The following is a 55,129-nucleotide window of genomic DNA, read 5'->3' on the forward strand; positions in this document are numbered from 1 at the left end:
GCGGCCGGAGTCGGGGGCGGAGAGGATGCGGACGATGGCGACGCGGTCGTCTTCGGCCTGGGCGAGGCGGTAGCCGGTCTTCAGGAACTCCCGCATGTCCTCCACGGTGCCGTCGAGCGCCTCGTTGGCCTCGCGGGTGACTCCGCGGCCGCTGTCCTCGTCGGCCAGGATGCGCAGGATCGCGATCCGCAGCTCCTCCGCCGACATCTGGTCCACCGGGGTGCCGTCCGCCGGTGAGGCCGCCACCACCGCGTCGGGAGCCGTGCCGGTGGCGGAGGCCGGCGTGGCGAACAGGAGGGCGGGGGCGAGGGCGCCGGCGGCGACGAGCAGGGCACCGCGGGTGAGTCTCATGCGTGAACCTCTCTCCATCTGTTGGGAATCGAGAGCATGTTCGCATGTCCCGCGCGGCCGGACCGGTCATTTATGACGGTGGCTCAACAACCCGTGTACGAGGGTCACTTCCGGCCCTCGGGTGCGTACTCCTGCAGGAAGTGGGCGACGCGGTCGGCGTAGTCGCGGACGTCCGGGGGCACGCCGCCCGCCGTGTTCACCGTGCGGTACGACCTGCGGTACGCGGCGGCGACGAGGACCCGCCGGTCGCCCGGCAGGTCCGCCTGCAGGCGCGGGGCGATCCAGCACAGGTAACGGCCCATCGCCGGGATGGACTCGGCGGGCGGGAAAGGCGGCTGGGGGACCGTCTCGCCGGGGGTGCCGTCCTCGTTCATCCACCAGCGCAGGACGCGCGGGGTCCAGCGGGCGATGCCGTACTCGTCGTTCGCGGGGTCGGACAGGTCCGGGTCGAAGTCGCTCTCCACCTTCAGCATGGCGGCGATCAGGGCCGGACTGACCTCCTCCTGGTCGCAGTCGTGCGCGGTCTCGACGATCAGCAGGCGATAGGCGGGCGGCACGCCCCGGTCGGTGCGCAGCTCGGAGGCGCCGTACGCGGCGGCCGAGACGTTCGCGGTCGCGCCGGCACCGCTGCCTCCGGCGCCGCCGCCCCCGGCCGGGACGCCGATGCCGTAGGCCAGGGCGGCCAGGGCCGCGGCGGCTCCGGCCAGGACGGCTGCGACGGATCTGCGGCGGAAGCGGTGACGGGCGGGGCGTAGCGGAGGCAGGCGGAAGGCGCGCCGGCCCGGGCCCGCGGCCGCCGTCACGCGGCGCAGCAGCGCCGCGCCGCCGACGCGCTGCCGGTGCGTCCGCGTCAGACAGGCCCGCACGATCTCCCGCCAGTCGTCGGACAGCTCCGGCGACAGCCGCAGCTGGTCGGCGCCGCGGGCGTAGGCCGCCGCCGCGTCCCGACGGGCTGCCGGGGTGGCGCCGGGCAGGGGGAAGGCGCCGGTGAGCACGAGGTGGGCGAGGACACCGAAGGCCCAGATGTCGGCGGAGGGGCGGATGCGGCGGCCGCGTTCGCCGATCTCGGTCCACAGGAGTTCCGGCGGGGTGTAGTCGGGGGTGGAGAAGGCCGGCGTGTAGGCGTGGGTGCCCTCCAGCTCGGCGGCCAGGTTGAAGTCGGCGAGACGGACCGAACCGTCCGCCATCAGCAGCACGTTGGCCGGCTTCAGGTCGCCGTGCAGCCAGCCGGCGCCGTGCAACTGGGCGAGACCCTCGGCGATCTGCGCGAGGAGTGCCGGACCGGCCGCGGGGCGGGGCGTGGCGGCGAGCAGGGCCGACAGGGAGCCCTCGGCCTTCTCCAGGACGAGGACCGTGGCGCCGTCCAGCTCCGGGCGGCCCGGGTCGTCGACCGTCAGCGTCTGGTACATCCGCAGCAACCGCGGGTGTCTCAGCCGCCGGTACAGCTCGACCTCCCGCTCGATCAGTTCGCGCAGGTGGGCCAGCCGGCGGGGCGTGGCCGTCCCGGTGGGCAGGAACTTCAGGGCGGCCGTCGGCGGCAGCCCGGTGCCGGCACCGACGCGCCGGGCGGCGTACACACTGCCGAAGGCGCCCGTCGCGATGGGCTCGCGCACCTCCCAGTCGCCGACCCGGTAGCCCTTGGGCACGGGTACGGCGTAGGCCTCGGTCACCGGGTCGCCCCGGCCCGGTCAGGACGGCCGGGGACCCGGAAGGCGCCGTGCGCGAACGCGCCGTACGCGCGGGTGATGGGGGTGCGGTTTCGCTCGTCCTCCGTGGTCGGCGGAGGTACCACGATGATGCTGAACAAGGTGCTCTCCCCGTGCCTGAACAGCTACCACCGTCAGACTAGGGCGACGCACCAGGGCCGTGCCCCCCTCGTACGGGTGAGACACGGCCCTTGGAAGTGAATGGCGTGAACTGGTCCGGCCGACCCGGTCCGTTCAGTGGCGGGGCCGGTTGAACCAGGCCTTGCCATTGGCGTTGCCGACGAAGACGGCCACCAGGATGGCGAGGACCGTGTGCACCAGGCCCACGATGACGAACGGGTAGATGCCGAGGACCGCCGTGATGATGGCGAAGACCAGGATGGTGATCCGGGCGCCGTTGCCGCCGTTCTTGAACTTCGTCGCCAGGACGGCGGCGAACACCAGCCAGGCCAGGCCGAACACCACGTAGCCCCAGATCACGCCGGTCGAGTCACCGACCAGGTCCTGGAAGGCGGTGTTGTCCTTCAGGGACTCGTCGTCCTTCGCGGCGTTCAGGGCCGCGGCGGCGAAGGCGAAGATGGCGATGCCGACGACCTGCAGACCGACGATGACCCACATCATCACGCGGGCCGCGCCCACCGAACCGGGCATCGTGGTCGGCGCGGCGGGGCCGCCGTAGGGGGAGACCGGAGGGGCCTGCGGGTAGCCGTAGCCGGGAGCCTGACCCTGGTTCTGCGGGTAGCCGTAGCCCGGCTGCTGCGGCTGCCCCTGGGGAGCGCCGTAGGGGTTGTTCGGGTCGCCGTAGCTCATGGGGGACGTTCCTCCGTTGGTCCTGGTGCGGGGACGACGCGTGACATCCGCACGGAGGAAAATCTTCAGTATTGCGACCGTCCCCCCGTTGAGCTGCCCGCGGCACTTGTCGGGTCATCGTTCTTCACCACTGACCGGCTTGTCCAGCCGCATTCCCGATGTGTTGTGCAAGTGCAACATCGCTGATCATGGGCGGATACGGGAGGAGGGGCCCCGCGGTGCCCGGATTGCGGCCGGATTGGAACCGCGGCGGGGTCATCCGCGAGGATGGGGCCATGACCGCCCAGATTCTCGATGGCAAGGCCACCGCAGCCGCGATCAAGTCCGATCTGACCGCCCGCGTGGCGGCGCTGAAGGAGAAGGGCGTCACGCCCGGCCTCGGCACGATCCTGGTCGGGGACGACCCCGGCAGCCAGAAGTACGTCGCCGGCAAGCACCGCGACTGCGCGCAGGTGGGCATCGCCTCCATCCAGCGCGAACTGCCCGCCACGGCGACCCAGGAGGAGATCGAGGCGGCCGTCCGCGAGCTGAACGAGGACCCGGCCTGCACCGGGTACATCGTGCAACTGCCGCTGCCCAAGGGCATCGACGAGAACCGCATCCTGGAACTGATGGACCCGGACAAGGACGCGGACGGGCTGCACCCGATGAACCTCGGGCGTCTCGTCCTCAACGAGCCCGCCCCGCTGCCCTGCACCCCGAACGGCGTGCTGACGCTGCTCCGCCGCTACGGCGTGGAGATCAAGGGCGCCGAGGTCGTCGTCGTCGGACGCGGCGTGACGATCGGCCGGCCGATGCCGCTGCTGCTCACCCGCCGCAGCGAGAACGCCACCGTGACCCAGTGCCACACCGGCACCCGCGATCTGTCGGCGCACCTCAAGCGTGCGGACATCATCGTGGCCGCCGCCGGCTCGGCCCACCTGATCCGCGCCGAGGACGTGAAGCCCGGTGCGGCCGTGCTCGACGTGGGCGTCTCCCGCAGCGCCGAGGGCAAGATCGTGGGCGACGTCCACCCCGACGTCGCCGAGGTCGCCGGCTTCATCTCCCCGAACCCCGGCGGAGTCGGCCCGATGACCCGCGCCCAGCTGCTCGTGAACGTGGTCGAGGCGGCGGAGCGCAGTGTCGGCTGAGCACCGGGCCCCGAACGGGCAGGAGACGCCGGGCGGGCTTGAGCCGCCGGGCGGGCACGAGGCGCCGGAGGACCTCAGCGTCCGGGACCCCATCAGCGCGCCCGACGCCGAAGGGCGGCCGCGCCGGGTCACCCGGCGTTTCCCGCTGTTCACCAAGGACACCGCGCGGCCCGAGGGCGGTGGCCGGGCCGCGCCCGGGGACGCTCCCGCGCCGGTGCGGCAGTGGCCCGTGCTCGCCGTGCTGGGGCTGGCCGGGCTCGGACTGCTGGTGACGGCGTTCGGCCAGTTCCGGCTCGGGACGCTGCTCATCGGTGCCGCCCTGCTGGGCGGCGGCGCGCTGCGCTGGCTGCTGCCGGACGTCGGTATGCTCGCCGTCCGCTCCCGCTTCACGGACATCGTCACCTACGGCCTGCTGGGCACCGTGATCGTCCTGCTGGCGCTGATGGCCCAGCCCGAACCGTGGCTGCAGATCCCGTTCCTGAAGGACACCCTGCACTTCACGGTCACCAACGAATGACGGGACGGCGGCCCGTCCTCTCCCCCGAGGAAGGACGGGCCGCCGTCACGCACCACCCTCCTGCACGGCGAACGGCCTGTTCAACGGCTGTCAGTGCGCTGTGGCACGGAAGTGACAGTTCCGGTACGTCTCGCTTCCGATACCGCACAAAGTGGTGCGACGCGGGGGTTGGCAGGGACAATCAGGACGGTCCAGGGTGTACCGCGCGCGGTCACCATGCTCCTGTGCGCCCCCCGTCAGGGAACTGAGATCCTGACTGGGCGCATCCCTGTGGGTATCCAGAACGGGGACTCGGCCAAGGCCGCCACGCGCGGGGCGAAGAAGCGCGAGAAATATCAGCACGTACGGGGGGAAGAGGGGGAGCAATGCCTCGTTGGAAGGCCTTGCCGGATGAGCTCGATCCGCAGATCAGGGAGTTCACCAGTCAGCTGCGCCGGCTCGTGGACCGCAGCGGTCTGAGCATCGCGTCGGTTGCGGACCGCACGGGCTACAGCAAGACGTCGTGGGAGCGTTACCTGAACGGCCGGCTGCTCGCGCCGAAGGGCGCGATCGTGGCCCTGGCCGAGGTCACCGGCACCAATCCGGTGCACCTGACCACGATGTGGGAGCTCGCCGAGCGCGCCTGGAGCCGCTCGGAGATGCGGCACGACATGACGATGGAGGCCATCCGGATATCCCAGGCGCGCGCCGCGCTCGGGGAGTTCGGCGGGCAGGACTTCACCGACCCCTCGGCCGGTGGCAAGGCGGCCTCGGCGGGGGAGGGCAGAGCGGCCTCAGCGGGCGGCGGCAAGCCCGCCCGCAGAAGCGGCGGCACCACGGTCACGCCGGGCATCGCGGGACCGGCCGGTGTGGCCCCGGCCGTGCCGCCGCAGCCGACGGCGCCCGAGGTCCAGGACTCCAGCGGTGCGGATGTGCGGGAAGGGAGCGACCGGGCTGCCGCGCCCGAGGTCAACTCGTGGGGACTGGCCGGGTACCAGGGCCCGTCGCCGGCGGGCGGCCGTTCCGCCGGGCCCGGTGCGGACCGGGGATCCCGGCCCGGCTCGGGTTCCGGAACCTCCGCGGGCTCGCCCGGCGGCCGGACTCCCGGCGCCGGGGCCGGCTCGTACGGCGAACCGCAGGACGCCGTCCCGGCCCGGGCCGGTGGCGCGGGCGGCAGTGGTGCCGGCGGGACCCGCCGCGCCCCCTCCGCCCCCGCGGGCAAGAAGCGGACGGCGACCTTCGTCGCGGGTGTCGTGGGCGTCCTGGTGGTGATCGCCGGCGCGTTCTACCTCACCGGCGGCGGTGGCGACGACGAGGCCAAGGGCGGCGCCAAGTCGCCCTCGCCGACCGTCAGCACCGACCCGAAGCTGCCGCCCGGCGTGAAGTGCAGCGGCGCCGACTGCACCGGCAAGGACGCGGAGGCCATGGGGTGCAGCGGTGACCTGGTGACCACGGCCCAGACCGCGACCGTCGGCACGACCGTCGTCGAGGTCCGCTACAGCGAGACCTGCAAGGCGGCCTGGGGGCGCATCACCCAGGCCGCACAGGGCGACGAGGTCCAGATCAGCTCGGGCAAGGCGAAGCAGACCGGCAGCATCACCGCGGCCGGGGACACCGTCGCCTACACCCCGATGGTCGCCGTGAAGGGCGCCGCCGACGCCAAGGCCTGCGCGATCCTGACGGCCGGCGGGAAGGGCTGCACCGACTAGACGCGAAGCGGTGCCGCCGGCCCGGGTGAGGAATTTCCGAAGGGGAGGAATGCCCGCCCGGATCGGGGGCACGCGAACCGTACCCCCACGGGAGTCCGGCATGGTCGGTATCCCCCCAGGCGGCCGCCTTCGTCCTCCTCTCCCGGACGGGCGGCCGCCTCTTGCGTGGGGGCGGGGCGTGACCGCGGGCGGGGCGGAGTTGTGGGCCGGGCCACACCGACCCGGACGTCCGAGATCCCGGATGCGCGGTAGCCTGACGGCTGGATGGATCTCTTGATGCCAAGAGATCGATCAAACGTCCGGGGCAGGGACCGCCCCACCGCCAGCTGTCATACGGAGAACGCCATGACCCGCACTCCCGTGAACGTCACCGTCACCGGCGCGGCCGGCCAGATCGGTTACGCCCTGCTCTTCCGCATCGCCTCCGGTCAGCTGCTCGGCGCGGACGTGCCGGTGAAGCTGCGCCTGCTGGAGATCACGCCCGCCCTGAAGGCGGCCGAGGGCACGGCCATGGAGCTGGACGACTGCGCGTTCCCGCTCCTGCAGGGCATCGACATCACCGACGACCCGAACGTCGCCTTCGACGGCGCCAACGTCGGTCTGCTCGTCGGTGCCCGTCCCCGCACCAAGGGCATGGAGCGCGGCGACCTGCTGGAGGCCAACGGCGGCATCTTCAAGCCGCAGGGCCAGGCCATCAACGCCCACGCCGCGGACGACATCAAGGTCCTGGTCGTCGGCAACCCGGCCAACACCAACGCCCTGATCGCCCAGGCCGCCGCGCCGGACGTACCCGCGGAGCGCTTCACCGCGATGACCCGCCTGGACCACAACCGCGCGCTGACCCAGCTCGCGAAGAAGACGGGCTCGACGGTCGCCGACATCAAGCGCCTGACCATCTGGGGCAACCACTCCGCCACCCAGTACCCCGACATCTTCCACGCCACGGTCGCCGGCAAGAACGCCGCCGAGGTCGTGAACGACGAGAAGTGGCTGGCCGAGGACTTCATCCCGACCGTCGCCAAGCGCGGCGCCGCCATCATCGAGGCCCGTGGCGCCTCGTCGGCCGCCTCCGCCGCCAACGCCGCCATCGACCACGTCTACTCGTGGGTCAACGGCACCGCCGACGGCGACTGGGTCTCCATGGGCATCCCGTCCGACGGTTCCTACGGCGTGCCGGAGGGGCTCATCTCCTCCTTCCCCGTCACCGCCAAGGACGGCAAGTACGAGATCGTCCAGGGCCTGGAGATCAACGAGTTCTCCCGCGCCCGGATCGACGCCTCCGTCAAGGAGCTCGAGGAGGAGCGCGAGGCGGTCCGCGCCCTCGGCCTCATCTGACCTGAGCCGCCCGTAACTCCGTACGCAGGCCCCGCACCGGTTGTCCGGTGCGGGGCCTGCGGGCTTTCCACGGGTCGGCGAGGTGATTCTCCGCACCTTTTGTTCCTGTTTGTCCACATCTCCCGTGACACAGCGCACTTTCGGCCATCGACGCGCATGCATCCGAGGGAGTCGGGCAGGCGAACTCGGTCTCTTAGTGACACGAATGTGACACAGGGGCGCTGATCAGGAACGGAAGGCGAAGAGCGATCATGGCGGTAAGTACCGAACTTCAGGCGCGTGAAACCATCCATGCGGGAGGAGAGTGGCGGGCGGCCACCTCCGGGGCCACCCGCGAGATCCTCGACCCCGCGGACGCGCTGCCCTTCGCCGTGGTCGCGGAGGGCGACGAGAAGGACACCGATCTGGCGATCGCCGCCGCCCGGCGCGCCTTCGACGAAGGCCCGTGGCCGCACACCCCCGTCGCCGAGCGGGCCGCGCTGCTGAGGCGCGTCGCCGACCTGCTCGTACGGGACCGCGAGAAGCTCGGCCGGCTGGAGGCCCAGGACGCGGGCAAGACCGTCGAGGAGGGCCGCGTCGACATCGACTGTGTCGCCGACGCCTTCCGCTACTTCGCCGACCTGGTCGCCGGCGAGGCCCCCGGCCGGGTCGTGGACGCCGGCTCGACCGACATCCACAGCGTCGTCGTGCACGAGCCGATCGGCGTCTGCGCGATGATCACGCCCTGGAACTACCCGCTGCTCCAGGCCAGCTGGAAGATCGCCCCCGCCCTCGCCGCCGGCAACACCTTCGTCGTCAAGCCCAGCGAGATCACGCCGATGACGACCATCGCGCTCATCGACCTGCTCGTCGAGGCCGGGCTCCCCGAGGGCGTCGCCAACATCGTCACCGGCCCGGGCCACTCCGTCGGCGCGCGCCTGTCCGAGCACCCCGACGTCGACCTGGTCTCCTTCACCGGCGGCCTGGTCAGCGGCACCAAGGTCGCCGAGGCCGCCGCCCCGACCGTCAAGAAGGTCGCCCTCGAACTCGGCGGCAAGAACCCCAACGTCGTCTTCGCCGACGCCTGCGCCACCGAGGAGGGCTTCGACACCGCCGTCGACCAGGCCCTCAACGCCGCCTTCATCCACAGCGGCCAGGTCTGCTCGGCCGGCGCCCGCCTGATCATCGAGGAGTCCGTCCGGGACCGCTTCGTCACCGAACTCGCCCGGCGCGCCGAGAAGATCCGCCTCGGCCGCGGCACCGAGGACGGCGTCGAGTGCGGCCCGCTCGTCTCCGAGCAGCAGCGCGCCAAGGTCGAGATGTACGTCGAGTCCGCCCTCAAGGAGGGCGCGGTGCTGCGCTCCGGCGGCAAGCGCCCCGAGCCGTCCCCGCAGCGGCCCGAGAACGGCTACTTCTACGAGCCGACCGTCCTCGACCACTGCCACCGCGAGATGCGCGTCATCCGGGAGGAGGTCTTCGGGCCGGTCCTCACCGTCGAGACCTTCCGGACCGAGGACGAGGCCGTGGCCCTCGCCAACGACACCGAGTACGGACTCGCGGGCGGCGTCTGGACCGCCGACGCGGGCCGTGCCCGCCGGGTGGCCGGCCGGCTGCGCCACGGCACGATCTGGATCAACGACTTCCACCCCTACCTGCCGCAGGCGGAGTGGGGCGGTTTCGGCAAGAGCGGAGTGGGGCGCGAACTCGGCCCCGCCGGACTCGCCGAGTACCGGGAGACCAAGCACGTCTACCAGAACCTCGCTCCCAAGCCGGTGCGCTGGTTCGCGGGCTGACCCCCGCCCCGCCGGGCCGCCGACCCCTCATCCCGGGCTGACCCCCACACCCCGGGCTGAACGTCCCCGTCCCCCGAGCCCGTTCACTTCATCCCCACTGGAGCAAGTACGCCATGTCCCACACCAGCCATGAGTACGACTATGTCGTGATAGGCGGCGGAACCGCAGGTTCCGTGATCGCCTCCCGCCTGACCGAGAACCCGGACGTCACCGTCGCCGTCATCGAGGGCGGCCCCAGTGACGTCGGCCGTGACGACGTACTGACCCTGCGCCGCTGGATGGGCCTGCTCGGCGGCGAACTCGACTACGACTACCCCACCACCGAACAGCCACGCGGAAACTCGCACATCCGGCACAGCCGGGCCCGCGTCCTGGGCGGCTGCTCCTCGCACAACACCCTGATCGCCTTCAAGCCGCTGCCCGCCGACTGGGACGAGTGGGAGGAGGCCGGCGCCAAGGGCTGGGGCGCGGTGCAGATGGAGGCGTACTTCGCGCGGCTCAACAACAACATCGTCCCGGTCGACGAGAAGGACCGGAACGCCATCGCCCGCGACTTCGTCGACGCGGCCCAGGAGGCGCTGGGCGTGCCGCGCGTGGAGGGCTTCAACAAGAAGCCGTTCACCGAGGGCGTCGGCTTCTTCGACCTCGCCTACCACCCCGAGAACAACAAGCGGTCCTCGGCGTCGGTGGCGTACCTGCACCCGGTGATGGACGAGCGGCCCAACCTGACGATCCTGCTGGAGACCTGGGCGTACAAGCTTCAGCTGGACGGCAACCGCGCCGAGGGCGTGCACGTGCGCACCAAGGACGGCGAGGAGATCCTCGTCAAGGCCCGCAACGAGGTCCTGCTCTGCGCCGGCGCCGTCGACTCGCCGCGGCTGCTGATGCACTCCGGCATCGGCCCCAAGGCCGACCTGGAGAAGCTCGGCATCCCCGTCACGCACGACCTGCCGGGCGTCGGCGAGAACCTGCTCGACCACCCCGAGTCCGTCATCGTCTGGGAGACCAACGGCCCCATCCCGGAGAACTCCGCGATGGACTCCGACGCGGGCCTGTTCGTGCGCCGCGACCCCGAACTGGCGCACCCCGACCTGATGTTCCACTTCTACCAGATCCCCTTCACGGACAACCCGGAGCGACTGGGCTACCAGCGGCCGGAGTTCGGCGTCTCCATGACCCCGAACATCCCCAAGCCGAAGAGCCGCGGCCGGCTGTACCTGACCAGCGCCGACCCCGAGGCCAAGCCCGCCCTGGACTTCCGCTACTTCACCGACGAGGACGACTACGACGGCAGGACCCTCGTCGACGGCATCAAGATCGCCCGCGAGATCGCCAAGACCCAGCCGCTGGCCGGCTGGCTCAAGCGCGAGGTGGCCCCCGGCCCGGACGTCACCGGCGACGAGGAGCTCAGCGAGTACGCCCGCAAGGTCGCGCACACCGTCTACCACCCGGCCGGCACCTGCAAGATGGGCGCCGCCGACGACCAACTGGCCGTCGTCGACCCCGAGCTGCGCATCCGCGGCCTGGAGGGCATCCGCATCGCCGACGCCTCCGTGTTCCCCACGATGACCACCGTCAACCCGATGATCGGAGTGCTCATGGTCGGTGAGAAGGCCGCCGAGCTGATCGGTGGTGGTGTCAAGTGACCGCGACCCTCGAACCCCCGACGGAGCAGACCATGGACACCACCGCCCCCGTCTTCTCGGTGGAGGGCCTGTGGAAGGTGTTCGGCCCCAAGGCCGACCGCGTTCCCGGCGACCCCGAGCTCACCGCCCTCGACCCCGCCGAGCTGCGCTCCCGCACCGGCTGCACGGCCGCCGTCCGCGACGTCAGCTTCGACGTGCGCAAGGGCGAGGTCTTCGTCGTCATGGGCCTGTCCGGCTCCGGCAAGTCCACGCTGGTGCGCTGTCTGACCCGGCTGATCGAGCCGACGGCCGGCACCATCGCCATCGACGGCGAGGACGTCCGCGCCATGGACCGCTCCCGGCTGCGCGAACTGCGCCGCCACCGCGCCGCCATGGTCTTCCAGCACTTCGGCCTGCTGCCGCACCGCACGGTCCTCGACAACGTCGCCTACGGCCTGGAGATCCAGGGCATGGGCAAGGCCGAGCGGCGCGAGCGGGCCGCCGAGGTCGTCGCCAAGGTCGGCCTCGAAGGCATGGAGCACCGCCGCCCCGGCCAGCTCTCCGGTGGCCAGCAGCAGCGCGTCGGCCTGGCCCGCGCGCTCGCCGTCGACCCCGAGGTCCTGCTCTTCGACGAGCCGTTCAGCGCACTCGACCCGCTGATCCGGCGGGACATGCAGGAGGAGGTCGTCCGGCTGCACCACGAGGAGGGCCGCACGATGGTCTTCATCACGCACGACCTCCAGGAGGCCCTCAAGCTGGGCGACCGCATCGCCCTGATGCGCGACGGCCGGGTCGTGCAGCTCGGCACGCCCGAGGAGATCGTGGGCGCGCCCGCCGACGACTACGTCCGCGAGTTCGTCCGGGACGTCCCGCGCGAGCAGGTCCTCACCGTCCGTTCGGCCATGCGCCGCCCCTCGGCCGACCAGGACGGCAGTGGACCGGCCGTGCGGCCCGACGCGACGGTCTCCGAGGCGATCGAGGCGGTCGCCCGCGCCGGCGCACCGGCCCGTGTCGTGGACAAGGGCCGCTGCGTCGGCGTGGTCGACTCCGACACGCTCCTCGGCGTCGTCGCCGGGACGGAGCAGCCCGCTCCGCCCGGGACGGAGCAGCCCAAGGAGGCGGTGTGATGGCGACCATCACCGCGTCCCCGCCGCGTGTCGGTCTGCCCGCCCTCCTCAAGCACCGGGCCGTCCACAAGCTGCTCCTGCTCGCACTCGCCGCCGCGATCCTCGTGCCCCTGGCCAACGCCCGCTGGGCGAGCGGCACCTGGCCGGGCGCGCTGACCGTCGACTTCTCCGAGCCGCTCGCCAAGGCCAGCGACTGGATCATCGACAACCGCGACAGCCACCCGCTGTTCCTCTACTTCTTCGGCCACGTCAGCAACGTCGTCGTCATCGCCGTACGGGCCGTGTACCTCACCCTCCTGGCCATCGGCTGGGCGGGCGTCACGGCGCTGGGCGCCCTGGTCGCCTGGCGCGTGGCGGGTGTGAAGCTGGCGCTCGGAACGGCCGCCGCGTTCCTCGCCTGCGGCCTGCTCGGCATGTGGGTGCCGACCATGCAGACGCTCGCCCTGATGGTCGTCGCGGTCCTCGCGTCGGTCGCGGTGGGCGCGCTGCTCGGGCTCGCCGCCGGGCTGTCCGACCGGATGGACCGCGTGCTGCGGCCGGTCCTGGACACCATGCAGGTGCTGCCCGCCTTCGCCTATCTGCTGCCGGTCGTGCTGGTCTTCGGCATCGGCGTCCCGGCGGCCGTCCTGGCCACCGTCATCTACGCCGCCCCGCCCATGGCCCGTCTGACCTCCCTCGGGCTGCGCGGCGCCGACAAGGAGGTGCTGGAGGCGGTCGAGTCGCTCGGCTCCACCGCGCGCCAGCGCCTGCTGACCGCCCGGATTCCGCTGGCCCGCAAGGAACTCCTCCTCGGCGTCAACCAGACGATCATGATGGCGCTGTCCATGGCCGTCATCGCGGCCGTCATCGGCGCCGGTGGTCTCGGTGACCGCGTCTACCAGGCCCTGGCCTCGGTCGACGTCGGTGCCGCGCTCGCCGCCGGTATCCCGATCGTGCTGCTGGCCGTCGTCCTGGACCGTGTCACCGGCGCGGCGGGGGAGCGGCTCGGCGCCGAACCGGAGCCCCGCAGCGGGCGCGGCTGGCTCTACGCCCTCGCCGGCGTCGTCGCCGTGGCGGTCGCCGGGCGGCTCGCGGGCCGCCTCGACTGGCCCGACTCCTGGGTCGTCGCCATCGCCGAGCCCGTCAACCGCGCCGTCGACTGGATGACCGCGCACCTGTACTCGGGCGTCCCCGTCGTCGGCGGCACCGCCGACTGGGCGGGCCACTTCACCACCTGGGTGCTCGACCCGATGCGTGACGGTCTGCAGGCGCTGCCCTGGTGGTCGGTCCTGCTGATCGTCGCCGCCCTGGCCTGGGTCATCGGCACCTGGCGCACCGCGCTCACCGCCGTCCTCGCCATGGCCGCGATCGGCGTCCTCGGCGTCTGGAAGCCGTCCCTGGACACCCTCTCCCAGGTGCTGGCGGCCGTCGCCGTCACCCTGGTCGTCGGCTTCGCCGTCGGTATCGCCGCGGCCCGCAGCGACCGTCTGGAGCGGGCGCTGCGCCCGGTCCTCGACGTGTTCCAGACGATGCCGCAGTTCGTGTACCTGATCCCGGTCGTCGCGCTGTTCGGCGTCGGCCGCGCCCCGGCCGTCGCCGCCGCGATCGTCTACGCGCTGCCGGCCGTCGTCCGGATCACCACCCAGGGCCTGCGCCAGGTCGACCCGGCCGCGCTGGAGTCCTCCAGTTCGCTCGGCGCGACCAGCTGGCAGCAGCTGAGGCAGGTGCAGCTCCCGCTGGCCCGCCCGGCGCTGCTGCTCGCCGTCAACCAGGGCCTCGTCCTGGTCCTCGCCGTCGTCGTCATCGGCGGCCTCGTCGGCGGAGGCGCCCTCGGCTACGACGTCGTCTTCGGCCTCGCCCAGGGCGACCTGGCGACCGGTCTGGTGGCCGGCGCGGCGATCGTCTGCCTCGGCCTGATGCTGGACCGGGTGACCCAGCCCACCGAACGCCGTGCGAAGAAGGGAGCCTGACATGCGGATCCGTACGACCGCCGCGGTCGCCGCGGTGAGCTCCCTGGCGCTGCTCACCGGCTGCGGCGCGGCCGACATGACCAAGCAGGCCTCGCCCTTCGCCAACGCGCAGGGCTCGAAGACCGTGACCTTGTCCGTGCAGTCCTGGGTGGGCGCCCAGTCCAACGTGGCCGTCGCCCAGTACCTCCTGGAGCACGAGCTGGGCTACCGCGTCGACACCGTCCAGGTCGACGAGGTGCCCGCCTGGGACGCCCTCAGCCAGGGCCGCGTCGACGCGCTCCTGGAGGACTGGGGCCACCCCGAGCAGGAGCAGCGGTACGTCAAGGACAAGAAGACGATCGCGCCCGGCGGCGAACTCGGCGTCACCGGCCACATCGGCTGGTTCGTCCCGACGTACTTCGCCAAGAAGCACCCGGACGTCACCGACTGGAAGAACCTCAACAAGTACGCCGATCAGTTCCGCACCCCGGAGAGCGGCAGCAAGGGCCAGCTGATGGACGGCTCGCCGTCCTACGTCACCAACGACAAGGCGCTGGTGAAGAACCTGAAGCTGGACTACCAGGTGGTGTTCGCCGGCTCCGAGGCCGCGCAGATCACGCAGATGAAGCAGTTCGCCAAGGAGAAGAAGCCCTTCCTCACCTACTGGTACTCCCCGCAGTGGCTCTTCAAGAAGGTCCCGATGACCGAGGTGAAGCTGCCGCCGTACAAGGAGGGCTGCGACGCCGACCCGGAGAAGGTCGCCTGCGCCTATCCGCACACCCCGCTGCAGAAGTACCTCAACGCGGACTTCGCGAAGAGCGGCGGCAAGGCGGCGGCCTTCCTGAAGAAGTTCAAGTGGACGACCGAGGACCAGAACGAGGTCTCTCTGATGATCGCCGACAAGAAGATGACGCCGGAGGCGGCGGCGAAGAAGTGGGTGGACAGCCACGAGTCCACGTGGAAGAAGTGGCTGTCCTGAGCGTCCCTACCGTCGCAGCCCCGCGGCGATCTCCCGCAGTGCGCGGGTGGCCCGCCGCTGGAGCCCCGGACCGAAGGTGATCCGGGTGGCCCCTCGTTCGCCGAGTTCGGCGGGCGAGGGGCCCTCGTCCGTCAGGGCCCCGACGTTGATCGGGCCCTGGATGCCGGCCCGCAGCAGCGGCAGCACCTCCGGCGGGGCGCCGATCGGGTACACGCAGTCGGCCCCCGCGGCGACGTACAGCGCGGCCCGCTCGATGGCCTGTGCGGGATCGTCGAAGCCGCAGGCGAAGGTGTCGATGCGCGCGTTGACGAACAGCCGGTCACCGGCCGCCTCCCGCACCTCGGCCAGCCAGGAGGCGTGCGCGCGGGGGTCCTTCAGCACCCCGTCCTCGGAGTCCTCCAGGTTGCAGCCGACCGCGCCCACCTCCAGCAGCCGCTCCACGAGGTCCTTCGGCGCGAGCCCGTAGCCGCCCTCCACGTCCGCCGACACGGGCACGTCGACGGCCCGGGCGATCCGGGCGACCGCCGCGAACATCTCGTCGGCCGGGACCTGCCCGTCCTCGTAGCCGAGCGACGCGGCGACCCCGGCGCTGGGCGTGGCGAGGGCGGGGAACCCGGCTTCGGCGAACACCCGCGCGGCGGCCGCGTCCCACGGCCCGGGCAGGACCAGCGGGTCGCCGGGCGCCCGGCGGTGGTGCAGGGCGCGGAACTCGTCGATCTTGCTCATGGTGTGTATCCCCCTGGCGGAATCCGGCGGCCGACCATCACCCGGTTCCAGTTGTTGATGGCGACGACCAGGCCGATCAGATGGGCCAGCCCGGCCTCGCCGAAGTGCCCGGCGGCCCGCTCGTACACCTCGTCCGGCACGAAGCCCCCGGTCAGCACGGTCACCGCCTCCGTCAGTGCCAGCGCGGCCCGCTCCCGTTCGTCGAAGACGCCCTCCGCCTCCTCCCAAGCGGCCAGCAGATCGAGCTGCCGCTCGCCCACCCCGTGCTCACGGGCGATCGCGAGGTGCATGTCGAGGCAGAACGCGCAGTGGTTGAGCTGCGAGGCGCGGATGACGACGAGTTCGGCGAGGGCCGGGTCGCCCAGGCCCTTCTTCGCGGCGGCGCTGAGAGCCGACATGGCCCGGCCGACCGCGGGGTCCAGCAGCCGGGTCCGGGTCGTCACTTGTACTGGCCCGGCTCGTAGTGCCCCGGTGCCATCCGGCAGGTCACCCCGAACCGGTTCCAGGCGTTGATCACCGTGATGGCCGCGATGACCTGCGCGAGCTCCGCCTCCTCGAAGTGCTTGGCGGCGTTGTCGTAGACCTCGTCCGGCACGAACCCGTCCGTCAGGACCGTCACCGCCTCCGTCAGCTCCAGCGCGGCGATCTCTTTCGCGGTGTAGAAGTGCCGCGACTCGTCCCAGGCGCTGAGCTGCACGATCCGCTCGACGCTCTCGCCCGCCGCCAGGGCGTCCTTGGTGTGCATGTCGATGCAGAACGCGCAGTGGTTGATCTGGGAGGCGCGGATCTTCACCAGCTCGTACAGCGTGTGGTCGAGGCCCTTCCGGGCGGCGGTCTCCAGCCGGACCATCGCCTTGTAGACCTCGGGCGCGTGCTTGGCCCACTCCAGGCGGGCGGGCTGCTCGGGAACGTACTCCACGGTCGTCGGGGTGTCGGTGTGCGTCGTCATGCCCTCGACCCTAGGAGGGAAGCAGCCCAGGGGTATGGTCCATTTCCATGGCGGAACCCTGGGCCACTCTGGGCATCGACCTGCATGTGGAGCCGGCCGGGCCGGGCCTGCGGCGGGGGCTGACCGACGCCCTGCGCGAGGCGGTGCGCTCCGGCCGGCTGGCCCCGGGCACCCGGCTGCCCTCCTCCCGCGCGCTCGCCGCCGACCTGGGCATCGCCCGCAACACGGTCGCCGACGCCTACGCCGACCTGGTCGCCGAGGGCTGGCTCACCGCCCGGCAGGGGTCGGGCACCCGGGTCGCCGCGCGCGAGGTCGTCCCGCCGTCCGGTACGGCACCCCACCCCCGGGCACCCGCGCGCCCGGCCTACGACCTGCGCCCCGGCAACCCCGACCTCGCGTCCTTCCCGCGTGCGGCATGGCTCAAGGCCGCCCGCCGCGCCCTCAACGCCGCCCCGCACCACGCGCTCGACTACGGCGACCCGCGGGGCCGTCCCGAGCTGCGGGCCGCGCTCGCCGGGTACCTCTCCCGGGCCCGGGGCGTGCGCACCGGCCCCGAACGGATCGTGGTGTGCGCCGGGTTCGCGCACGGCCTGAAGCTGCTCGGCACGGTCCTGCGGGCCCGCGGCGCACGGACGGTCGCGGTCGAGTCGTACGGCCTCGACGCGCACTGGCGGATCCTGGCCGCCTCCGGACTGGACACCGCCCCGCTGCCCTTCGACCATCTGGGCACCGACCCGGGCGCCCTGTCCGGGGCCGACGCGCTGCTGCTCACCCCCGCCCACCAGTTCCCCATGGGCGTACCCCTGCACCGCGACCGCCGTACGGCCGTCGTGGACTGGGCGCGGCGCACCGGCGGGCTGGTGCTGGAGGACGACTACGACGGGGAGTTCCGCTACGACCGGCAGCCCGTCGGCGCGCTCCAGGGCCTGGACCCCGACCGGGTCGTCCACCTGGGCACCGCGAGCAAGTCCCTCGCGCCCGGGCTGCGGCTGGCCTGGATGGTGCTGCCGCCGAGCCTCGCCGAGGAGGTCGCCGCGGCGAAGGGCGGCGTCGACACCTGCGGGGTGCTGGACCAGCTGACCCTGGCCGAGTTCCTCACCTCCGGCGCCTACGACCGGCACGTACGCGCGTCCCGCCTGCGCTACCGGCGCCGCCGGGACGCCCTCGTCGAGGCTGTCACGGCCCGGGCCCCTCAGGCCCGCGTCACCGGCATCGCGGCCGGTCTGCACGTTCTGCTGCGCCTGCCCGCGGGCACCGAGCAGTCGGTGGTCCAGGCGGCGCACTGGCGGGGCCTCGCGCTCCACGGACTCGCCCGCTACACCCACCCAGCCGCGCGGGCCGACCCCGTCGACGCCCTGGTCGTCGGCTACGGAACGCCGCCGGACCACGCCTGGTCGGGGGCGCTGGACGCGCTGTCCGCGGTACTGCCCGGATAATCGCTTGAATTCACCCTCGGAAATGCCGTCCGGCGGATATGGTCACCCCATGAGTGAAAGCCTTTCCCCATCTCGCGTGGCCCTGAAGAAAATCACCCCCGACGTCTCCGCGGCCATGGGCTCCCTGCATGCCGCCGCCGTTTGTGCGGCCCAGGAAGCGAAGCTCGAACCAGAACTGCTGGAACTGGTCAGGATCCGCGCCTCGCAGATCAACGGCTGCGCGTTCTGCCTCGACATGCACACCAGGGACGCCCGCGGACGGGGCGAGACCGAGCAGCGCATCTACACCCTGAACGCCTGGCGGGAGACGCCCTTCTTCACCGAACGCGAGCGCGCCGCCCTGGCGTTGACCGAGGCGGTGACGCTCGTCCACGACGGCCGCGTCCCGGACGCCGTCTACGCCGAGGCGGCCGGGGTCTTCGACGAGAACCAGATCGCGGCCCTCATCTGGGCGGCCACCGTCATCAACGCCTACAACCGGATCGCGATAGCGACGCGCATGGTCCCGAAAAGCTGAAAAGGCAGCGGAAAAGGCGCCGCGTCGAATTCAGCCCGGCGCCGCTCTCTTTCCTCCGATTCGGTCGGTCTTTTCCTCCGATTCAGCCGGCCGGAAGCGGCTCCATGACGCTGTCCAGCCAGGTTCGCCATTCCCCGGCCCGGTCCGCCGGAGGCACCCGCATCGGCCGTCCGACCCAGCCCGTCACGGGCCGGATCCCGTGCAGCGCGTTCACCAGCCACACCTCACGGCCCTCCAGCTCCGCCACGGTCCGCTCGCGGTGCGCGATCCGCAGCCCCGAGCACAGCGCCCGCTCCTGCACCAGCCCGGACGTCACACTCGGCAGGACGGGCAGCCGCGGCGGGGGCAGGCACAGGGTGTCGTCCTCCCACCACAGGACACCGGCGGTGGCCGACTCCAGGACCGTGCCCGAACGGGCGATCAGCACCGCCTCCTCCGCGCCCTCGCCCGTGGCCCGGCGGCGCACCCGGGCCAGCGTGTCGAGGTCAGGGCCCTTGCGCCGGGGCACCGTCCGCGGATCGGACTGGCCCGCCGCCCACAGGCGCACCCCCGTCCCCAGCGGCGGAGCGGGCCGCAGCAGCAGCCGCAGCTCCAGGGAGCCCGCCGCGAGTTCCACCCGGGGGAACCACTCGCCGGTTCTCGGCAGGGCGGCGGTCACGTCCTGCCAGAACGCCGTGAGCCGGCGCGGCTCCGGCCCGCCGCAGTCACCGCAGGACCGCGAGAACCGCTCCTGGTGCCGGGCGTAGGCCCGCACCCGGCCATCGCGCAGCAGCCAGGAGTCCGCGACGAGCAGCCGCCCCCCGGCCGTCCGCTCCGGAGCCGGGGCCAGGCCACGGCCGGGCGTCCAGGCCCACAGGCCCTCCGCCACCGCCGGTCTTGTCACCATGGGGTCCTCTCCTCAGTACCTGCGGCCCGCGACGGCGGGCGCCCCGTGCCGGGGCCCGTACGGCGCGTGCTCCAGCCAGGATCCACACCACGGCAGCACCGGCGCCAGGGCCGCCGCGGCCCGCTGCCTGACCCGGACGATCCGGCGGCGCGGCCGCAGATGGTCCAGGGCCGTACCGGCGGCGGCCATGTTGAACAGGCCCGCCGCGCGCCGCACCTCCGCGAAGTCCGCGACCGCCTCCGCGGTCCCGGCGGCGATCGCCCCGGCGGCGGCCGCCGCGTCCGCGATCCCGCTGTTCATCCCGCGCGCCCCGAACGGAGGAAAGAGATGCGCCGCCTCACCGGCCAGCAGCACCCGCCGGTGCGGATCGGTGAACGAGGCGGCCACCTTGCGCAGGAAGCGGTACGTCGACACCCACAGGATCCGGTCGCCGTAGTCCTCCCCGACGATCGCCGGCAGCCAGCGGCGGACGGCCTCCTCGGTACCGAACTCCTCCGGCCGGTCGTCGTCGCGGCACTGGAGGTCGATCTGGAAGCCCCCGGTGAACGGCACCCGCATCACACTGCGCCCGCCCGCCCCGGGATGCTCGTAGTGGAAGACCCGCTCCAACGGCAGCTCGCCGCCCGGCACGTCGGCGACGTCCACGACGACGTGGAAGCCCTCGCCGCGGGTGCCCTCCAGCTCGATGCCCAGCCCGCGCCGGACCGCGGAGCGGGCCCCGTCGGCGGCGACGACGTGGGAAGCGCTCCACTGCCGCCCGTCCGCACACGTCAGCCGGACCCCGCTTCCCGTGCTGCGCACGCCCGTCACCCGGGCGCCCCACTCGAAGTCGACCCCGGCCCTACCGCAGGCCGCGCGCAGAAAGCGTTCGGTGTCCGTCTGGCGCAGGCTGGTGAAGGGCGGCGGGCCGGACGGGGGCGGGAAGGTTCGGGCATAGACCTCACGTCCCCGGTAGAGGGTGCGCCCGGTGTGCCAGGTCCGCCCGTACGCCGTGATCTCGGCGGCGAGGCCGGGCAGCATCGCGTCCAGCAGGCCGAGGGTCTCCCGGTGCACGAACAGGGCCCGGCTGCCGGGCCGTTCACGGTCCTGCGGGTCGGCCTCCAGCAGCGTGACGGACAGGCCGTGGGAGCGCAGTGCGAGGGCCGCCGACAGGCCCACCGGGCCGGCCCCCACGACCACGACCGGGGTCACGCCCTGACGCCTTCGCCGAGCATCCGGGCGATCTCCACCCGCTTCACCTTCCACGTCGCCGTCATCGGCAGCTCCTCGAACCGCCACTGCCGCGGCTCGGCCATCGCCGGCAGCCCGGCCGTGGCCCGCCGCCAGCGCTCCGGGTCCAGGGGCCGCTCGCCGCGCACGCACACCACCGGCACCGGCTCACGGTCCGCCCCCGGCACGATCACGACCTCCCGCAGCTCCTCCAGCCGGGACATCAGCACGTCCTCGACCTCCAGGTTGCTGTGCACGGCGTCGATCCGGTCGATCTCCCGGTCTATCAGGTACAGCGCGCCGAGGCGGTCGCGGTAGCCCAGGTCGCCCATCTCCCACCAGCCGTCGGTGAGCTGACGGTCGTAGCGCTCCGGCATGCCGAGGTAGGTGAGGATGCGGCCGCGGGTGCGCGCCTCGATACGGCCCGGTGTGCCGGGCGCGACCCGCCGGCCCTCGGCGTCGGTCACCCGGACCCGGGTGAAGCCGGGTATCCCGAACCCGACCCGGCGGCCGTCCGCCCGGGCCGCACTGCGCCGGGTCACCACCTGGAACGCCACCGGGCCCGTCTCGCTCTGCCCGTACAGCTGGACCAGCCAGGGCGTACGGCGCCGCGACGCGTCCAGCAGCCGCCGCACGGTCCGCGGATGGATCGCGTCGAACGTCGAGCCGTACGACCGGACCCGGGACAGCGGCGCCCCGGGCGCACCGGCCAGTTCCTCCCACAGCACGAAGGTGTTGGGATGCGTCTCCACGATGCCGGGCCGGTGCCGGACCAGCAGCGGGCCGACCGCGGCCGGGTCCGGGTCGGTGATCAGCACGAGCGGGCTGCCGAAGTGCAGCAGCACACCGAGCAGGTGGTAGAAGCGCGAGTGCACGAACGACATGTGCAGCGCGGCGGTCTCGCCCCGGGTGGGCCAGCCCATCGCCTGCTGCGGCACGAGCCGGTTCCACATGGTCCGCGCGCAGTGCACGGCCAGTTTGGGGACGCCGGTGGTGCCCGAGCTGTGGGTGATCAGGGCGGGTTCGCGGGGGTGGAGCCGGACCGCCGGGGGCGCTTCGGCGCCGGTGTACTTCGCCAGGGGCTCGGCACGGGGCGCGTCGTCCACGGACAGCGTCCGCCGCACGAGCCCGGACAGGGCGACGTCCTTCAGGCCGTCCAGCGTGGCACGGTCGGTGACCAGCCAGGGCCGCCGCAGCCGTTGAAGGAGCTGCCCGGCGACCGCCGGGGCCAGCGCGGGCGACAGCAGTACGGGCACGGCCCCGATACGGGAGACGGCACAGGTCAGCAGCATGATGTCGACGTTGTCCGCCTTGTGCACGACGACCTGCTCCGAGGGCCGCACCCCGGCCTCCCACAGCCGGCCCGACAACTCCTCGACCAGCTCGGCCAGCACGGTGTAGCTCAGGTCGGTCCCGAGGGAGGGGGCGACGTCGAGCGGCCGGTCGAGGGTGACGAAGACCGCCCCGTGCCGGTCGGCCGCACGCCGGAAGACCGGTCCCAGGTAGAAGCCGCGGTCCGCGAGCAGGGACTGTCGCATGGGGTCGTTCCTCTCCGTGGTGTTCACCAGGCGCCCTTGCGCACCAGATGGCGGCGCAGCTTCCCGGTCGGTGTGCGGGGCAGCGACGGGACGAAGCTGACGCTGCGGGGGACCTTGAACGCGGCGAGGCTCTCGCGCGCCAGGCCGGTCAGCTCGTCCGCCAGACCGTCCCGGACGGGCGGGACGGGAACCACGAAGGCCCGCAGCCGGCTCGCGCCGCGCCCGTCGGGGACGGCGGCGACCGCCACCTCCCGCACCGCGGGATGGCCGCGCAGCACGGCCTCCACCTCCAGCGGGGAGACGGTGATGCCGCCGACCATCTCCATGTCGTCGGCGCGGCCCAGGTGCCGGTAGGTGCCGTCCGGTTCGCGGCAGGCCCGGTCCCGCGTGGCCAGCCAGCCGCCCACGAGGGTCCGGGCCGTCTCCTCGGGCCGGTTGAGGTAGCCGGGCGTCACCGTCGGCCCGCGCACCCACATCTCGCCCTCCTCGCCGTCCGGCACCCGGTGGCCGTCACGGTCGCGCAGCTCCACCTCGAAGCCGGGGACGGGCCGGCCGACCGTGCCCGGGTGGTTGTGGGCGAAGCCGTTGGCGCAGAACGCGTGACCGGCCTCGGTGGAGCCGATCTGCTCCAGCACCGGGGCGCCCAGCAGCGCGGTCACCTGCGTGGCCAGCCCCTCCGGCAGCCCCTCACCGGCCGACACCGCGGCCCGCACCGAGGCGAAGCAGCCCTCGTGCCCGTGGCCCCGCTCGGCGACCAGCGCGGCGTACGCGGACGGCACGGAGTACAGCAGCGTCACCCGGTGCCGGGCGACCAGCTCGTCGATGGTGGCCGGGCCGGGGCGCCGGTCCACCAGCACGGCGGACGAGCCGGAGAACAGCGGGAAGACGAACGCGTTGCCGAAGCCGTAGGCGAAGAACAGCTTGGACACCGACAGGGTGACGTCCTGCGCGGTGATCCGCAGCACCCGCCGCCCGATCAGGTCGTGGTACGTCCGTGGATCGCCGTGCGTGTGCACGACGCCCTTGGGACGGCCCGTGGTGCCGGAGGTGTACTGCACGTACAGCGGGGTGCGCGCGTCGACCTGTTGGGCGGGGGCGGGCGCGGCGGTGGGGGCGAGGGCCATCAGCTGGTCGGCACCGAGCCCCGTCCGGCCGGCGAACCGCTTCTCCAGGCCCGGCCCGGTCACGCACAGCACGGCGGCGGTGTCCTCGGCGAGGAACGCGTGGTCGGCCGCGGGGAGTTCGGGGTTGACCGGCACCGCGACGGCCCCGAGGCGGGCGGTGGCGAGGAACGCCGTCACCCAGGCCAGGGAGTCCGGCAGCGCGAGCAGCACCCGGTCGCCGGGGCGCACCCCGTGGCCGGCCAGCACGGTGGCGGCGCGGGCGGCCAGGTCGTGCACCTCGCCGTGGGTCCAGGCCCGGTGCCCCTGGTGGAAGGCGGCCCGTGCGGTCCACCCGCGGCGCTCGGCGAGTTCCGCGAGGTGGGCCGCGAGGTTCCCGGGCGTCTCGGTCTCCGGCGGGCTCAGCATGACCTGCGGACTGGTCATCGCCGGGCCTCCCCGGCCGCCCCGGCTCTCTGCCCCGGCGGGCTCTGCCGCCGCGACCGGCCGGCCGTGTGCTGCTGGAGGGCGCGCATCGGGGCCGCCGTCTTCAGCAGCATCTCCTCGTACTCGGCGTCCGGATCGGAGCCCAGCACGATGGCGCCGCCCGCTCCCAGGTGCGTCAGGCCGTCGGCGAAGACGGCCGTCCGGATCACGATGCTCAGGTCCGCGCCGCCACCGCAGCCGAAGTAACCGAGGGCGCCGGAGTAGACGCCACGGGCCTCGGTCTCCAGCGTGTCGATGATCTCCAGCGTGCGCAGCTTCGGCGCGCCGGTCATCGATCCGCCCGGGAAACAGGCCCGCACGCAGTCCACCGCGTCCGTGCCCTCCCGCAACCTGCCCTGCACGGTGGACACCAGCTGGTGCACGGTGGCGTAGGTCTCCGTGGCCATCAGCTTGGAGACCCGCACGGTGCCGGTCCGGCAGACCTGCCCCAGGTCGTTGCGCAGCAGGTCCACGATCATCAGGTTCTCGGCCCGGGTCTTGGCGTCCGAGGCGAGCGCGTCCCGCAGCCGGGCGTCCTCCTGCGGCCCGTCACCCCGGGGCGCGGTGCCCTTGATGGGCCGGGCCTCGGCGGTGCCGTCCCGGTCGATCCGCAGGAACCGCTCGGGCGAGGAACCGGCCACCTCCAGCTCACCGAACCTCAGGAACGCCGCGTACGGGGCCGGGTTGTCGCGGCGCAGCGTCCGGTAGAACTCCAGCGGGTCGGGCGGAGCGGGCAGCCGGGCGGCGTTCGTCAGGCACACCTCGTAGCTGGTGCCGGACCGCAGCGCCTGCCGGCACGCCTCGATGTCCGCGAGGTACGTCGCCCGGTCGCGCACCAGCCAGGGCTCGGCGGCACCGGGGTCGGCCGGGGCGGGCGGTCCGGGCAGCGGCGGGCGTTCCGTCGCCACGCAGGACAGGCCGGCCAGCACGCCCTCCAGCCAGTCGGCGGCCTCCCGCGCGGCCTGCGGGGTGTCCTCCGCCAGGCACACGGCGTAGGTGAAGCCCTCCTCGTGGTCCACCGCGATCACCCGGTCGGCGAACAGCCACGCGGCGTCCGGGGTGGGGGAGCGGTGGCGGTTGGCCGACCCGCAGTCGGCCTTCATCTCGTAGCCGAAGTAGCCGACATAGCCGCCGGTGAAGTCGAACGGCAGTCCGGTCGCGTCCACCCGGAGGTTGCTCAACTGCCGCTTCAGGTAGTCGAAGACACTCGCCCTGACCCGCCGCACGGGCCGTCCCGCCCGCTCGATCTCACACCGCCCGGCACCGACGTCGTACCGCACGAACTCGGCCAGCGGCCCCTGGTCGTCCCCGAGGAACGAGAACCGCGAGCGCCCCGGCTCGACCAGCGAACTGTCCAGCCAGAAGCTCCGCGGCGAACCCGCGAACATCCGGCTGAAGACCGCCTCGGTGTCGACGGCCCCGCTGACCCTCCGGGTGTGCAGCCGGTACCCGACCCGGTCGGGCCGCCGGGGCCGGGGGATGGCCACGGCGGCCGGCACGACCTCGCCGCGCGCCTTCCGCCCCCGGGCGGCCAGTAGCGCGGCCGCGTCCGAGGGCCCGGCACCGGGGGCAGCCGGGACGGCGTCGGCGGGCGCCCCTTGCCCGGGGACCGACGCGCCCTTGCCGGGCGCTCCCGGCTCTGCGGCCGGGAGGGTCCTGCCGGGCGGTCGGGGGGCCGAGCCGGATGCGGCTGCCTCGGCGTCCGGACCGGCCCCCGCAGCCGGGACACCGACGGCCTCGGCGTTCGTGCCCGGTGCCGCGGTTGGGACGCCCCCGCCGGGAGATGGAGCAGCATGGGCGGATGCCGCCGCCTCGGGGCGGGGCCCCGGGCCCGGCGGTGAAGTCGTCTTGGTGGACTCGCGGAGCGCGTTCGCCCCCGGGCCGCCGGACGGGTTCGCTGCCGCCTGTGTGACGGCGGCGACCTGGAAGACGGCCGCGGCCACCGGACGACGCAGGCCGCCGAGGCCGATAAGGCTCCCGGGGAGTCGCCGGGCCCCCGCCTCGCCCTCCGGGACGACCCGCCGCCGGACCTCCTCGTGGGAGGGCACGGCCGTGTTCTTCGTGCGCAGCTTGCCCGCCCGCTCGGCGGTGAGGTTGCGGAAGTTCACGAGCATGCGGTGCCCGTACTCCGTGAGGACCGACTCCGGATGGAACTGCACTCCCCACAGCGGCCGGCTGCGGTGCCGGAGCCCCATCAGGACGCCGTCCTCCGCCCAGGCCGTGGCCTGAAGCGTCTCCGGCAACGGCTCGCGCACGGTCAGCGAGTGGTAGCGGACGGCGGTGAAGTGCTGCGGCAGACCGTGGAACAGGTCCCGGCCGTCATGCCGGACCGTGGACAGGTGCCCGTGCCGCGGCTCCGGGGCGGGCCCCACCAGCCCGGCCTCCCCGAGCGCGATGCCCTGATGCCCCAGACAGACGCCGAGTACGGGGACCGGAGAGGTCGCGAGCAGCCTGCTCCCGATACCGAAATCACGCGCCTCGCCCGGATGCCCGGGCCCGGGGGACACCACGAGGTTGTCGAACGCCCGGAGATCGGGAAGACCGTCGACGGGAGCGTCGTTCCGGACGACCACCGGTTCCTCGCCGTTGACCTCGGCGATCAGCTGGAACAGGTTGTACGTGTACGAGTCGTAATTGTCGATGAGCAGGGTCTTCACCCGCCCACCTCCCTCTGTTCGTTCGCGGGCCTATATGGCCCGGCGTTTGTGCCGCCCGCGCAGTGCCTGGAGCGACGGGTACAGCCATTTCCGGAAGAAACGCTGGAGCCGCGGCATGAGAATCCAGGTGACAAGGGCCGTTACACACAGACACAACAACAGCGTGCGAAACAGTGCATTGAGGTCACCGAGATAGGGAAGCACCGTCAGATTGAACAGGAGCACCGGCGGGAAAACCGCGCTCATATTCACGAACCACAGTTTCCATTTCGACGGCGGAGCAGGTGGCGGGGGCGTCAGCGTCTGCGCGTCGAACCAGGCCCGGGCGCCCGGCACCCGCCTGCGCTCCGCCTCCTGGGCGACGCCCGCCAGCCGGGCGTCCCATTGTTCCCGGGAGGGTGATTTCTCCCAGGCCAGGGCCAGTCCCTCGCTGGCGAAGCGATAGACGACATGCCACTCCGCCCCTCCGTCGACAAGTACCCCACCCCCCATGAATCCCGGCTGCCGCGCGGTCGCGCCCAGCATCGCCCACCCCCAGGAGTGGAAGTCGGCTGCACGGCCCGGCGTCACGCGATAGGCCACGGTGACCGTGACGGGATTACTGGTCACGCCGTCCCATACGGAAAGCGCTCACCGCGCGTTCAAGATTCAACAAACGATTTTCCGGTTGCCCGGAAGGTCACCCCGAAGATGAAGGCTCTCCGCAGGCGGGAAAGCGCATCCGCTCAGGTCGGGGCGACGGCGCTCTCCTCCGCCTCCACCGGCGCCTCCCCGAACCGCGACAACGCCAGCGCCCCCGCGACCGCCACCGCGAAACCGAGGATCGCCAGCCACCCCAGCCCCGGCCGCGTACGGTCCCCGAGCCACACCACCCCGATCAGCGCGGGCGCGACGGTCTCCCCGAGCACCAGACCGGCCGTCGCCGTGGTCACCGACCCGCGCTGCAACGCCGAGGTCAGCAGCAGGAACGCCGCCCCACCGCCGAGCAGCAGCGCGTACGTCGCCGGATTCGGGAACAGCTCCCCGGGTGAGAACCCGTCGATGAGCCGCACCGACACCTCCACCACCCCGAACCCGAGCCCCGCCCCCAGCCCGAGCGTCAGCGCCCGCCCCCGCTCCGGCAGCCGCCCGGCCACCACCCCGAGCAGCAGCACCCCGGCCGCCGCCCCTAGCATCGCCCACTTCAGCCAGGCCGGCCCCTCCTCGTCGCCCTCCGCCCCGGAGGCCAGCCCCAGCAGTGCCAGCCCGGCGCACACCACCGCCACCGCCGCCCACTCGACGCGGCTGAGCCGCACCTTGAGCAGCCGGGCCGCGACCACGGCCGTCACCGCGAGGCTCGCCGCCAGCGCCGCCCCCACGGCGTAGATCGGCACCGACCGCAGCGCGAGGATCTGGAGCACGAAACCGAGCCCGTCCAGCGCGAGCCCGGCCAGATACCGCCACTGCCGCAGCGCCCGCCACAGCAGCGCCACGTCCCCGCCCGGGCCGGTCGCCGCCGCCGAACGCGCGGCGATCGCCTGCAGCACGGTCGCCGTGCCGAAGCAGACCGCCGCACCGAGGGCACACACCATTCCAAAGATCACAAATCGACAGTAGGGGAGTGCTCGGGGACGGGGGGCCATGCGCGGCCGTTCACACCGATCTCTAGGCTGACCGTCTGTCAGTGCACACGGGGAGATGCGGGGAGACACGCACATGGCTGAAACACGGCGGCGGTTGCGTTCGAGCACGGTGGTGCTGGGCGGCATGGGCGTCCTCGCGGCGGCGCTGTCCGCGTGCGGCTCCGACCCCGACCGCCGCTGTGTGGACCGGGACAGCTACGACTACATCAACGGCTACAAGATCGTCGCCGACAAGAACTGCTCGTCCGGCTCGTCCTCCGCCGGCAAGGGCCGCAAGAAGACCGGCTCGTCCAGGGCCGACGCCGACTGGTACTACGACGCCGACGTCAGCGGCGGCTACGCCGACCACGGCACCTTCAGCCGCGACGAAGCCGTCGACCGGGGCGGCTTCGGCTGCTCCGGCAGCGGCAGCGGCGGCGGCTGACCGGGCGGAGACAGCAGATGGAACGCCGGACCACCGAGCCCCGCCCCGGCTGGCAGCAGACCGTCGAGGAACAGGGCCTGATCTACCCCCTGACCCGCTACCCCGACGACTCCCTGCGCCCCTACTGGGACGAAAGCGCGTACTACGTCTTCTCCCTGGAGGAGATCGAGGCCCTCGAAGAGGTGGTCGAGGACCTGCACCGCATGTGCCTGGCCGCCGCCGGCCACATCGTCGCCGAGGACCGCTTCGCCGACCTCGGCATCACCGACCCCCGCGTCGCCCGCGCGGTCGCCGAGGCCTGGCACCGCCGGGCCGAACTCCCCTCCGTCTACGGCCGCTTCGACCTCCGCTACGACGGCACCGGCCCGGCCAAGCTCCTGGAGTACAACGCCGACACCCCCACCTCACTGGTCGAGGCCGCGTCCCCCCAGTGGTTCTGGATGGAGGACCGTTTCCCCGGCGCCGACCAGTGGAACTCCCTGCACGAGCGCCTCATCGACGCCTGGAAGAAGCAGGCCGCCCTCCTCCCGCCGGGCAGCCCCCTCTACTTCGCGTACTCCTCCGCCGACGAACTCGGCGAGGACATGATGACGGTCGCCTACCTGAAGGAGACCGCCGAGCAGGCCGGCCTGGCCACCGACTGGATCTCCATGGAGGAGATCGGCTGGGACCGCCTCTCCGGCCGCTTCGTCGACCAGCGCCTGCGCTTCATCCGCAGCGTCTTCAAGCTCTACCCCTGGGAATGGCTCACCACCGATCGCTTCGCCGACCACGTCCTGGACACCCTCGACAACGGCGGCGGCACCGGCTCCACCCTGTGGATCGAGCCGGCCTGGAAGATGCTCCTCAGCAACAAGGCCCTCCTGGCGATCCTCTGGGAGCTGTATCCGGACCACCCGAACCTCCTCCCCGCGTACCTGGACGGCCCCCGGGACCTGCCCGCGAAGGGCTGGGTCGCCAAGCCCCTCCTGGGCCGCGAGGGAGCGGGCGTCACGATCCACGACCCCGGATCCGCCCCCGCCACCCGCGACGAACCCTGCTGCTACCAGCAGCTCGCCCCCCTCCCCGACTTCGACGGCAACCGGGTCGTGCTGGGCGCGTGGGTGGTGGAGAACGAGTCGGCGGGCCTGGGCATCCGGGAGTCCTCGGGCCTGATAACGGACGAGTATGCGAGGTTCCTGCCCCACGTGATCCTTTAGACGGGGGCTGGGCCACGTCCCTCGGGGGCGCGGGGAACTGCGCGATCAACCACAGACGACCCGCACCCGGCAACGAAGAGCAACCCGGCAGACGCTCCGCGCCCACCCCACCCGGTAGGCTGACCGAGGGCCGTGACTGGCGCGCTGGGATGGATCAACCATCGGGGAGCGGCCCGAGCAGAGAGAGCCGTGCGCCTGGGCCGTACCGTGAACGCTGAACGCAACGTCCGGAGGTCCACACATGTCAGCCGAGCCCCTCTCCACCGCTTCCACCGCCTACCGCGCCGCCCTCGACGTGATCCGCGCCGTCGAGCCCCGCGTGGCGGACGCCATCGGCCAGGAGGTCGCCGACCAGCGCGAGATGCTCAAGCTGATCGCCTCCGAGAACTACGCCTCCCCGGCGACGCTCCTGGCGATGGGCAACTGGTTCAGCGACAAGTACGCCGAGGGCACCATCGGCCGCCGCTTCTACGCCGGCTGCCGCAACGTCGACACCGTCGAGTCCCTCGCCGCCGAGCACGCCAAGGAACTCTTCGGCGCCCGCCACGCCTACGTCCAGCCGCACTCCGGCATCGACGCCAACCTCGTCGCCTTCTGGTCGGTCCTCGCCCAGCGCGTCGAGGTCCCCGCCCTGGAGAAGGCCGGCGCCCGCCAGGTCAACGACCTCTCCGAGGCCGACTGGGCCGAGCTGCGCCGCGCCTTCGGCAACCAGCGCATGCTCGGCATGTCCCTGGACGCCGGCGGCCACCTCACCCATGGCTTCCGCCCGAACATCTCCGGCAAGATGTTCGACCAGCGCTCCTACGGCACCGACCCGGCCACGGGCCTCATCGACTACGAGGCGCTGCGCACCTCCGCCCGTGAGTTCAAGCCGCTGATCATCGTCGCGGGCTACTCGGCCTACCCCCGTCTGGTGAACTTCCGGATCATGCGCGAGATCGCCGACGAGGTCGGGGCGACGCTCATGGTCGACATGGCGCACTTCGCCGGCCTGGTCGCGGGCAAGGTCCTCACCGGCGACTTCGACCCGGTCCCGCACGCCCAGATCGTGACGACGACCACCCACAAGTCGCTGCGCGGCCCCCGCGGCGGCATGGTCCTGTGCGACGACTCCCTGAAGGACCAGGTCGACCGCGGCTGCCCGATGGTCCTCGGCGGCCCGCTCCCGCACGTCATGGCCGCCAAGGCGGTCGCTTTCGCGGAGGCCCGCCAGGAGTCCTTCCGCGACTACGCCCAGCGCATCGTCGACAACTCCCGCGCCCTCGCCGAAGGCCTGATGCGCCGCGGCGCCACCCTCGTGACCGGCGGCACGGACAACCACCTGAACCTGATCGACGTCGCCTCCTCCTACGGCCTCACCGGCCGCCAGGCCGAGGCCGCCCTGCTGGAGTCGGGCATCGTCACCAACCGCAACGCCATCCCCGCCGACCCCAACGGCGCCTGGTACACCTCCGGCATCCGCATCGGCACCCCCGCCCTGACCACCCGCGGCCTGGGCACCGCCGAGATGGACGAGGTCGCCGGCCTCATCGACCGCGTCCTCACCACCGCGGAGGCGGGCACGACCAAGTCGGGCGCCCCCTCCAAGGCGTCCCACGTGCTCGACGCCAAGATCGCCGACGAGATCTCCCGCCGCGCCACCGACCTCGTGGCCGGTTTCCCGCTGTACCCGGAGATCGACCTGGGCTGACGCCCCGGACCCGTCACTCGTCCAGGTCGATGAGCACCTGACGCGGCTCCTCCCGCGGCGGTCCGGCTTCGCGCCGGGCCGCCGCGCGGCGTATCAGCAGCGTTCCGCCCACACCGGCCGCTAGCCCCAGCACCCCTCCCGCCACCGCCCACCGGGCCTGGCCCCGCACCGGGCCGGGCAGGCCCACGGCGGCCGTGCTCCCGGCGGGCGCGCCGTCCCCGCCACCGAGCAGCCGCGCCCCGTCCAGCCGCTCGAAGACCGACCGCGGGGCCCGGTGCCGGCGGATGTCGTCGTCCTCCACGGCGGGCGTCGGATCCGACCGCACCCACGGAACGCCGTCGTCGGTCACCACCAGCTGGTCCTGCCGCTCGACGGCCACGTCCCCGCCCGGCGGCCGGTCGGTGGTGGGCCGGCCGCCGACCCCGGACAATCCCCGGACCACCGTCAGCCGCACCCGCGGAAAGTTCCCCTCCGCCCAGTCCTCCGGTACCCGCTCCGTCCCCGTGTGCGTGGGCTGCACAAGGGATCCCCCTCCACGTCCGCAGCGCCCCGAGCGCGGCCGGGGGCAGCCCCCTTCCCGCGCCTCACCCCCTTGTCACACCCCGGGGCCGACGGGGATCCCGTCTGTTTCCAGCCCCTTCCGGATCGGCCCCCGGGACCTGAGAGAATGGTGAGCATGGCCTCTGACCGACCTCGCGTGCTCTCCGGGATCCAGCCCACCGCCGGCTCGTTCCACCTCGGCAACTACCTCGGCGCCGTCCGCCAGTGGGTGGCCCTCCAGGAGACCCACGACGCGTTCTACATGGTCGTCGACCTGCACGCGATCACCATCCCGCAGGACCCGAAGGACCTGCGCGCGAACACGCGCCTGGCCGCCGCCCAGCTCCTCGCGGCGGGTCTCGACCCGGACCGCTGCACGCTCTTCGTGCAGAGCCACGTCCCCGAGCACGCCCAGCTCGCCTGGATCATGAACTGCCTCACCGGCTTCGGCGAGGCCGGCCGGATGACCCAGTTCAAGGACAAGTCCGCCAAGCAGGGCGCCGAGCGCGCCTCGGTCGGCCTGTTCACCTACCCGATCCTCCAGGTCGCGGACATCCTGCTCTACCAGGCCAACGAGGTCCCGGTCGGCGAGGACCAGCGCCAGCACATCGAGCTCACCCGCGACCTCGCCACGCGCTTCAACGGCCGCTTCGGCGAGACCTTCACCCTCCCGAAGCCGTACATCCTCAAGGAGACGGCGAAGATCTACGACCTTCAGGACCCGTCGATCAAGATGAGCAAGTCGGCGTCCACGCCGAAGGGCCTCATCAACCTCCTCGACGAGCCGAAGGCCACGGCCAAGAAGGTCAAGAGCGCCGTCACCGACACCGACACGGTGATCCGCTACGACGCCGAGAACAAGCCCGGCATCAGCAACCTCCTCACGATCTACTCGACCCTCACCGGCGAGAGCATCGGCGAGCTGGAGGAGAAGTACACCGGCAAGATGTACGGCGCGCTCAAGACGGACCTCGCCGAGATCATGGTCGAGTTCGTGACGCCGTTCCGGGAGCGCACCCAGCAGTACCTGGACGACCCCGAGACGCTCGACTCGGTCCTCGCCAAGGGCGCCGAGAAGGCCCGCGCGGTCGCCGCGGAGACCCTCGCCCAGGCGTACGACAAGGTCGGCTTCCTGCCCGCCAAGCACTGAACCCGCCCCCGCGCACAGCCGTACGACCGAACAGCGCTGTACATCACTCCGGTTGCGCCTGCCCGTAACCCGGTCGTGGCCGTACAGTCGATAACCGGGTGGTCGTATCAGCGGCCACACTGACATGACAGGAGACGACGTGGGGACCGTAACGATCGGTGTTTCGATCGCGGTCCCGGAGCCTCACGGCAGCGAGCTCCAGCAGCTGCGCGCGGGCTTCGGCGACGCCGCTGCTCACGGCATCCCCACGCACGTCACCCTGCTGCCGCCGACAGAGATCGACGAGGCCTCGCTGCCGGCCGTCGAGGCGCATCTGGCCGAGGTCGCCGCCGCCGGCCGCGCGTTCCCCATGCGGCTGTCCGGCACCGGCACCTTCCGGCCCCTGTCGCCGGTGGTGTTCGTCCAGGTCGTCGCGGGCGCGGAGGCCTGCACGCTGCTCCAGCAGCAGGTCCGCGACCCCGCCGGGCCGGCCGCACGCGAACTGCAGTTCCCGTACCACCCGCACGTCACCGTGGCGCACGGCATCGACGAGGCGGCCATGGACCGCGCCTTCGAGGAACTCGCCGGCTACGAGGCCGAGTGGCCCTGCACGGGCTTCGCCCTCTACGAGCAGGGCGCCGACGGCGTCTGGCGCAAGCTCCGCGATTTCCCCTTCGGCGGCTCGGCCGTCCCCCCGCAGGCCGGGCGGGTGGAGCGCGGCTCCGTTCCCACCCGCTGACCCGGCCGCGGGATCAGACCGGCAGCCGCCGGAACACCCCGCGCGGCAGGTGCCGCAGCGCCGCCATCACCACGCGCAGCGTCCCGGGCACCCACACCGTCTCCGAGCGGCGCCGCAGCCCCAGCTCCACGGCCGCCGCGACCGCCTCGGGCGTGGTCGCCAGCGGCGCCTCGGGCAGCCCGGCGGTCATGCGCGTCCGGACGAAGCCGGGGCGTACGACCATGACGTGCACGCCCGTGCCGTGCAGCGCGTCGCCCAGGCCCTGCGCGAAGGCGTCGAGGCCGGCCTTGCTGGAGCCGTAGATGAAGTTCGCCCGGCGGGCCCGCTCGCCCGCGACGGAGGACATCACGACGAGCGAGCCGTGCCCCTGGGACTGGAGCGAGCGGGCGCACACCAGGCCCGCCGAGACCGCGCCGGTGTAGTTGGTCTGCGCGACCCGCACCGCCGCCTCCGGCTCCCGCTCGTCCCGGGCCTGGTCGCCGAGCAGCCCGAAGGCGAGCAGCACCATGTCGACGTCGCCCTCGGCGAACACCTTGCCGAGCACGGCCTCGTGCGAGGCGGGGTCGAGCGCGTCGAAGGTGACGGTGTGCACGTCGGCGCCGAGCCCGCGCAGCTGCCCGGCGGCCTCCTCCAGGGCGGGGGAGGGGCGGCCGGCCAGCCAGACCGTACGGGTGCGGCGGGCGATCAGCCGGCGGGCGGTCGCCAGCGCGATCTCCGACGTGCCGCCGAGGACGAGCAGGGACTGGGGGAGGCCGAAGGCGTCCTTCATGACAGCTCCTAGAGGTTGCTCACAGACTGAGGCGGCGGGCCAGGTCGGACACGAACACTCCGTGCGGGTCCAGTCGGGCGCGCAGTTCGCGGAAGTCGTCGAGGCGCGGGTACATGGCCGCGAGCAGCTCCGGGCGCAGCCGGGCGTCCTTGGCGAGGTAGACCCGCCCGCCCGCGGCGGCGACCTCCTCGTCGAGTTCGTCGAGGAACGCGCCCAGGCCCGGCAGGCCCGCCGGGATGTCCAGCGCGAGCGTCCAGCCCGGCACGGGGAAGGACAGCCAGCCCGGGTCGGACTCGCCGAAGCGCTTGAGGACGGCCAGGAAGGACGGGCAGCGGCGTTCGGAGATGCGGCGCACGATGCGGCGCAGGGCGTCCTCCCGGCCGTAGCCGACGACGAACTGGTACTGCACGAAGCCGCCCCGGCCGTAGACGCGGTTCCAGTGGGGGACGCCGTCCAGCGGGTGGAAGAAGGCCGAGATCCGCTGGAGTCGGCCGGTCCGGGTGCGGGGGGCCTTGCGGTACCACAGCTCGTTGAAGAGGCCCACGGTCGTCCGGCTGAGCAGGCCCTCGGGGAGGATCGCCGGGGTGGCCGGGAGGCGGGAGGTGCGGAAGGCCAGCGGGTCCCGGCGCGGACGGGCGGGGAGCGCGTCCAGCGGCGCGTGGTCGCCGCGGGTGAGGACCGCGCGGCCGGTGGCGGCGCCCCGGGCCAGCAGGTCGATCCAGGCGACTGAGTAGCGGTAGCGGTGGTCGGTGGCCGCCAGCCGGGCCATCAGGTCGTCGAGGTCCGTCGCCCGCTCGGTGTCGACCGACATCAGCGAGGTCTCGACCGGCTGGAGCCGGATCGTCGCGGTGAGGATCACGCCGGTCAGGCCCATGCCGCCGGCCGTGGCGTCGAAGAGGGGCGTGCCGGGGATCACCGTGCGGATCTCGCCGTCCGCGGTGAGCAGTTCGAGGGCGAGCACGTGCCGTGCGAAGGAGCCCGAGACGTGGTGGTTCTTGCCGTGGATGTCGGCGCCGATGGCCCCGCCCACGGTGACGTAACGGGTGCCGGGGGTGACCGGCACGAACCAGCCGAGCGGCAGCAGCACCTCCATCAGCCGGTGCAGGGAGACGCCCGCGTCGCACAGCACGGTCCCGCCGTCGGCGTCGATCGCGTGGACACGGTCCAGCGCCGTCATGTCGAGCACGGAGCCGCCCGCGTTCTGCGCCGCGTCCCCGTACGCCCGCCCCAGGCCCCGGGGGATCCCGCCGCGCGCCCCGCAGTCCCGGACGGCGGCCGCGGCCTCCTCGTACGTGCGCGGGCGGATCAGCCAGGCGGCGGTGGGGGCGGTGCGGCCCCAGCCCGTCACGGTGGTGTGGTCCATGCCCATGACGTCCGGGTCGAAATCGGTCTCGGCAGACATGTCCGTGACCGTATCGCCCAAGTGTGAGCGATTAGTTCGCGAACATGGCATCCCTCCCCGAAATGGGTGATTAATGGGATGTCGCTCAATATTGCCGGAGTTCATGCCTGATGGGCGTGAACAGTGAGTCCACATGGACGACCTCGACGACCTGCACGACATCGACCACCGGATCGTCTCGGCGCTCAGGGAGTGCGGCACCGACCCCCGCGTGGCCGGCGCCGCGCGTGCCCTGTCCTGGGCGGGGGAGCACGCGGCGCTGTGGCTGGCGGCGGGACTCGCCGGAGCCGCCGTCGACGGCAGGAGACGCGGAGCCTGGCTGCGCGGCACGGCCCTCACCGCCGGGGCGCACCTCGTCAGCGTGGGAGTGAAACGGGTCGTGCGCCGGCCGCGCCCCGCCCACGTGGAGCCCCTGGTGCGCACCGCCGGCCGGCACTCCTTCCCCAGCTCGCACGCCACCTCCGCGGCGGCCGCCGCCGTCGCCTTCGGCGCCCTGGGAGCACACGCGGTCCCGCCGCTCGCCGGACTGGTGTGCGTCTCACGGCTGGTGGCCGGCGTCCACTTCCCCACGGACGTCGCCGCCGGCGCGGCCCTGGGCGCCCTCACGGCCCGGCTCGGCGCCCGCTGGATGAGAGGAGGCGCCCACCATGACTGAGACGGCCGTCCTGCGGCAGCGCACCCACCAGGAGCGGCCCGCGCCACCGCGCAGGGGCGGTCTCCTGGCCGGTCTCCTCAGGACCGCGCGCCCCAAGCAGTGGGTCAAGAACGTCCTCGTGGTCGCCGCCCCGGCCGCCGCCGGCGAGCTCTTCTCCCGGCACGCCCTGACCCAACTCGCCCTGGTCTTCGCCCTCTTCACCGCCTGCGCCGCCGCCGTCTACCTCGTCAACGATGCCCGCGACGCCGACGCCGACCGCGCCCACCCCGTCAAGCGGCACCGCCCCGTCGCCGCCGGGCAGGTCCCGGTCCCCGTCGCCTACGCCGTCGGCGGCTGCCTCGGCACCCTCGCGCCCGTCGCCGCGGCCTGGCTGTGCGGCCCGGCCGTCGCCGCGCTGCTGACCGCCTACCTCGCCATGCAACTGGCCTACTGCATCAGCCTCAAGCACGTCCTCGTCGTCGACCTCGCCGTCGTCACCACCGGCTTCCTGATGCGCGCGATGATCGGCGGACTCGCCCTCGGCATCCCGCTGTCCCGCTGGTTCCTGATCACCACCGGCTTCGGCGCCCTGTTCATGGTGTCGGCCAAGCGCTACTCGGAGGCCGTCCAGATGGCCGGGAAGGCGGGCGCCACCCGCGCGTTGCTCACCGAGTACACCACCGGCTACCTCCGCTTCGTCTGGCAGCTCGCGGCCGGCGTCGCCGTCCTCGGCTACTGCCTGTGGGCCATGGAGGAGGGCGGCGTCCCGCACACCAGCGTGCTGCCCTGGCGCCAACTGTCCATGGTCGCCTTCATCCTGGCGATCCTCCGGTACGCCGTCTTCGCCGACCGCGGCACGGCCGGCGAACCCGAGGACGTCGTCCTGCGCGACCGCGCGCTCGCGCTCATCGGCGTGGCCTGGGTGGCGATGTACGGCCTGGCCGTGGCGAACTGGTGACCCCGCGCGCGTGGCGGAGCCCCACGCCCCCGGGCCGCCGGGAACTGATCGGCTTCGCCGTCGTCGGCCTCCTCGCCTACGCCGTCGACGTGGCCCTGTTCACGTACCTGCGCGGCCCCGCCGGACTCGCCCCGCTCACCGCCAAGTCCCTGTCGTTCCTGGCCGCCTGCACGGTGGCCTACGCGGGCAACGCCCTCGGCACCTACCGGAGCGCGTGCGCGCCGGGCCTGCGGGCGTACGCGGTGTTCTTCGCCGTGAACCTCGCCGGGGCCGCCGTCCAGCTGCTCTGCCTGGCCGTCAGCCACTACGGCCTCGGGCTCACCTCGCAGCGCGCGGACACCGTCTCCGGCGCGGTCGTCGGTATGGCGCTGGCCACAGTCCTGCGGTTCTGGGGTACCCGTACATGGGTGTTCCGGGCGGAGGGCAGAGTCGGATCATGGACTGGCTGAAAAAGCTACCGGTGATCGGGCCGTGGGCGGAGCGGCTGATGATCACGCACGCGTGGCGGTCGTACGAGCGGCTGGACCGCGTGAAGTGGACGCGGCTGGCCGCGGCGATGACCTTCACGAGTTTCGTCGCGCTGTTCCCGCTGCTGACGGTGTCCGCCACCATCGCCGCCGCCACGCTCAGCACGGGGCAGCAGGAGCAGCTCCAGGACAAGCTCGCCGAGCAGGTCCCCGGCATCTCCGACCAGCTGGACATCGCCGGCCTGGTGGACAACGCCGGCACGATCGGCCTCATCGCGGGCGCCCTGCTGTTCTTCACGGGCGTCAGCTGGGCCGGCTCGATGCGTGAGTGCCTGCGGGCGGTGTGGGACCTCGACGACGACGAGGAGAACCCCGCCGTGCGCTACGGCAAGGACGCGGGGGTCCTGCTCGGTCTCGGCGGCGCGCTCCTCGTCACCATCGCCGCCTCCGCCGTCGCCTCCGCGATGATCGGCTGGATCACCCGGGAGCTCGGCATCGACGAGGGCGGCTGGGGAGGGGTCCTGCTGCACATCGTCGCGTTCCTGATCGCCGTCCTCGCGAACTTCCTGCTCCTGCTCTACGTCCTGACCCTGCTCCCTGGCGTCGAGCCGACGCGCCACCGCCTGCTCGTGGCGGCGCTCACCGGCGCGATCGGCTTCGAACTGCTGAAACTGCTGCTCAGCGGCTATCTGCAGGGCGTGGCCGCGAAGAGCATGTACGGCGCGTTCGGGGTGCCCGTCGCGCTGCTGCTGTGGATCAACTTCACCTCGAAGCTGGTGCTGTTCTGCGCCTCCTGGACGGCGACGCAGAGCAAGGAGGACGAAGTCCCCGAGATCACGGGCGAGTCCGGCGGCGCACCAGATCCGGCAGCGGCCAGCGGCGGTTGACCAGGAACGCACCGCCCGCGAGCAGCACCAGCACCCCGCCCGTGATGCCGAGCGCGGTCCCGATCCCGCTGGAGCCGTCCGCGGCCGGGGCGCCGGCCACCGGCTTCGAACCGGTCCCGGCCGTGCCGCCGGCACCGTCCCCGGAGCCGCCGGCCTCGCCGGAGGGGTTCGCGCCGGGCTGGGCACTGGCCTGCGCGGCACCCTTGGGCGGCACCAGCTCGCCCACCGGCTGCACCTTCCCGGCCGCCTTGAAGCCCCAGTCGAACAGCCGGGCCGTCTCCTTGTAGACCTCGTTGTGTTCGGGCTTCTCCGGGTTCATCACCGTCACCAGCAGCACCTTGCCGCCGCGCTCGGCGACCCCGGTGAACGTGGCGCCCGCGTTGGTGGTGTTGCCGTTCTTGACGCCCGCGATGCCCTGGTAGACGGGCACGTCCGCGTCACCGGCCAGCAGCCGGTTGGTGTTCCGGATCTCGAAGGGCTTACGAACCTTCTTGCCCTTCTTGTCCTTCTTCGTCTCGCCCGGGAACTTCGCGGTGACCGTCGAGGCGTACTCCCGGAAGTCCTTCTTCTGCATCCCGGAGCGGGCGATCAGCGTCAGGTCGTAGGCCGACGACACCTGCCCCTCGGCGTCATAGCCGTCCGGGCTGACCACGTGCGTGTCGAGGGCCTGGAGTTCCTCGGCGTGCTCGTTCATGTCCTGGACGGTGTTCTCGACGCCCTTGTTCATCGCGGACAGCACGTGCACGGCGTCGTTGCCGGACTGCAGGAACACTCCCAGCCACAAGTCGTGGACGGTGTACGTCTCGTCCTCCTTTATCCCGACCATGCTGGAGCCCGGGCCGATACCGGCCAGGTCGGAGGGGACGACCTTGTGCTTGGTGTCCCTCGGAAACCTCGGCAGCAGCGTGTCCGCGAACAGCATCTTCAGCGTGCTCGCCGGGGCGAGGCGCCAGTGCGCGTTGTGCGCGGCCAGCACGTCACCGGACTCGGCGTCCGCGACGATCCAGGAGCGGGCGCTCAGGTCCTTCGGCAGCACCGGCACGCCGCTCGCCAGGTTCACCTGCGTGCCCGGCTTGCCGAGCCGGGCGCCGCCCACGGTAGACATCGACGCCGGGGGCGTGGCCGAGGGGCTCGCCGACGGGCTGCCCGAGGGCTTCGGGGCGGCGAGGGCGGCGGGCGCGGCCAGGGCGAGGGAGGTCAGGACGGCGGAGGTGACCAGCAGGGATCGCCTGGTGGTCTTCTTCGGAGCGGGCACGGTCGGAAACGTACATGCCGTACGGGGGGAAGTCCCGCCTCCGGCCCCACCCCGCGAACGGAACCGGACACGGCTTGGCGATACTGGGTGCATGAAGCTCAGCCGCCCCGTCTCCTGGTTCCTGCTCGCCTTCGGGGTGTGGAGCTGGGTCATCTGGATCACTTTCGTCAAGAACCTGGTCAAGGACAGCAGCGGGCTCGCGTTCGACGACGGTCATCCAACGGCGTACTTCTGGGTGCACCTGGTGCTCGCCGTCGTCTCCTTCGTATTGGGGACGGCCGTCGGGGCCATCGGGTTGCGTGGTCTGCGCGCACTGCGCCGGACGTCATAGGGCGATCGGGAGACACGACACCGTGGTCATCGTTTTCGTACTCGTCGCCCTGCTGGTCATGGCCGTCATCGTGACGGCCAACTGGTACGTGTGGCGCCGCCTGTTCCGCGACACGACCCGCGGCCCGGGCCTCACGCGCCGCGCGGGCGCGGTCCTGATCGCCGGCGGCTGGGTCCTCGCGATCACGGCGCTGGTCGCCGAGCGCTCGGGCGCCCCGTTCTGGCTCCAGCAGGTCCTCGCCTGGCCGGGCTTCCTGTGGCTGGCCCTGTCGATATACCTGCTGCTGGCGGTGCTGGCGGGCGAGTTCGTACGGCCCCTCGTGCGCCGCTTCCTGGAACACCGGGCGAGACGCACGACCACCCCGGCCACGCCCTCCGGGGACCCGGCCCGGCCCGACCACGGCGGCAGCGCGGCTCCCACGCGGCCCGGCACCGTCGGCAGGGCGACCGCCACCGCGGCATCAGCAGGCTCGCAGCCGGGCGCCGGCACCACCCGCGCCTCCGGGACGGCCCCCGCAGCCGTCTCCGAGCCGGGCCACGGCGCCGGGGCGCCCGCGACCGCGCCGCAGGCCAGCGGCAGCGGTGCGGCCTCCGCTGCGGCGGCACCGACACAGCCGGGCGTCGGCGCCACCCACGCTCCCGCGCCCGGGACGGCCCCGGCAGCCCTCTCCGAGCCGGAGCAGGTCGCCGGTGGAACGGCGCCTCCGGCCGACCCCGCCCCCCAGCTGCTCCCCGCCGGTCCCTCGCGGCGCCTCTTCGTGTCCCGGGTCGTCGCCGGGGCCGCCGCGGCCGCGGCCGTCGGGACCGTGGGGTACGGGACGTACGGCGTACTGCGCGGGCCGAAGGTCAAGCGGGTCACCGTGCCGCTGGCCAAGCTGCCGCGCGCCGCGCACGGGTACCGGATCGCCGTGGTCAGTGACGTGCATCTCGGCCCCGTCCTCGGACGCGGCTTCGCGCAGAAGGTCGTCGACACGATCAACGCGACCCAGCCCGACCTGATCGCGGTCGTCGGCGACCTGGTCGACGGCAGCGTGAAGGACCTGGGCCCGGCGGCCGCCCCGCTCGCGCAGCTGAGGGCCCGTCACGGCTCCTACTTCGTCACCGGCAACCACGAGTACTTCTCCGGCGCCGGGCAGTGGGTCGAGGAGGTCCGCCGCCTCGGCCTGGACCCCCTGGAGAACGCCCGCAGGGAGATGCCGTACTTCGACCTGGCCGGTGTCAACGACGTGGCCGGCGAGGAGGAGGGCCAGGGCCCCGACTTCGCGAAGGCGCTCGGCGACCGGGACACCGCACGCGCGTGCGTCCTGCTCGCCCACCAGCCCGTCCAGATCCACGACGCCGTCGAGCACGGCGTCGACCTCCAGCTCTCCGGCCACACCCACGGCGGCCAGCTCTGGCCCGGCAACCTCATCGCCTCCGGCGCCAACCCCACCCTCGCGGGCCTGGAGCGCTACGGCGACACCCAGCTCTACGTCTCGCGCGGCGCCGGCGCCTGGGGCCCGCCCACCCGCGTGGGCGCGCCGTCGGACATCACCCTGATCGAGCTGGCGTCGAAGCAGGCCTGAGCACGGCGACTCTGTGAGAACGCTGTGAAAACGGACGGAAACGTCCATTGGTAAGTTCTTTCCCAACTCGTCAGATCTCCCTTCCCCCTGCTCAAAATCCTGTGATTGGGTGAGCCCGCCACGAAGGGGTGTGGCATACGCACAAGGCCTCTGAGGCCGCGAAGGGCCTGGGGAGGGCACAGCCGATGCGATCGGTTCGCATACGGATACTCGCGGGGCTGCTCGTCCTGGCCGCCGTGGGCGTGGGCGCCTGGCAGTTCCTGCCGTCGAAGGGTGACCCGAAGACCATCACGGTCGGCACGACGGACGGCGTCACCTCGCTCGACCCCGCCGGGGCCTACGACGCGGGCTCCTGGGCGCTGTTCAGCAACGTCTTCCAGTCGCTGCTGACCTTCGCGCCGGGCGGCACCGCCCCCGTGCCGGACGCGGCGAAGAGCTGCGCGTTCGTCCGCGGCGACCTCACCACCTACCGCTGTGAGCTGCGCGGTGGCCTCACCTTCCCGAGCGGCCGGACGATGAACGCCGAGGACGTGAAGTACTCCTTCGACCGGATCCTGAATATCAAGGCCCCGGTCGGCCCGGCGTCCCTGCTCGGCACGCTCGGTTCCGTGGACGCCGACGGCATGACCGTCACCTTCCACCTGACCTCGCCGGACGCGACGTTCCCGTTCAAGGTGGCCACCGGCGCCGGCTCGATCGTCGACCACACCGCGTACCCGGCCGGCAAGCTGCGCACCGGCGACCGCGTCGACGGCACGGGCCCGTACACCCTCACCTCGTACGCGAAGGACCATGACGCGGTCCTCGCGCCCAACCAGCACTACCGGGGCGCCGTCAGCGGCACCGGCCGGCCGGTCGAACTGCGCTACTACGCGACCCCCGAGGCCCTGGACACCGCATGGAAGGACAAGCGGGTCGAGGTCGCAACCGACCAGCTGCCGCCCGGCGTCCTCGCCGGCCTCAACCCGAGCGACCCCACCCAGCGCGTCTACGAGGCGGACGGATCCGAGACCCGCAACCTGTACTTCAACACCCGCTCGGGCAAGCCGCTGCACGGGGCGAAGGTCCGCCGGGCCATCGCCTGGCTGACCGACCGCGAGCGGCTGGCCGCCACCGTCTACGACGGCACCGTCGACCCGCTGTACTCCCTGATCCCGGCCGGCCTCACCGGGCACACCGCCTCGTTCTTCGACGACTACCCGAAGCCGGACCCCGGCAAGGCCCGGCAGCTGCTCACCCAGGCCGGTGTGAGCCTGCCGGTGCACTTCACCTACGGCTACGCCAAGGGCCGCGGCGCCGGTGAGCAGGAGGGCGCCGAGATCAAGAAGGAGCTGGAGGCGAGCGGCCTGTTCAAGGTCACCCTCAAGGGCTACGAGTGGACGGCCTTCCAGAAGCAGTGGGCGAGCGGCGAGCTCGACGCGTACGCCGTCGGCTGGGTCGCCGACTTCCCCGACCCGGACACCTTCGGCGCCGCGCTCGTCGGCACCGGCAGCGCCATGAACACCGGCTACAGCAGCAAGACCGTCGACCGGCTCATCAAGGACAGCCGGCGCTTCGCGGAGCGGACCGAGGCCGACCAGGACTTCCGGTCGGTGCAGGAGACCGTCGCCCAGGACGTCCCGGTGCTGCCGCTGTGGCAGGCCAAGGAGTACGTCGTCACCACCGAGGACGTCGGCGGCGGCCAGTACCTGTCGGACGGCACGGGCGTGTTCCGGCTGTGGAGCCTCACCACGCTCTGACGCCCCCGCCCGGCCGCGGTTCAGGGGTCGGCGCGCCGCCGGGCCGCCGGATCGGGGATGGCGTTCGTCATCCCCGGCAGGAACTCCGTGAACAGCTCGTGCACCTCGCGCACGAGCGGCCGCAGCACCCGGAAGCGGGCCAGGGCGACGCCCCGCGCGGTGAGCCGGGCGCCGCGCTCGGCGAGCCGGTAGCTGCGCTCGCGCCCCTCGGTACGGTCGAAGATCCAGTACAGGACGAGCCCCATCTGGGACAGCCACATCAACTCGGGCAGGATGTCCCGCAGTTCATCGGGCACCTTGGTCTTGGTGGCCCCGGCGAGCACCTCCCGGTGAACGCTGATGGCCTCCTCGCGCGCGTGCTCCGACTCGGGGGAGAAGGGGCTGAGCGGGCTGTCCGGGTCGGCGGCGTTCTTGAAGAACTGCACCGCGAACTCGTGGTACGGCGCCGCGATGTCCAGCCAGGCCCGCAGCACACCCGCCAGCCGGGCCTCCAGGTCGCGCTCCCGGTCCAGGATCTCCCGGACCGCCACCTGGTGCTCGGCGGCGATCCGGTCGTAGAAGCCCTGGATCAGGTGCTCCTTGCCCGCGAAGTAGTAGTACGCGTTGCCGACGGAGACCCCTGCCTCCTTGGCGATGGCCCGCATCGTCGTCTTGTCGTAGCCGCGCTCCTGGAACAGCCGCATGGCCGTCTCCAGGATCAGGGCGCGGGTCTGCTCGGACTTGGTCGGGGTGGCGCCGTCGTCGGGGCCGTCGTTCATCGCGGGCACGGGAAGAGAGCCTAACGTCAGTACCGGTGCGGTCACCGGGGGGCGCAGGTGCCGTCGGCGCAGCCCGGCGCCGTGTGGCTCCATCCGCTGCCGGGGTCGTACGACCAGCCGTCCGCCCGCCGGTACACCTGACCGCCCCACGGGGCCGCGGCGCGCTGCCCCCGGTGCCACTGGGCCCCGCGCCACTTGGCGGCGGCGAGCACCGCGCCCCTGGCCAGCCGGGCACCGGCCGGGGTGCTCAGCCGGTGGGCGAGCGGCCGGTGCTCGCGCAGCGCCCACAGGGTGACCACCCAGGCGGCGGGGCCCCGGTAGACCTGCCCGGCGTCGCCGACGACGGTGATCTCGTCGAGGGTGGCGCCGTGGTCGAGGCCGGGGAAGCGCCGCCGGGCCTCCTCGGAGGCGGCCGGGACCAGCTCCAGCGGCACCAGCTTCGGCTGCCGCAGGAGCCAGTCGCGCAGGAACGCGCACAGGGAGCACTCGGCGTCGTAGAGGACGGTGAGCCGGCGGACCGGTGCGGTGGCGTTCACGAGGCTCTCCGCTCAGGCCTGGGCCTGCGGGGCGACCCAGCCCTGCGGCGGCACCGGCGGGACCTGCTCGCGCTCCATGGCGCCCCGGCGCCGGATCCGGTTGAGCACGTAGACGTTGCCCAGGTGCATCACGCCCAGCACCAGCAGCACGACACCGAGCTTGGTCGACAGGGCCTCGAAGATGCCGCGTGCGTCGGTGATGGTCTCGTCGTCGCTCAGGTACAGCGCGACGAACCCGAGGTTGACGAGGTAGAAGCCGACCACCAGGAGGTGGTTGACGGCGTCGGCGAGCTTCTCGTTGCCGTGCAGCACGTCGGCGAGGAAGACCCTCCCGTTGTGGCTGAGCGTGCGGGCCACCCAGATGGTCAGACCGATGCTGACCAGCAGGTAGATGACGTAGGCGATGACCGTGCGGTCCATAGCCCCACCCTTCTTGAACACGTTCAAAACGCTGTCGGGGATGACTGTAGACCTACTTTTGAACATGTTCAACACGATGGCGCGGGGTGATTGTCAGTGGTGGCTCGTACGGTCCTCGGCATGGGAATCGTGACGTTCGTCGACGAGACGACGGCGGGGGAGCGGCGCACGGCCTGGGGGCTGGAGATCGCCGAAGAACGGCTGACCGTACGGGAACTGATCCGGCGCCGGGTGTTCCAGGAGGTCGCGGAGTACAACGCCCGTACCCCGGAGGTGTTCCAGGGGCTCGTGCAGCCCGAGGAGACCGAGCGCGTGCTGAACGGCTACGCGGTGCGCACCCGTCGCCGGATCGACCCCGAGACGCAGACGGCCCTGGCCGAGCGGGCCTGAACCCCGAACGACCAGTACCTCTGCATCGTCCCGAAGTCCGCCCCGGCGGCCCCGGCACGGGCTACCTCCCCTACGAGGGCGACCGCATGCTCGCGGTGATCCTGAGCAAGGCGATGATGCTCGCGGCGGACACGAAGATCACGGACCCTTCGATCCTGAGCCAGTTGTGAGAGTCAGTCGCTCGTTCGCGCCTGGCCGGCCTTGAGAATCTCCGCCACGTCGAGGGTCACCTTGGCGCCGATGGAGTCGGGGAGGGTGACGAGCTCGCCGGGGGCATGCGGACGGTGGTTCTCGTAGCCGCTTCCCACCGGGTCGGTCAGGACGTGGAGGCGTTGGTGCTTGCGGTCCACGATGACGTAGACCGGGACCTTCGCCTCGGCGTAGGCGGCGACCTTCGTCTTCAGGTCGTTCTTCCAGTTTGTGGAGGTGACTTCCAGCACGAGGCGGAAGCAGACCGGGTCGTAGGCGTTGTTCTCGACGTGGTGATCCTCGAAGTCGGCGTCCACGACCGCGAGGTCGGGGACGGCGTAGTCCTCCGGCTCCATGGGCAGCCAAAGACCGACGCCCTGAAGGACCTCGGTTTCGCCTCCATCCAGGTCGGCCGCCATGAAGGGACGCATGAGCTTGGTCAGCGCGCGAGCATGGGCGCCGTCAGGGGACGGGGTCACGAGGAGATGGCCTCCGATGATCTCGACGCGGTAGCCCGGATGGCGCTCCATGATCTCGTCGGCGATGGTCGTGAGGGTGACCGGCTCTTCGTCGTGGAAGGGCTGCTCGACGGAAGCTGCGGACATCAGGTGCCTCCTGGGAACTGGTGTCGAGAGCATCATCGTAGGCCGGACGACCTCCGGGCGGCCCGTCCCGCTGCGTTCACCCGAGGGTGTGGCATATGCCAGAGGGCCCCGTCTCCAGCGGAAACAGGGCCCTCAAGCGCAAGCGGTCGATCTCAGAAGCGGCGCGTGATCAGCGCTCGCTTCACCTCGGCGATCGCCTTCGTGACCTCGATGCCGCGCGGGCAGGCGTCCGTGCAGTTGAAGGTCGTGCGGCAGCGCCAGACGCCGTCGCGGTCGTTCAGGATCTCCAGGCGCTGCTCGCCGGCCTCGTCACGCGAGTCGAAGATGAAGCGGTGCGCGTTGACGATGGCGGCCGGGCCGAAGTACTGGCCGTCGTTCCAGAAGACCGGGCACGACGTGGTGCAGGCCGCGCAGAGGATGCACTTCGTCGTGTCGTCGAAGCGCTCGCGGTCCTCGGCCGTCTGGAAACGCTCACGCGTCGGCTCGTTCGTGTCCTTCGTGATCAGGAAGGGCATGACGTCGCGGTACGCCTGGAAGAACGGCTCCATGTCGACCACGAGGTCCTTCAGGACCGTGAGGCCCTTGATGGCCTCGACCGTGATCGGCTTCTCGGGGTTGATGTCCTTGATCAGCGTCTTGCAGGCAAGGCGGTTCTTGCCGTTGATCCGCATCGCGTCCGAGCCGCAGATGCCGTGCGCGCAGGAACGGCGGAACGTCAGCGTGCCGTCCAGGTCCCACTTGATCTTGTGGAGGGCGTCGAGGACACGCTCCTTGGGGTCGATCTCCACCTGGAAGTCTTCCCACACCGCCTCCGCCGCGACCTCCGGGTTGAACCGGCGGATGCGGAAGGTGACCGTGATGTAGGGGGAGTCGGCGAAACCGGGCTCGGGCTTGCCGGCCGCGTCTTCCTTGTCCAGAACAGGGGTAGCCATCAGTACTTACGCTCCATCGGCTGGTAGCGGGTCTGGACGACCGGCTTGTAGTCGAGACGGACGGTTTCGGAGCCGTCGGCGCCGACCTCGCGGTACGCCATGGTGTGCCGCATGAAGTTGACGTCGTCGCGGTTCGGGTAGTCCTCGCGGTAGTGACCGCCGCGGGACTCCTTGCGGGCCAGCGCGGAGACGGCCATGACCTCGGCGAGGTCGAGCAGGTTGCCCAGCTCGATGGCCTCCAGCAGGTCCGTGTTGAACCGCTTGCCCTTGTCCTGGATCGCCACGTTCTTGTAGCGCTCGCGCAGCTCCGCGATCTTCTCGACCGCCGTCTTGATCGTCTGCTCGGTGCGGAACACCATGACGTTGGCGTCCATGGTCTCCTGCAGCTCACGCCGCAGCTCCGCCACCCGCTCGTTGCCGGTGGCGTCGCGCAGCCGCTCAACCTGCGCGACCACGAGCTCCGCCGGGTTCTCCGGCAGCTCGACGAACTCCGCCTTCTGCGCGTACTCGGCGGCGGCGATGCCCGCGCGCTTGCCGAAGACGTTGATGTCCAGCAGCGAGTTCGTGCCGAGGCGGTTGGCGCCGTGCACGGATACACAGGCGACCTCGCCGGCCGCGTACAGACCGGGAACGACCGTGGTGTTGTCCGCCAGGACCTCACCCTCGACGTTGGTCGGGATGCCGCCCATGGCGTAGTGCGCGGTCGGCTGGATCGGGATCGGGTCCGTGTAGGGCTCGATACCGAGGTAGGTGCGCGCGAACTCCGTGATGTCGGGCAGCTTCGCGTCCAGCTGCTCCGGCGGGAGGTGGGTGAGGTCGAGGTAGACGTGGTCGCCCTCGGGACCGCAGCCGCGGCCCTCACGGATCTCCGTGTAGATGGAGCGGGACACGACGTCACGGGACGCGAGGTCCTTCATGACCGGCGCGTACTTCTCCATGAAGCGCTCGCCGTCCTTGTTGCGGAGAATGCCGCCCTCACCGCGGGCGCCCTCCGTCAGAAGGATGCCCATGCGCCAGATGCCGGTCGGGTGGAACTGGAAGAACTCCATGTCCTCCAGCGGCAGGCCACGGCGGTAGACCGCCGCCTGGCCGTCGCCCGTCAGCGTGTGCGCGTTGGACGTCACCTTGAAGAACTTGCCGCAGCCGCCGGACGCGTAGACCACGGACTTCGCCTGGAAGACGTGGATCTCACCGGTCGCCAGCTCGTACGCGACGACACCGGCCGACTTCTTGACGCCGTCGACCTCGGTGATCAGCTGGTCCAGGACGTAGAACTCGTTGTAGAACTCCACGCCCTCCTTGACGCAGTTCTGGTACAGCGTCTGAAGGATCATGTGGCCGGTGCGGTCGGCCGCGTAGCAGGAGCGGCGGACCGGGGCCTCGCCGTGGTTGCGGCTGTGACCGCCGAAGCGGCGCTGGTCGATGGTGCCGTTCGGGGTCCGGTTGAACGGCAGGCCCATCTTCTCCAGGTCGAGGACGGAGTCGATGGCCTCCTTCGCCAGGATCTCGGCGGCGTCCTGGTCGACCAGGTAGTCACCGCCCTTGACCGTGTCGAAGGTGTGCCACTCCCAGTTGTCCTCCTCCACGTTGGCGAGCGCGGCGGCCATGCCGCCCTGCGCGGCGCCCGTGTGGGAGCGGGTGGGGTACAGCTTGGTCAGCACGGCGGTGCGGCTGCGCTTCGTGGACTCGATGGCCGCGCGCATGCCCGCGCCACCGGCGCCGACGATGACGGTGTCGTACTTGTGGATCTTCATGATTCTCGCAGCCCCGTGCCTAGCGGATGTTCGGGTCGAAGGTGAAGATCACCAGCGTGCCCAGCAGGATGGTGAACACCGTGGCCGTGTAGAGCAGGCCCTTGAGCCACAGCCGGGTGTTCGCGCGCTCCGCGTAGTCGTTGATGACCGTGCGCAGGCCGTTGGCGCCGTGCAGCATGGCGAGCCACAGCATCAGCAGGTCCCAGACCTGCCAGAACGGGGACGCCCAGCGGCCCGCCACGAAGGCGAAACCGATCTTGGACACGCCGCCGTCCAGCACGAGCTGGATCAGCAGGTGGCCGAGGACCAGGACGACCAGCACGACGCCCGACAGGCGCATGAAGAGCCAGGCGGCCAGCTCGAAGTTGCCCCGGGTGGTCTTCGGGGTCTTCTTGGTGCGCTGGCGCGGGGCCTCGATGAAGGGCGCCGGGTTGTCGACGGTGTAGACGGCGCCGCCCTCGACGGGGCCGACGCCGGCGGCGGTCTTCTCAGACGTGGACATTGGCGTCAGCTCCCGAAGAGTTCACGAGCGGCGTGGCCGAGGACGGGGTAGATGGCCCCGAGCATCAGCACGACCCACAGGGCGACGACGGTCCAGAGCATCTGCTTCTGGTAGCGGGCGCCCTTGATCCAGAAGTCGACAGCGATGACGCGCAGGCCGTTGAGCGCGTGAAAGAGGATGGCGGCGACGAGGCCGTACTCCAGCAGCGCGACGATCGGCGTCTTGTACGTGGCCACGACGGTGTCGTAGGCCTCCGGGGACACACGGACGAGGGCGGTGTCCAGCACGTGAACGAACAGGAAGAAGAAGATGAGGACGCCGGTGACTCGGTGAGCCACCCAGGACCACATTCCTTCCCGGCCGCGGTACAGCGTTCCAGCCGGCACGGAAGTTTCCTCCGGGAGCGGGGATTGGGGCCGCGCCGGCTTGGTGTGTCGGTCGGGCCCGGCCGGGTACGGTCCACCGGCCCCCAGCATCGTAGCGATGCGCTGCCGCTGGGCTGAGCCGGGGTCCCTGGGTGTGATCAAACTGGCACGCAAAGAGGTACTGGTGGGCTAGTGCGGCCCAGGGGGCAGGGGGTGTTCTTGGGGCGCCGGGTGCGAGTCGTCAGTGGTTGCTCGCGCAGTTCCCCGCGCCCCTGAGGGCGCTGACCAGCCGCACGCTCGCCAGGCGGCGGAGCTCGTCGGCCACGACCGCGCGCTCCTCCTCGGGATCGTTGGTCAATCGTGACCGGATGGCGGCGAGGAGGCGGTCCAGGGTCTCCGACGGGGACAGGCCGTCCAGGCAGATGACGAACACGTGTCCGAAGCGGGCCTCGTAGGCGGCGTGGGCCGCGCTCAGGGCGGTGTGGGCCGCGGAGTAGCTGTCCGGCGGGAGCGTGGCAAGGGGCTCGGCCGCCAGCGCTTCCGTGAAGTCGGGCCAGGCCAGGTCGTAGGCCGCCTCGTCCGCGGCGGCCAGCAGGGAGTCCAGGTCCGGGTAGGGGCGGTGGTCCGCGACGCGCCTGGCCCAGCGGAGGCTGCGCAGGCAGGAGAGCAGGGCCTGCTCCAGCTCTTGTGCGGAGGCTGCGTTGAAGTGCTCCACCGGTATGGCGAGCCGGCCGGGGAGGTCTGGGAGACGGTGCGCAGGCAGCGTGGGTCCTCGTGGGCGTCACGTGTGTCAGCAGGGCGAGCTGTGAGAGATGTGACGCCACGCTATCGAGTACGACCATGACGTGTCCGAAGGATGCCTGAATTTCACCCGGGAGAGAGAGATTCGGCACGCGTGGTGGACGCGCGCCATCCGGGCCCGGGTTTTAGGTTGGCCGTGTGAGTCAGCACAGGCGCCGGACTTCGGCGAAGCAGGAGAAACAGCGGCAGGTGCTGGTCGTGGCCATGGCTGTAGCCCTGGTCGTGGTCGCGGCCGGGGTGAGTCTCGGGCTCTGGGCGGCCTCGGGCGGCGACGGATCCACCGGTTCGGAGGCCGGATCCTCGCGGGGAGCCACCGCGGCCGCGCCCCCGGACCAGGCGCCGGAGGCGGCGCAGACCCCCAGCCCGACCCGCTCCTACCCCCTGTCCGAGGCGCCCCGCACCATCCCCGCCGTGCGCGACCACGAGCCGGCGCGCGGCCCGGGCTGGCAGCCCGGGAAGGGCAACCGGGTGGTCGTGGACGACCCGGCGCTGGCCGACGAGGGGCGGCTGGTCGCCGGCGAGCTCGGGATGGCCTACGCGGGCGAGAAGAACGACCGGCGGGCCGGGGACCTGCGGCTGGCGCTGAACGGCGACGAGGGCGCGAACCCGGAGTCGTACGTGATGACCGTGCGCGACGGGAGGGTGGAGATCAACGGGCCTTCCGACGCCGGGGTCTTCTACGGAACCCGCACGCTCAAGCAGGAGACGCACGACGGCGGCACGGCCCCCGAGGGGGTCGTGAAGGACGAGCCGGCCAAGCCGCAGCGCGGGTTCATGCTGGACATCGCGCGCAAGAACTTCACGGCCGGCTGGATCGAGGACCGCGTCCGGGAACTGGGCGACCTGAAGTTCAACCAGCTGGGGCTGCACTTCTCCGACGACCAGGGCTTCCGGATCGAGTCCTCCTCCCACCCCGAGATCGTCTCGCAGCAGCATCTGACCAAGGCACAGGTGCGGAAGATCATCGACCTCGCGCGGAGCCGGCACATCACGATCGTGCCCGAGATCGACTCGCCCGGGCACCTCGGCGCCGTTCTCGACGCCCACCCCGACCTGCAGCTGCGCACCGTGCAGGGGTCGGCGGTGCAGGGCGCCATCGACATCTCCAAGGCCGAGAGCGCCGAGATCGTCGACGACCTGCTCAACGAGTACGCGGACCTCTTCCCCGGCGGGCCGTGGCACCTCGGCGGTGACGAGTACCAGGCGCTGACCCGGTCGAACCCGGAGGCGTCGTTCCCGCAGCTGGCCGCCGCGGCCCGGGAGAGGTACGGCTCCGACGCGACGGTCGCCGACCTCACGACCGGCTGGCTCAACGACCGGGCCGACACTGTCCGGGGGCATCAGCGCGTCCCGCGCGCCTGGAACGACGGCTTCTTCCGCGGCACCTCCGTCCAGGCCGCCAAGGACATCCAGGTCGCCTACTGGACGGGCAAGGAGATCGGCGCCCGGGCTCCCCTGGAGTACCTGGAGGCGGGCCGCAAGGTGATCAACTACAACGACGAGTTCCTGTACTACGTGCTCGGCGAGCCGCAGACCTTCGTCTACCCGACGGGCCAGCGGATCTACGAGCAGTGGACACCGCGGGTGCTGCGCGGCACCGCGGCCGTGCCGGCGCGCTACGACGGCCAGATCCTCGGCGGGTCCTTCGCCGTGTGGTGCGACCTCGCGGACTCCCAGACGGAAGACCAGGTGGCGGCCGGGATCCGGATGCCGCTGCGGGCGACCGTCCAGAAGCTCTGGGACCCGGACAGGCCCGAGCTGTCCTGGGCGGAGTTCCGGGCGCTGGCGAACAGGCTCGGCTGACCGGCACGAATTGGCGCAAACGGCTGCGAACTTCCGTACGACTGTGGTGGTCTTCTGGCGCGAGTGAAACCGAATATGCCGGGGGGAACCGGGACATGGGCTACTGGGGATATTTCGTCGTGGGCCGGGGGGAGCGGCCACTGCCGGAGCTGGACGCGCTGGCGGGGGCCGGGGAGGGGCCCACGCAGCGCGCCTCGGCACCGGGCGGATGGCAGGTGTGGGAGTACCCGAGCAGCGACGGCGACATCGGGAACATGAACGCCCTGGCCCGGGAGACCGGGGCGCCCGCGCTCTTCGGGTACGTCATGAACAGCGAGTGCGTGGTGCTGGAGGCCGCGGCTCCCGAGAGCGGGGCGTGGACGACCTGCCTCGCGCGCTCCGCGATGGCCGGGTACCTGGGGGCGGGCCGCGAGGGCCCCGCTCTGGAGGACTACTTCCTCGAACCCGGTGACGCCGCCGAGCGCGCCGTGCGCTGGGCCGCCGAGGCCGGGTGCGAAGTGAACGCCGGAGCGTTGGTGGACGTACTGACTTCAGACCCCGATCCCCTGGCCGAAAACCTGTTGTTCCGTTTCCTCGACAGACTGGGCGTGGTGCCCCTGTGACACTCCGGGGCCGTCGCACGCAGTAAGGGGAAGTGCGGGTTCCGTGAGGGGTGAGGGCTGGTAGCGGCCTGATCGGGCCCCGGAGAAGGCCCGCGGAGGGAGGCGTGGATGAGCCTGGTGGAGTTGATCGCACAGGCCGACGAACGCGGGCTGGCCGCGAGCGGACTGGCTTGTCTCGATCGGTGCGTGCCCCTGCTGGGCGGTGACGACGAGACCCTGCGGCCGGTGTGGGCGAGCCTCGGCGACGACGCCGGCGACGGCGAGTGGGGCGAGCGGCTGGAGCAGGCGCGCTGCAAGCTGGACGCGGCCGGCGCCGGGGACGAGGCCGTCACACTCGCCCACCGGATGCTCGAGGCCGCTCCCGCCGAGCGCTCCGCGACGGGGCTCCGGGTGTGGGCCGACGCCTGCTCCGTCGCCTCCCTCCAGATCCACCGGCTCCTGGACACCGCCCAGGACGAGGCCTCGTCCGTCGACTCCCGCCGCGAGGGCCGTACGGACGGCATGTCACCCCTCGTCGCCGCGGAACTGCGCCGCCAGGTCATCGTCCTGGAAGTCCTGGCCGGACACGGCCCGGCCGGGCTGCGCCGGGCGCTGGAGGTGTCGACCGAGGGGCGGCGGGTGCTGCGCGCGGTGGTCTCCCGCCGGAGCCGGCAACAGGGCTGAGGGAGGCCGCCGATCGCTAAACCCGCTTCCTGGGAGGGTCCTGTGACTGTCCCTTGGGTGCGGTGGGGTGGTCCTGCGCCGCTTCGGGGAAGTCGCCGAATCCGGGTGACGAAACGCTTCGCCGCACCGCTTTCACGGATGTGACGACTCAAGCGGAGACCAGGCCATCGGCGGCTGCCAAGCCGCTGCGATGGGCGGCGGACACAGTGGCGACGATGCGCGAGGGAGCACGGCTGCGCCTCGACTACTCGGCACAGAGTCTGTGGAGCATCGACCGGATGATCGAGGAGATACGGCGGGAGGGAGCGCCCGAAGCAGCCGTCCGCCAGGTACTGCGCGGCTTCGGCGCCTACACCGGTGAGGTGATCGTGCGTCAGACCGGCGCCGAGTGGTGGGCGACCGGCGGCGACCACTGGATACGCACGCCCGACGGACGCCTGTGGGACCCCATCGACGAGGCCCGCCGCTGCTACGCCGGCCAGGGGTCGCTGCGGCTGTTGTGCCGGGACGCGGTGAGCGCCGGGCCCCGGCGGTAGCGTCAGCGCGCGAGCACGCCCTCGTCCTCGGCCCAGAGGTCCAAGGATTCCGGAGCGGGCTCGGCCTGCTGGCCGGCGTTCGCGGCCAGGGTGCGGATCTCGGGCAGGTTGTTGTAGAGGTTCTGGCCGGGGCAGGCGGTCGGGTAGCCGTCGCGGTGCCCGGAGATCCGATGGAACGTCACCTTCTGCCCCAGCTTGTACTTGCCGTTGTCGGCACCGGAGGTCAGCACGACCGTCCCGGTCGGGTCGATGCCGTAGAGGCCGAGCTTCCACGCCGCGACCTTCGCGACCGACTTGCGCACCGCGGCGCCGGCGACCGCCGTGGAGTAGTCGCCGAGCACCGAGATGCTGCTGGTGGCGGTGTTGAACCCGTAGGTGTGCGCGCCGAGGACGGGCTTGTCGATGCCGCCCGCACGGCCCTCGAAGACGGTGCCGCACTTGTCGACGAGGAA

The 55,129-nt window shown here is 72.1% G+C and carries 56 protein-coding genes, 1 pseudogene and 1 riboswitch (1 of these 58 running past the window's edge); of the genes and pseudogenes, 29 read left to right on the plus strand and 28 right to left on the minus strand.

Features of this window, described 5'->3' with window-relative positions:
• The 4 genes from HNR57_RS11540 to HNR57_RS11555 form a co-directional block, all read right to left on the minus strand.
• On the minus strand, positions 1-351 hold a 351-nt coding region (locus HNR57_RS11540; protein ID WP_184559493.1), incomplete at its 3' end, for an ALF repeat-containing protein.
• A gap of 104 nt (positions 352-455) precedes the next feature.
• The gene (locus HNR57_RS11545; RefSeq protein WP_184559495.1) at positions 456-2,021 is read right to left on the minus strand and encodes a serine/threonine protein kinase; all 1,566 of its coding nucleotides are present in this window, start codon (positions 2,019-2,021) and stop codon (positions 456-458) included.
• A complete protein-coding gene (locus HNR57_RS11550) occupies positions 2,018-2,158 on the minus strand; it encodes a hypothetical protein (protein ID WP_184559497.1) in 141 nt (46 codons plus the stop codon). The genes HNR57_RS11545 and HNR57_RS11550 overlap by 4 nt, the downstream gene beginning before the upstream one ends.
• A 133-nt stretch (positions 2,159-2,291) precedes the next feature.
• Positions 2,292-2,867, minus strand: a complete 576-nt coding sequence (locus tag HNR57_RS11555; protein WP_184559499.1) for a proline-rich domain-containing protein — start codon at positions 2,865-2,867, stop codon at positions 2,292-2,294.
• A gap of 275 nt (positions 2,868-3,142) precedes the next feature.
• Between HNR57_RS11555 and HNR57_RS11560 the strand changes: the two genes are divergently transcribed.
• The 9 genes from HNR57_RS11560 (at position 3,143) to HNR57_RS11600 (ending at position 14,968) form a co-directional block, all read left to right on the plus strand.
• On the plus strand, positions 3,143-3,997 hold the full coding sequence (locus HNR57_RS11560) for a bifunctional methylenetetrahydrofolate dehydrogenase/methenyltetrahydrofolate cyclohydrolase (protein ID WP_059423424.1): 855 nt from the start codon (positions 3,143-3,145) through the stop codon (positions 3,995-3,997).
• Between the two features lie 91 nt (positions 3,998-4,088).
• Positions 4,089-4,514: a DUF3017 domain-containing protein gene (locus HNR57_RS11565; RefSeq protein ID WP_313673678.1), complete on the plus strand. Its 426-nt coding sequence runs from the start codon at positions 4,089-4,091 to the stop codon at positions 4,512-4,514.
• A gap of 383 nt (positions 4,515-4,897) precedes the next feature.
• A complete protein-coding gene (locus HNR57_RS11570) occupies positions 4,898-6,202 on the plus strand; it encodes a helix-turn-helix domain-containing protein (RefSeq protein WP_246554456.1) in 1,305 nt (434 codons plus the stop codon).
• 345 nt (positions 6,203-6,547) lie between these two features.
• Positions 6,548-7,537: a malate dehydrogenase gene (locus HNR57_RS11575; protein ID WP_184559505.1), complete on the plus strand. Its 990-nt coding sequence runs from the start codon at positions 6,548-6,550 to the stop codon at positions 7,535-7,537.
• A 251-nt stretch (positions 7,538-7,788) separates the two neighbouring features.
• Entirely contained in the window at positions 7,789-9,309 is a 1,521-nt protein-coding gene (locus HNR57_RS11580; protein ID WP_184559507.1) for an aldehyde dehydrogenase family protein, read from the plus strand.
• A 113-nt stretch (positions 9,310-9,422) separates the two neighbouring features.
• Positions 9,423-10,955: a GMC family oxidoreductase gene (locus HNR57_RS11585; protein ID WP_184559509.1), complete on the plus strand. Its 1,533-nt coding sequence runs from the start codon at positions 9,423-9,425 to the stop codon at positions 10,953-10,955.
• Between the two features lie 32 nt (positions 10,956-10,987).
• On the plus strand, positions 10,988-12,061 hold the full coding sequence (locus HNR57_RS11590) for a quaternary amine ABC transporter ATP-binding protein (RefSeq protein ID WP_184560365.1): 1,074 nt from the start codon (positions 10,988-10,990) through the stop codon (positions 12,059-12,061).
• Positions 12,061-14,010 (plus strand): ABC transporter permease, encoded by a 1,950-nt coding sequence (locus HNR57_RS11595; RefSeq protein ID WP_184559511.1) that lies wholly within the window; start codon positions 12,061-12,063, stop codon positions 14,008-14,010. Before HNR57_RS11590 ends, HNR57_RS11595 begins: the two co-directional genes overlap by 1 nt.
• Before the next feature lies 1 nt (position 14,011).
• Complete coding sequence (locus HNR57_RS11600) at positions 14,012-14,968, plus strand: ABC transporter substrate-binding protein (RefSeq protein ID WP_184559513.1); 957 nt, start codon at positions 14,012-14,014, stop codon at positions 14,966-14,968.
• Positions 14,969-14,974: 6 nt separating this feature from the next.
• Here the strand turns inward: HNR57_RS11600 and HNR57_RS11605 are convergent, their stop codons facing one another.
• The 3 genes from HNR57_RS11605 to HNR57_RS11615 are packed head-to-tail and all read right to left on the minus strand — an operon-like array spanning position 14,975 to position 16,643.
• Positions 14,975-15,694, minus strand: a complete 720-nt coding sequence (locus HNR57_RS11605; RefSeq protein WP_184559515.1) for an isocitrate lyase/PEP mutase family protein — start codon at positions 15,692-15,694, stop codon at positions 14,975-14,977.
• A complete protein-coding gene (locus HNR57_RS11610) occupies positions 15,691-16,137 on the minus strand; it encodes a carboxymuconolactone decarboxylase family protein (RefSeq protein WP_184559517.1) in 447 nt (148 codons plus the stop codon). Before HNR57_RS11610 ends, HNR57_RS11605 begins: the two co-directional genes overlap by 4 nt.
• Positions 16,134-16,643 (minus strand): carboxymuconolactone decarboxylase family protein, encoded by a 510-nt coding sequence (locus HNR57_RS11615; protein WP_184559519.1) that lies wholly within the window; start codon positions 16,641-16,643, stop codon positions 16,134-16,136. The genes HNR57_RS11610 and HNR57_RS11615 overlap by 4 nt, the downstream gene beginning before the upstream one ends.
• Before the next feature lie 47 nt (positions 16,644-16,690).
• Here HNR57_RS11615 and pdxR point away from each other — a divergent pair, with 47 nt between their 5' ends.
• Positions 16,691-18,079, plus strand: a complete 1,389-nt coding sequence (pdxR, locus tag HNR57_RS11620; RefSeq protein WP_184559521.1) for a MocR-like pyridoxine biosynthesis transcription factor PdxR — start codon at positions 16,691-16,693, stop codon at positions 18,077-18,079.
• 49 nt (positions 18,080-18,128) lie between these two features.
• Positions 18,129-18,596, plus strand: coding sequence for a carboxymuconolactone decarboxylase family protein (locus tag HNR57_RS11625; RefSeq protein ID WP_184559523.1), 468 nt, complete (start codon positions 18,129-18,131; stop codon positions 18,594-18,596).
• A gap of 82 nt (positions 18,597-18,678) precedes the next feature.
• Here the strand turns inward: HNR57_RS11625 and HNR57_RS11630 are convergent, their stop codons facing one another.
• The 7 genes from HNR57_RS11630 to HNR57_RS11665 all read right to left on the minus strand — a co-directional run bounded on the left by HNR57_RS11630 (position 18,679) and on the right by HNR57_RS11665 (position 28,043).
• The gene (locus HNR57_RS11630; protein WP_221342361.1) at positions 18,679-19,482 is read right to left on the minus strand and encodes an aminotransferase class IV; all 804 of its coding nucleotides are present in this window, start codon (positions 19,480-19,482) and stop codon (positions 18,679-18,681) included.
• Between the two features lie 12 nt (positions 19,483-19,494).
• A complete protein-coding gene (locus tag HNR57_RS11635) occupies positions 19,495-20,673 on the minus strand; it encodes an FAD-dependent oxidoreductase (RefSeq protein ID WP_184559525.1) in 1,179 nt (392 codons plus the stop codon).
• Positions 20,670-22,229 carry a class I adenylate-forming enzyme family protein gene (locus tag HNR57_RS39470; protein ID WP_184559527.1) on the minus strand — a complete coding sequence of 520 codons (1,560 nt, stop codon included), beginning with the start codon at positions 22,227-22,229 and terminating at the stop codon, positions 20,670-20,672. The genes HNR57_RS11635 and HNR57_RS39470 overlap by 4 nt, the downstream gene beginning before the upstream one ends.
• Before the next feature lie 23 nt (positions 22,230-22,252).
• Positions 22,253-23,776 (minus strand): AMP-binding protein, encoded by a 1,524-nt coding sequence (locus tag HNR57_RS11645; RefSeq protein ID WP_184559529.1) that lies wholly within the window; start codon positions 23,774-23,776, stop codon positions 22,253-22,255.
• Positions 23,773-26,472, minus strand: coding sequence for an aminodeoxychorismate synthase component I (pabB, locus tag HNR57_RS39475; protein ID WP_313673420.1), 2,700 nt, complete (start codon positions 26,470-26,472; stop codon positions 23,773-23,775). The genes HNR57_RS11645 and pabB overlap by 4 nt, the downstream gene beginning before the upstream one ends.
• 30 nt (positions 26,473-26,502) lie before the next feature.
• Positions 26,503-27,081 carry a putative antibiotic biosynthesis monooxygenase gene (locus HNR57_RS11660; protein ID WP_184559530.1) on the minus strand — a complete coding sequence of 193 codons (579 nt, stop codon included), beginning with the start codon at positions 27,079-27,081 and terminating at the stop codon, positions 26,503-26,505.
• 116 nt (positions 27,082-27,197) lie between these two features.
• Complete coding sequence (locus HNR57_RS11665; protein WP_184560371.1) at positions 27,198-28,043, minus strand: DMT family protein; 846 nt, start codon at positions 28,041-28,043, stop codon at positions 27,198-27,200.
• 124 nt (positions 28,044-28,167) lie between these two features.
• On the opposite strand from HNR57_RS11665, the gene HNR57_RS11670 reads away from it, so the two are divergent.
• The 3 genes from HNR57_RS11670 to HNR57_RS11680 all read left to right on the plus strand — a co-directional run bounded on the left by HNR57_RS11670 (position 28,168) and on the right by HNR57_RS11680 (position 31,407).
• Entirely contained in the window at positions 28,168-28,518 is a 351-nt protein-coding gene (locus tag HNR57_RS11670; protein WP_184559531.1) for a hypothetical protein, read from the plus strand.
• A gap of 17 nt (positions 28,519-28,535) precedes the next feature.
• Positions 28,536-29,717: a glutathionylspermidine synthase family protein gene (locus HNR57_RS11675; RefSeq protein ID WP_184559532.1), complete on the plus strand. Its 1,182-nt coding sequence runs from the start codon at positions 28,536-28,538 to the stop codon at positions 29,715-29,717.
• Positions 29,718-29,839: 122 nt separating this feature from the next.
• Positions 29,840-29,925, plus strand: a riboswitch (ZMP/ZTP riboswitch).
• Between the two features lie 33 nt (positions 29,926-29,958).
• The gene (locus tag HNR57_RS11680) at positions 29,959-31,407 is read left to right on the plus strand and encodes a glycine hydroxymethyltransferase (RefSeq protein ID WP_184559533.1); all 1,449 of its coding nucleotides are present in this window, start codon (positions 29,959-29,961) and stop codon (positions 31,405-31,407) included.
• Between the two features lie 13 nt (positions 31,408-31,420).
• On the opposite strand, the gene HNR57_RS11685 is transcribed toward HNR57_RS11680, so the two are convergent.
• Entirely contained in the window at positions 31,421-31,927 is a 507-nt protein-coding gene (locus tag HNR57_RS11685) for a hypothetical protein (protein WP_184559534.1), read from the minus strand.
• A gap of 156 nt (positions 31,928-32,083) precedes the next feature.
• Here HNR57_RS11685 and trpS point away from each other — a divergent pair, with 156 nt between their 5' ends.
• On the plus strand, positions 32,084-33,097 hold the full coding sequence (trpS, locus tag HNR57_RS11690; protein ID WP_184559535.1) for a tryptophan--tRNA ligase: 1,014 nt from the start codon (positions 32,084-32,086) through the stop codon (positions 33,095-33,097).
• 139 nt (positions 33,098-33,236) lie between these two features.
• On the plus strand, positions 33,237-33,815 hold the full coding sequence (locus HNR57_RS11695; RefSeq protein WP_184559537.1) for a 2'-5' RNA ligase family protein: 579 nt from the start codon (positions 33,237-33,239) through the stop codon (positions 33,813-33,815).
• A 13-nt stretch (positions 33,816-33,828) separates the two neighbouring features.
• On the opposite strand, the gene dprE2 is transcribed toward HNR57_RS11695, so the two are convergent.
• Positions 33,829-34,584 (minus strand): decaprenylphospho-beta-D-erythro-pentofuranosid-2-ulose 2-reductase, encoded by a 756-nt coding sequence (gene dprE2, locus HNR57_RS11700; RefSeq protein WP_184559539.1) that lies wholly within the window; start codon positions 34,582-34,584, stop codon positions 33,829-33,831.
• Positions 34,585-34,603: 19 nt separating this feature from the next.
• The gene (gene dprE1 / locus HNR57_RS11705; RefSeq protein WP_184559541.1) at positions 34,604-35,986 is read right to left on the minus strand and encodes a decaprenylphosphoryl-beta-D-ribose oxidase; all 1,383 of its coding nucleotides are present in this window, start codon (positions 35,984-35,986) and stop codon (positions 34,604-34,606) included.
• 133 nt (positions 35,987-36,119) lie between these two features.
• On the opposite strand from dprE1, the gene HNR57_RS11710 reads away from it, so the two are divergent.
• Genes HNR57_RS11710 through HNR57_RS11725 form a run of 4 tightly spaced genes read left to right on the plus strand, consistent with a single transcriptional unit; the run spans position 36,120 to position 38,932 of the window.
• A complete protein-coding gene (locus HNR57_RS11710; RefSeq protein ID WP_184559543.1) occupies positions 36,120-36,641 on the plus strand; it encodes a phosphatase PAP2 family protein in 522 nt (173 codons plus the stop codon).
• Positions 36,634-37,578, plus strand: a complete 945-nt coding sequence (locus tag HNR57_RS11715; protein ID WP_184559545.1) for a decaprenyl-phosphate phosphoribosyltransferase — start codon at positions 36,634-36,636, stop codon at positions 37,576-37,578. The genes HNR57_RS11710 and HNR57_RS11715 overlap by 8 nt, the downstream gene beginning before the upstream one ends.
• Positions 37,575-38,027 (plus strand): GtrA family protein, encoded by a 453-nt coding sequence (locus HNR57_RS11720; RefSeq protein WP_184559547.1) that lies wholly within the window; start codon positions 37,575-37,577, stop codon positions 38,025-38,027. The genes HNR57_RS11715 and HNR57_RS11720 overlap by 4 nt, the downstream gene beginning before the upstream one ends.
• Positions 38,015-38,932: a YihY/virulence factor BrkB family protein gene (locus tag HNR57_RS11725; RefSeq protein ID WP_184559549.1), complete on the plus strand. Its 918-nt coding sequence runs from the start codon at positions 38,015-38,017 to the stop codon at positions 38,930-38,932. Before HNR57_RS11720 ends, HNR57_RS11725 begins: the two co-directional genes overlap by 13 nt.
• Here HNR57_RS11725 and HNR57_RS11730 read toward each other — a convergent pair.
• On the minus strand, positions 38,880-40,187 hold the full coding sequence (locus HNR57_RS11730; RefSeq protein WP_344517902.1) for a D-alanyl-D-alanine carboxypeptidase family protein: 1,308 nt from the start codon (positions 40,185-40,187) through the stop codon (positions 38,880-38,882). The genes HNR57_RS11725 and HNR57_RS11730 overlap by 53 nt on opposite strands.
• A gap of 91 nt (positions 40,188-40,278) precedes the next feature.
• Here HNR57_RS11730 and HNR57_RS11735 point away from each other — a divergent pair, with 91 nt between their 5' ends.
• From HNR57_RS11735 to HNR57_RS11745, 3 genes are all read left to right on the plus strand, one after another.
• Positions 40,279-40,518, plus strand: coding sequence for an SCO4848 family membrane protein (locus tag HNR57_RS11735; protein ID WP_184559553.1), 240 nt, complete (start codon positions 40,279-40,281; stop codon positions 40,516-40,518).
• A 22-nt stretch (positions 40,519-40,540) separates the two neighbouring features.
• Complete coding sequence (locus HNR57_RS11740) at positions 40,541-42,082, plus strand: metallophosphoesterase (protein WP_184559555.1); 1,542 nt, start codon at positions 40,541-40,543, stop codon at positions 42,080-42,082.
• Between the two features lie 185 nt (positions 42,083-42,267).
• Positions 42,268-43,821, plus strand: coding sequence for an ABC transporter substrate-binding protein (locus HNR57_RS11745; RefSeq protein WP_184559557.1), 1,554 nt, complete (start codon positions 42,268-42,270; stop codon positions 43,819-43,821).
• Positions 43,822-43,841: 20 nt separating this feature from the next.
• Here the strand turns inward: HNR57_RS11745 and HNR57_RS11750 are convergent, their stop codons facing one another.
• Genes HNR57_RS11750 through HNR57_RS11760 form a run of 3 tightly spaced genes read right to left on the minus strand, consistent with a single transcriptional unit; the run spans position 43,842 to position 45,535 of the window.
• Entirely contained in the window at positions 43,842-44,588 is a 747-nt protein-coding gene (locus HNR57_RS11750) for a TetR/AcrR family transcriptional regulator (RefSeq protein ID WP_184559558.1), read from the minus strand.
• Between the two features lie 32 nt (positions 44,589-44,620).
• Positions 44,621-45,115 carry a thiol-disulfide oxidoreductase DCC family protein gene (locus HNR57_RS11755; protein WP_184559560.1) on the minus strand — a complete coding sequence of 165 codons (495 nt, stop codon included), beginning with the start codon at positions 45,113-45,115 and terminating at the stop codon, positions 44,621-44,623.
• A 12-nt stretch (positions 45,116-45,127) separates the two neighbouring features.
• Positions 45,128-45,535 (minus strand): hypothetical protein, encoded by a 408-nt coding sequence (locus HNR57_RS11760; protein ID WP_184559562.1) that lies wholly within the window; start codon positions 45,533-45,535, stop codon positions 45,128-45,130.
• Between the two features lie 120 nt (positions 45,536-45,655).
• On the opposite strand from HNR57_RS11760, the gene HNR57_RS11765 reads away from it, so the two are divergent.
• Positions 45,656-45,925 (plus strand): hypothetical protein, encoded by a 270-nt coding sequence (locus HNR57_RS11765; protein ID WP_246554460.1) that lies wholly within the window; start codon positions 45,656-45,658, stop codon positions 45,923-45,925.
• A pseudogene (locus HNR57_RS41065) lies at positions 45,926-46,095 on the plus strand (DUF7737 domain-containing protein); the annotation flags it as partial. It abuts the gene before it with no gap.
• Positions 46,096-46,098: 3 nt separating this feature from the next.
• Here HNR57_RS41065 and HNR57_RS11770 read toward each other — a convergent pair.
• From HNR57_RS11770 to HNR57_RS11795, 6 genes are all read right to left on the minus strand, one after another.
• A complete protein-coding gene (locus HNR57_RS11770; RefSeq protein ID WP_184559564.1) occupies positions 46,099-46,719 on the minus strand; it encodes a Uma2 family endonuclease in 621 nt (206 codons plus the stop codon).
• 152 nt (positions 46,720-46,871) lie between these two features.
• Positions 46,872-47,651: a succinate dehydrogenase iron-sulfur subunit gene (locus HNR57_RS11775; RefSeq protein WP_031107859.1), complete on the minus strand. Its 780-nt coding sequence runs from the start codon at positions 47,649-47,651 to the stop codon at positions 46,872-46,874.
• Positions 47,651-49,405 (minus strand): succinate dehydrogenase flavoprotein subunit, encoded by a 1,755-nt coding sequence (gene sdhA / locus HNR57_RS11780; RefSeq protein WP_033311432.1) that lies wholly within the window; start codon positions 49,403-49,405, stop codon positions 47,651-47,653. Before sdhA ends, HNR57_RS11775 begins: the two co-directional genes overlap by 1 nt.
• A gap of 19 nt (positions 49,406-49,424) precedes the next feature.
• Positions 49,425-49,907, minus strand: coding sequence for a succinate dehydrogenase hydrophobic membrane anchor subunit (locus HNR57_RS11785; RefSeq protein ID WP_107455798.1), 483 nt, complete (start codon positions 49,905-49,907; stop codon positions 49,425-49,427).
• A 5-nt stretch (positions 49,908-49,912) separates the two neighbouring features.
• Complete coding sequence (sdhC, locus tag HNR57_RS11790) at positions 49,913-50,293, minus strand: succinate dehydrogenase, cytochrome b556 subunit (RefSeq protein ID WP_031107855.1); 381 nt, start codon at positions 50,291-50,293, stop codon at positions 49,913-49,915.
• 220 nt (positions 50,294-50,513) lie between these two features.
• Positions 50,514-50,987, minus strand: a complete 474-nt coding sequence (locus HNR57_RS11795) for a 2-oxo-4-hydroxy-4-carboxy-5-ureidoimidazoline decarboxylase (protein WP_184559566.1) — start codon at positions 50,985-50,987, stop codon at positions 50,514-50,516.
• A 290-nt stretch (positions 50,988-51,277) separates the two neighbouring features.
• On the opposite strand from HNR57_RS11795, the gene HNR57_RS11800 reads away from it, so the two are divergent.
• The 4 genes from HNR57_RS11800 (at position 51,278) to HNR57_RS11815 (ending at position 54,677) form a co-directional block, all read left to right on the plus strand.
• Positions 51,278-52,876, plus strand: a complete 1,599-nt coding sequence (locus HNR57_RS11800) for a beta-N-acetylhexosaminidase (protein WP_184560373.1) — start codon at positions 51,278-51,280, stop codon at positions 52,874-52,876.
• Between the two features lie 95 nt (positions 52,877-52,971).
• A complete protein-coding gene (locus tag HNR57_RS11805; protein WP_184559568.1) occupies positions 52,972-53,478 on the plus strand; it encodes a hypothetical protein in 507 nt (168 codons plus the stop codon).
• A gap of 108 nt (positions 53,479-53,586) precedes the next feature.
• Entirely contained in the window at positions 53,587-54,141 is a 555-nt protein-coding gene (locus tag HNR57_RS11810) for a hypothetical protein (RefSeq protein WP_184559570.1), read from the plus strand.
• A 140-nt stretch (positions 54,142-54,281) separates the two neighbouring features.
• A complete protein-coding gene (locus tag HNR57_RS11815; protein ID WP_184559572.1) occupies positions 54,282-54,677 on the plus strand; it encodes a hypothetical protein in 396 nt (131 codons plus the stop codon).
• 2 nt (positions 54,678-54,679) lie between these two features.
• Here HNR57_RS11815 and HNR57_RS11820 read toward each other — a convergent pair whose 3' ends face one another.
• Positions 54,680-55,129: the 3' end of a peptidoglycan recognition protein family protein gene (locus HNR57_RS11820; RefSeq protein WP_184559574.1), read on the minus strand. Its footprint extends 738 nt past the window's final position; 450 of the gene's 1,188 nt are visible here — the last part of the coding sequence; the start codon falls outside the window, past its right edge; the stop codon is at positions 54,680-54,682.

It is taken from the genome of Streptomyces paradoxus, from assembly GCF_014202475.1.
Lineage (GTDB): Bacteria > Actinomycetota > Actinomycetes > Streptomycetales > Streptomycetaceae > Streptomyces > Streptomyces paradoxus.

What these genes read in the sequence shown, in the direction of transcription:
- HNR57_RS11560 (WP_059423424.1), top strand. Translation starts at nt 3,143, where the DNA reads ATGACCGCCCAGATTCTCGATGGCAAGGCCACCGCAGCCGCGATCAAG.
- HNR57_RS11715 (WP_184559545.1), top strand. Translation starts at nt 36,634, where the DNA reads ATGACTGAGACGGCCGTCCTGCGGCAGCGCACCCACCAGGAGCGGCCC.
- HNR57_RS11765 (WP_246554460.1), top strand. Translation starts at nt 45,656, where the DNA reads ATGGGAATCGTGACGTTCGTCGACGAGACGACGGCGGGGGAGCGGCGC.
- trpS (WP_184559535.1), top strand. Translation starts at nt 32,084, where the DNA reads ATGGCCTCTGACCGACCTCGCGTGCTCTCCGGGATCCAGCCCACCGCC.
- HNR57_RS11590 (WP_184560365.1), top strand. Translation starts at nt 10,988, where the DNA reads ATGGACACCACCGCCCCCGTCTTCTCGGTGGAGGGCCTGTGGAAGGTG.
- HNR57_RS11675 (WP_184559532.1), top strand. Translation starts at nt 28,536, where the DNA reads ATGGAACGCCGGACCACCGAGCCCCGCCCCGGCTGGCAGCAGACCGTC.
- HNR57_RS11615 (WP_184559519.1), bottom strand. Translation starts at nt 16,643, where the DNA reads ATGACGACGCACACCGACACCCCGACGACCGTGGAGTACGTTCCCGAG.
- sdhA (WP_033311432.1), bottom strand. Translation starts at nt 49,405, where the DNA reads ATGAAGATCCACAAGTACGACACCGTCATCGTCGGCGCCGGTGGCGCG.
- HNR57_RS11625 (WP_184559523.1), top strand. Translation starts at nt 18,129, where the DNA reads ATGAGTGAAAGCCTTTCCCCATCTCGCGTGGCCCTGAAGAAAATCACC.
- HNR57_RS11605 (WP_184559515.1), bottom strand. Translation starts at nt 15,694, where the DNA reads ATGAGCAAGATCGACGAGTTCCGCGCCCTGCACCACCGCCGGGCGCCC.
- HNR57_RS11555 (WP_184559499.1), bottom strand. Translation starts at nt 2,867, where the DNA reads ATGAGCTACGGCGACCCGAACAACCCCTACGGCGCTCCCCAGGGGCAG.
- HNR57_RS11680 (WP_184559533.1), top strand. Translation starts at nt 29,959, where the DNA reads ATGTCAGCCGAGCCCCTCTCCACCGCTTCCACCGCCTACCGCGCCGCC.
- pdxR (WP_184559521.1), top strand. Translation starts at nt 16,691, where the DNA reads ATGGCGGAACCCTGGGCCACTCTGGGCATCGACCTGCATGTGGAGCCG.
- HNR57_RS39470 (WP_184559527.1), bottom strand. Translation starts at nt 22,229, where the DNA reads ATGCGACAGTCCCTGCTCGCGGACCGCGGCTTCTACCTGGGACCGGTC.
- HNR57_RS11645 (WP_184559529.1), bottom strand. Translation starts at nt 23,776, where the DNA reads ATGACCAGTCCGCAGGTCATGCTGAGCCCGCCGGAGACCGAGACGCCC.
- HNR57_RS11595 (WP_184559511.1), top strand. Translation starts at nt 12,061, where the DNA reads ATGGCGACCATCACCGCGTCCCCGCCGCGTGTCGGTCTGCCCGCCCTC.
- HNR57_RS11670 (WP_184559531.1), top strand. Translation starts at nt 28,168, where the DNA reads ATGGCTGAAACACGGCGGCGGTTGCGTTCGAGCACGGTGGTGCTGGGC.
- dprE1 (WP_184559541.1), bottom strand. Translation starts at nt 35,986, where the DNA reads ATGTCTGCCGAGACCGATTTCGACCCGGACGTCATGGGCATGGACCAC.
- HNR57_RS11805 (WP_184559568.1), top strand. Translation starts at nt 52,972, where the DNA reads ATGGGCTACTGGGGATATTTCGTCGTGGGCCGGGGGGAGCGGCCACTG.
- HNR57_RS11580 (WP_184559507.1), top strand. Translation starts at nt 7,789, where the DNA reads ATGGCGGTAAGTACCGAACTTCAGGCGCGTGAAACCATCCATGCGGGA.
- HNR57_RS11585 (WP_184559509.1), top strand. Translation starts at nt 9,423, where the DNA reads ATGTCCCACACCAGCCATGAGTACGACTATGTCGTGATAGGCGGCGGA.
- HNR57_RS11665 (WP_184560371.1), bottom strand. Translation starts at nt 28,043, where the DNA reads ATGGTGTGTGCCCTCGGTGCGGCGGTCTGCTTCGGCACGGCGACCGTG.
- HNR57_RS11600 (WP_184559513.1), top strand. Translation starts at nt 14,012, where the DNA reads ATGCGGATCCGTACGACCGCCGCGGTCGCCGCGGTGAGCTCCCTGGCG.
- HNR57_RS11745 (WP_184559557.1), top strand. Translation starts at nt 42,268, where the DNA reads ATGCGATCGGTTCGCATACGGATACTCGCGGGGCTGCTCGTCCTGGCC.
- HNR57_RS11725 (WP_184559549.1), top strand. Translation starts at nt 38,015, where the DNA reads ATGGACTGGCTGAAAAAGCTACCGGTGATCGGGCCGTGGGCGGAGCGG.
- HNR57_RS11775 (WP_031107859.1), bottom strand. Translation starts at nt 47,651, where the DNA reads ATGGCTACCCCTGTTCTGGACAAGGAAGACGCGGCCGGCAAGCCCGAG.
- HNR57_RS11760 (WP_184559562.1), bottom strand. Translation starts at nt 45,535, where the DNA reads ATGGACCGCACGGTCATCGCCTACGTCATCTACCTGCTGGTCAGCATC.
- HNR57_RS11735 (WP_184559553.1), top strand. Translation starts at nt 40,279, where the DNA reads ATGAAGCTCAGCCGCCCCGTCTCCTGGTTCCTGCTCGCCTTCGGGGTG.
- HNR57_RS11770 (WP_184559564.1), bottom strand. Translation starts at nt 46,719, where the DNA reads ATGTCCGCAGCTTCCGTCGAGCAGCCCTTCCACGACGAAGAGCCGGTC.
- HNR57_RS11630 (WP_221342361.1), bottom strand. Translation starts at nt 19,482, where the DNA reads ATGGTGACAAGACCGGCGGTGGCGGAGGGCCTGTGGGCCTGGACGCCC.
- HNR57_RS11785 (WP_107455798.1), bottom strand. Translation starts at nt 49,907, where the DNA reads ATGTCCACGTCTGAGAAGACCGCCGCCGGCGTCGGCCCCGTCGAGGGC.
- dprE2 (WP_184559539.1), bottom strand. Translation starts at nt 34,584, where the DNA reads ATGAAGGACGCCTTCGGCCTCCCCCAGTCCCTGCTCGTCCTCGGCGGC.
- HNR57_RS11710 (WP_184559543.1), top strand. Translation starts at nt 36,120, where the DNA reads ATGGACGACCTCGACGACCTGCACGACATCGACCACCGGATCGTCTCG.
- HNR57_RS11800 (WP_184560373.1), top strand. Translation starts at nt 51,278, where the DNA reads ATGGCTGTAGCCCTGGTCGTGGTCGCGGCCGGGGTGAGTCTCGGGCTC.
- HNR57_RS11810 (WP_184559570.1), top strand. Translation starts at nt 53,587, where the DNA reads ATGAGCCTGGTGGAGTTGATCGCACAGGCCGACGAACGCGGGCTGGCC.
- HNR57_RS11575 (WP_184559505.1), top strand. Translation starts at nt 6,548, where the DNA reads ATGACCCGCACTCCCGTGAACGTCACCGTCACCGGCGCGGCCGGCCAG.